At 69.1% G+C, this 57,281-nt stretch carries 51 protein-coding genes (1 of these 51 running past the window's edge); 18 read left to right on the top strand and 33 right to left on the bottom strand.

All coding sequences use genetic code 11. The annotated features are described in order from the left end of the window. Window positions 1–548, bottom strand: partial view of a translation factor GTPase family protein gene (locus tag QZ607_RS02920; protein WP_295879465.1) — the 5' portion only. Its footprint begins 1,567 nt before the window's first position; 548 of the gene's 2,115 nt are visible here — the first part of the coding sequence; the start codon lies at window positions 546–548; its stop codon lies off the left edge, out of view. A 32-nt stretch (window positions 549–580) separates the two neighbouring features. Here QZ607_RS02920 and QZ607_RS02915 point away from each other — a divergent pair, with 32 nt between their 5' ends. Further along, the gene (locus QZ607_RS02915) at window positions 581–1,549 is read left to right on the top strand and encodes a L,D-transpeptidase family protein (RefSeq protein ID WP_295879462.1); all 969 of its coding nucleotides are present in this window, start codon (window positions 581–583) and stop codon (window positions 1,547–1,549) included. A gap of 506 nt (window positions 1,550–2,055) precedes the next feature. Here the strand turns inward: QZ607_RS02915 and QZ607_RS02910 are convergent. Together QZ607_RS02910 and QZ607_RS02905 are read right to left on the bottom strand one after the other, a co-directional pair. Then, entirely contained in the window at window positions 2,056–2,253 is a 198-nt protein-coding gene (locus QZ607_RS02910) for a hypothetical protein (protein WP_295543633.1), read from the bottom strand. Window positions 2,254–2,503: 250 nt separating this feature from the next. Next, window positions 2,504–3,028: a TrmH family RNA methyltransferase gene (locus QZ607_RS02905; protein ID WP_295879459.1), complete on the bottom strand. Its 525-nt coding sequence runs from the start codon at window positions 3,026–3,028 to the stop codon at window positions 2,504–2,506. A 67-nt stretch (window positions 3,029–3,095) separates the two neighbouring features. On the opposite strand from QZ607_RS02905, the gene QZ607_RS02900 reads away from it, so the two are divergent. The 8 genes from QZ607_RS02900 to QZ607_RS02865 are packed head-to-tail and all read left to right on the top strand — an operon-like array spanning window position 3,096 to window position 11,169. Beyond that, window positions 3,096–3,677 carry a hypothetical protein gene (locus QZ607_RS02900; protein ID WP_295879457.1) on the top strand — a complete coding sequence of 194 codons (582 nt, stop codon included), beginning with the start codon at window positions 3,096–3,098 and terminating at the stop codon, window positions 3,675–3,677. Window positions 3,678–3,690: 13 nt separating this feature from the next. Then, complete coding sequence (locus tag QZ607_RS02895) at window positions 3,691–4,275, top strand: chorismate pyruvate-lyase family protein (RefSeq protein WP_295879454.1); 585 nt, start codon at window positions 3,691–3,693, stop codon at window positions 4,273–4,275. 20 nt (window positions 4,276–4,295) lie between these two features. Next, the gene (locus tag QZ607_RS02890; protein WP_295879452.1) at window positions 4,296–5,108 is read left to right on the top strand and encodes an RDD family protein; all 813 of its coding nucleotides are present in this window, start codon (window positions 4,296–4,298) and stop codon (window positions 5,106–5,108) included. Further along, complete coding sequence (locus QZ607_RS02885) at window positions 5,105–6,196, top strand: stage II sporulation protein M (protein WP_295879450.1); 1,092 nt, start codon at window positions 5,105–5,107, stop codon at window positions 6,194–6,196. Before QZ607_RS02890 ends, QZ607_RS02885 begins: the two co-directional genes overlap by 4 nt. Then, window positions 6,187–7,635, top strand: coding sequence for a DUF4129 domain-containing protein (locus QZ607_RS02880; RefSeq protein WP_295879449.1), 1,449 nt, complete (start codon window positions 6,187–6,189; stop codon window positions 7,633–7,635). Before QZ607_RS02885 ends, QZ607_RS02880 begins: the two co-directional genes overlap by 10 nt. Continuing rightward, window positions 7,628–8,845: a DUF4350 domain-containing protein gene (locus tag QZ607_RS02875; protein WP_295879446.1), complete on the top strand. Its 1,218-nt coding sequence runs from the start codon at window positions 7,628–7,630 to the stop codon at window positions 8,843–8,845. The genes QZ607_RS02880 and QZ607_RS02875 overlap by 8 nt, the downstream gene beginning before the upstream one ends. Next, window positions 8,842–9,828: an AAA family ATPase gene (locus tag QZ607_RS02870; RefSeq protein WP_295879445.1), complete on the top strand. Its 987-nt coding sequence runs from the start codon at window positions 8,842–8,844 to the stop codon at window positions 9,826–9,828. The genes QZ607_RS02875 and QZ607_RS02870 overlap by 4 nt, the downstream gene beginning before the upstream one ends. Window positions 9,829–9,852: 24 nt before the next feature. After that, window positions 9,853–11,169 (top strand): DUF58 domain-containing protein, encoded by a 1,317-nt coding sequence (locus tag QZ607_RS02865; RefSeq protein WP_295879443.1) that lies wholly within the window; start codon window positions 9,853–9,855, stop codon window positions 11,167–11,169. A gap of 15 nt (window positions 11,170–11,184) precedes the next feature. Here QZ607_RS02865 and lipB read toward each other — a convergent pair whose 3' ends face one another. From lipB to mltB, 5 genes are all read right to left on the bottom strand, one after another. Then, window positions 11,185–11,874, bottom strand: coding sequence for a lipoyl(octanoyl) transferase LipB (lipB, locus tag QZ607_RS02860; RefSeq protein ID WP_295879441.1), 690 nt, complete (start codon window positions 11,872–11,874; stop codon window positions 11,185–11,187). Between the two features lie 28 nt (window positions 11,875–11,902). After that, complete coding sequence (locus tag QZ607_RS02855; RefSeq protein ID WP_295879439.1) at window positions 11,903–12,187, bottom strand: DUF493 domain-containing protein; 285 nt, start codon at window positions 12,185–12,187, stop codon at window positions 11,903–11,905. Between the two features lie 99 nt (window positions 12,188–12,286). Beyond that, window positions 12,287–13,495, bottom strand: coding sequence for a D-alanyl-D-alanine carboxypeptidase family protein (locus QZ607_RS02850; protein WP_295879438.1), 1,209 nt, complete (start codon window positions 13,493–13,495; stop codon window positions 12,287–12,289). 152 nt (window positions 13,496–13,647) lie between these two features. Beyond that, on the bottom strand, window positions 13,648–14,631 hold the full coding sequence (locus QZ607_RS02845) for a septal ring lytic transglycosylase RlpA family protein (protein ID WP_295879437.1): 984 nt from the start codon (window positions 14,629–14,631) through the stop codon (window positions 13,648–13,650). A 52-nt stretch (window positions 14,632–14,683) separates the two neighbouring features. Next, the gene (gene mltB, locus QZ607_RS02840; protein WP_295879436.1) at window positions 14,684–15,736 is read right to left on the bottom strand and encodes a lytic murein transglycosylase B; all 1,053 of its coding nucleotides are present in this window, start codon (window positions 15,734–15,736) and stop codon (window positions 14,684–14,686) included. Window positions 15,737–15,946: 210 nt separating this feature from the next. Between mltB and gatC the strand changes: the two genes are divergently transcribed. The 3 genes from gatC to QZ607_RS02825 all read left to right on the top strand — a co-directional run bounded on the left by gatC (window position 15,947) and on the right by QZ607_RS02825 (window position 19,359). Further along, entirely contained in the window at window positions 15,947–16,234 is a 288-nt protein-coding gene (gatC, locus tag QZ607_RS02835) for an Asp-tRNA(Asn)/Glu-tRNA(Gln) amidotransferase subunit GatC (RefSeq protein ID WP_295879435.1), read from the top strand. Between the two features lie 75 nt (window positions 16,235–16,309). Continuing rightward, entirely contained in the window at window positions 16,310–17,797 is a 1,488-nt protein-coding gene (gene gatA / locus QZ607_RS02830) for an Asp-tRNA(Asn)/Glu-tRNA(Gln) amidotransferase subunit GatA (RefSeq protein ID WP_295879432.1), read from the top strand. A gap of 26 nt (window positions 17,798–17,823) precedes the next feature. Next, window positions 17,824–19,359 carry a sulfatase-like hydrolase/transferase gene (locus QZ607_RS02825; RefSeq protein ID WP_295879429.1) on the top strand — a complete coding sequence of 512 codons (1,536 nt, stop codon included), beginning with the start codon at window positions 17,824–17,826 and terminating at the stop codon, window positions 19,357–19,359. Window positions 19,360–19,555: 196 nt separating this feature from the next. On the opposite strand, the gene QZ607_RS02820 is transcribed toward QZ607_RS02825, so the two are convergent. The 9 genes from QZ607_RS02820 to QZ607_RS02780 all read right to left on the bottom strand — a co-directional run bounded on the left by QZ607_RS02820 (window position 19,556) and on the right by QZ607_RS02780 (window position 28,634). Beyond that, window positions 19,556–19,897, bottom strand: coding sequence for a chaperone modulator CbpM (locus QZ607_RS02820; RefSeq protein ID WP_295879427.1), 342 nt, complete (start codon window positions 19,895–19,897; stop codon window positions 19,556–19,558). A gap of 3 nt (window positions 19,898–19,900) precedes the next feature. Beyond that, window positions 19,901–20,893 (bottom strand): DnaJ C-terminal domain-containing protein, encoded by a 993-nt coding sequence (locus QZ607_RS02815; protein ID WP_295879694.1) that lies wholly within the window; start codon window positions 20,891–20,893, stop codon window positions 19,901–19,903. Window positions 20,894–21,014: 121 nt separating this feature from the next. Further along, window positions 21,015–21,986 carry a right-handed parallel beta-helix repeat-containing protein gene (locus QZ607_RS02810; protein WP_295879425.1) on the bottom strand — a complete coding sequence of 324 codons (972 nt, stop codon included), beginning with the start codon at window positions 21,984–21,986 and terminating at the stop codon, window positions 21,015–21,017. Window positions 21,987–22,138: 152 nt separating this feature from the next. Further along, window positions 22,139–23,614, bottom strand: coding sequence for an AAA family ATPase (locus QZ607_RS02805; RefSeq protein WP_295879422.1), 1,476 nt, complete (start codon window positions 23,612–23,614; stop codon window positions 22,139–22,141). Between the two features lie 130 nt (window positions 23,615–23,744). After that, window positions 23,745–24,371, bottom strand: coding sequence for a hypothetical protein (locus QZ607_RS02800; RefSeq protein WP_295879420.1), 627 nt, complete (start codon window positions 24,369–24,371; stop codon window positions 23,745–23,747). 232 nt (window positions 24,372–24,603) lie between these two features. After that, window positions 24,604–24,903 carry a BPTI/Kunitz-type proteinase inhibitor domain-containing protein gene (locus QZ607_RS02795; protein ID WP_295879417.1) on the bottom strand — a complete coding sequence of 100 codons (300 nt, stop codon included), beginning with the start codon at window positions 24,901–24,903 and terminating at the stop codon, window positions 24,604–24,606. Between the two features lie 28 nt (window positions 24,904–24,931). Then, window positions 24,932–25,519, bottom strand: coding sequence for a hypothetical protein (locus QZ607_RS02790; protein ID WP_295879416.1), 588 nt, complete (start codon window positions 25,517–25,519; stop codon window positions 24,932–24,934). A gap of 42 nt (window positions 25,520–25,561) precedes the next feature. Beyond that, window positions 25,562–27,361 (bottom strand): sugar phosphorylase, encoded by a 1,800-nt coding sequence (locus QZ607_RS02785; protein WP_295879414.1) that lies wholly within the window; start codon window positions 27,359–27,361, stop codon window positions 25,562–25,564. A 4-nt stretch (window positions 27,362–27,365) separates the two neighbouring features. Then, window positions 27,366–28,634, bottom strand: coding sequence for a glycosyltransferase family 4 protein (locus tag QZ607_RS02780; protein WP_295879412.1), 1,269 nt, complete (start codon window positions 28,632–28,634; stop codon window positions 27,366–27,368). A 438-nt stretch (window positions 28,635–29,072) separates the two neighbouring features. Here QZ607_RS02780 and QZ607_RS02775 point away from each other — a divergent pair, with 438 nt between their 5' ends. Then, on the top strand, window positions 29,073–30,548 hold the full coding sequence (locus tag QZ607_RS02775) for a hypothetical protein (protein ID WP_295879411.1): 1,476 nt from the start codon (window positions 29,073–29,075) through the stop codon (window positions 30,546–30,548). A gap of 43 nt (window positions 30,549–30,591) precedes the next feature. Further along, a complete protein-coding gene (locus QZ607_RS02770; RefSeq protein WP_295879409.1) occupies window positions 30,592–31,488 on the top strand; it encodes an HAD family hydrolase in 897 nt (298 codons plus the stop codon). Window positions 31,489–31,505: 17 nt separating this feature from the next. On the opposite strand, the gene QZ607_RS02765 is transcribed toward QZ607_RS02770, so the two are convergent. From QZ607_RS02765 to QZ607_RS02690, 16 genes are all read right to left on the bottom strand, one after another. Beyond that, window positions 31,506–32,627 carry a glycosyltransferase family 2 protein gene (locus QZ607_RS02765; protein ID WP_295879406.1) on the bottom strand — a complete coding sequence of 374 codons (1,122 nt, stop codon included), beginning with the start codon at window positions 32,625–32,627 and terminating at the stop codon, window positions 31,506–31,508. A gap of 115 nt (window positions 32,628–32,742) precedes the next feature. Then, the gene (locus QZ607_RS02760; RefSeq protein ID WP_295879401.1) at window positions 32,743–34,179 is read right to left on the bottom strand and encodes a putative O-glycosylation ligase, exosortase A system-associated; all 1,437 of its coding nucleotides are present in this window, start codon (window positions 34,177–34,179) and stop codon (window positions 32,743–32,745) included. A 3-nt stretch (window positions 34,180–34,182) separates the two neighbouring features. Beyond that, the gene (locus QZ607_RS02755) at window positions 34,183–35,574 is read right to left on the bottom strand and encodes a phenylacetate--CoA ligase family protein (protein WP_295879398.1); all 1,392 of its coding nucleotides are present in this window, start codon (window positions 35,572–35,574) and stop codon (window positions 34,183–34,185) included. Continuing rightward, window positions 35,574–36,833: a TIGR04063 family PEP-CTERM/XrtA system glycosyltransferase gene (locus QZ607_RS02750; protein WP_295879395.1), complete on the bottom strand. Its 1,260-nt coding sequence runs from the start codon at window positions 36,831–36,833 to the stop codon at window positions 35,574–35,576. Before QZ607_RS02750 ends, QZ607_RS02755 begins: the two co-directional genes overlap by 1 nt. A 2-nt stretch (window positions 36,834–36,835) precedes the next feature. Continuing rightward, the gene (locus QZ607_RS02745; RefSeq protein ID WP_295879393.1) at window positions 36,836–38,767 is read right to left on the bottom strand and encodes an XrtA/PEP-CTERM system amidotransferase; all 1,932 of its coding nucleotides are present in this window, start codon (window positions 38,765–38,767) and stop codon (window positions 36,836–36,838) included. A gap of 31 nt (window positions 38,768–38,798) precedes the next feature. Then, the gene (xrtA, locus tag QZ607_RS02740) at window positions 38,799–40,391 is read right to left on the bottom strand and encodes an exosortase A (RefSeq protein ID WP_295879390.1); all 1,593 of its coding nucleotides are present in this window, start codon (window positions 40,389–40,391) and stop codon (window positions 38,799–38,801) included. Further along, on the bottom strand, window positions 40,388–41,650 hold the full coding sequence (locus QZ607_RS02735; RefSeq protein WP_295879387.1) for a TIGR03087 family PEP-CTERM/XrtA system glycosyltransferase: 1,263 nt from the start codon (window positions 41,648–41,650) through the stop codon (window positions 40,388–40,390). The genes xrtA and QZ607_RS02735 overlap by 4 nt, the downstream gene beginning before the upstream one ends. A gap of 14 nt (window positions 41,651–41,664) precedes the next feature. Beyond that, complete coding sequence (locus tag QZ607_RS02730) at window positions 41,665–42,753, bottom strand: FemAB family XrtA/PEP-CTERM system-associated protein (RefSeq protein ID WP_295879384.1); 1,089 nt, start codon at window positions 42,751–42,753, stop codon at window positions 41,665–41,667. Beyond that, window positions 42,737–43,582 (bottom strand): XrtA system polysaccharide deacetylase, encoded by an 846-nt coding sequence (locus QZ607_RS02725; RefSeq protein WP_295879692.1) that lies wholly within the window; start codon window positions 43,580–43,582, stop codon window positions 42,737–42,739. The genes QZ607_RS02730 and QZ607_RS02725 overlap by 17 nt, the downstream gene beginning before the upstream one ends. Before the next feature lie 163 nt (window positions 43,583–43,745). Then, window positions 43,746–44,897, bottom strand: a complete 1,152-nt coding sequence (wecB, locus tag QZ607_RS02720; RefSeq protein ID WP_295879378.1) for a non-hydrolyzing UDP-N-acetylglucosamine 2-epimerase — start codon at window positions 44,895–44,897, stop codon at window positions 43,746–43,748. A 227-nt stretch (window positions 44,898–45,124) separates the two neighbouring features. Beyond that, window positions 45,125–46,597, bottom strand: coding sequence for a TIGR03016 family PEP-CTERM system-associated outer membrane protein (locus tag QZ607_RS02715; RefSeq protein WP_295879376.1), 1,473 nt, complete (start codon window positions 46,595–46,597; stop codon window positions 45,125–45,127). 6 nt (window positions 46,598–46,603) lie between these two features. Beyond that, complete coding sequence (locus QZ607_RS02710) at window positions 46,604–47,551, bottom strand: XrtA-associated tyrosine autokinase (protein ID WP_295879373.1); 948 nt, start codon at window positions 47,549–47,551, stop codon at window positions 46,604–46,606. Between the two features lie 121 nt (window positions 47,552–47,672). Then, window positions 47,673–49,262, bottom strand: coding sequence for an XrtA system polysaccharide chain length determinant (locus QZ607_RS02705; protein ID WP_295879370.1), 1,590 nt, complete (start codon window positions 49,260–49,262; stop codon window positions 47,673–47,675). A gap of 46 nt (window positions 49,263–49,308) precedes the next feature. Beyond that, complete coding sequence (locus tag QZ607_RS02700) at window positions 49,309–49,896, bottom strand: XrtA/PEP-CTERM system exopolysaccharide export protein (protein ID WP_295879369.1); 588 nt, start codon at window positions 49,894–49,896, stop codon at window positions 49,309–49,311. 303 nt (window positions 49,897–50,199) lie between these two features. Continuing rightward, the gene (locus QZ607_RS02695; RefSeq protein ID WP_295879367.1) at window positions 50,200–51,390 is read right to left on the bottom strand and encodes an aminotransferase class I/II-fold pyridoxal phosphate-dependent enzyme; all 1,191 of its coding nucleotides are present in this window, start codon (window positions 51,388–51,390) and stop codon (window positions 50,200–50,202) included. 10 nt (window positions 51,391–51,400) lie between these two features. Further along, window positions 51,401–52,222 (bottom strand): HAD-IA family hydrolase, encoded by an 822-nt coding sequence (locus QZ607_RS02690; RefSeq protein ID WP_295879366.1) that lies wholly within the window; start codon window positions 52,220–52,222, stop codon window positions 51,401–51,403. Window positions 52,223–52,455: 233 nt separating this feature from the next. Here QZ607_RS02690 and dksA point away from each other — a divergent pair, with 233 nt between their 5' ends. The 4 genes from dksA to QZ607_RS02670 form a co-directional block, all read left to right on the top strand. Next, entirely contained in the window at window positions 52,456–52,890 is a 435-nt protein-coding gene (gene dksA, locus QZ607_RS02685) for an RNA polymerase-binding protein DksA (RefSeq protein ID WP_295879364.1), read from the top strand. A 90-nt stretch (window positions 52,891–52,980) separates the two neighbouring features. Next, a complete protein-coding gene (gene gluQRS, locus QZ607_RS02680) occupies window positions 52,981–53,904 on the top strand; it encodes a tRNA glutamyl-Q(34) synthetase GluQRS (RefSeq protein ID WP_295879359.1) in 924 nt (307 codons plus the stop codon). Between the two features lie 124 nt (window positions 53,905–54,028). Next, complete coding sequence (locus QZ607_RS02675) at window positions 54,029–56,404, top strand: phosphoketolase (protein ID WP_295879356.1); 2,376 nt, start codon at window positions 54,029–54,031, stop codon at window positions 56,402–56,404. Between the two features lie 113 nt (window positions 56,405–56,517). Further along, window positions 56,518–57,281 (top strand): glycogen/starch/alpha-glucan phosphorylase (locus QZ607_RS02670; protein WP_295879353.1); only part of this gene is annotated, 764 nt, incomplete at its 3' end.

Below are 57,281 nucleotides of genomic sequence, written 5' to 3'. Positions count from 1 at the left end.
CGGTTATCGAAGACCGGCACCGTAAGGGCCACCGGGGTCACGTCGAGCTTGGCGGCGATGGCCTTGAGGCAACGCTCGAAATCCGCCCCGGGCCGGTCCATCTTGTTGACGAAGAAGAGCACCGGCAGGCCGAAGCGGCAGCGCTGGCGCCAGACCGTCTCGGTCTGCGGCTCCACCCCGCGCACGCCGTCGAGCACGATGATTACCCCATCGAGCACGCGCATGGAGCGCTCCACCTCGATGGTAAAATCCACGTGACCTGGGGTGTCGACCACCTGCAGCGTATGCTCCCGCCAGGGCGCCTTGGTGACGGCGGCGGTGATGGTGATGCCGTGCTGCTGCTCCTCCGCCATCCAGTCCATGTGGGCGGCGCCGTCGTGCACCTCGCCGATCTTGTGCGAGGCGCCGGTGTAGAAGAGCATGCGCTCGGTGAGGGTGGTCTTGCCGGCATCCACGTGCGCGGCGACACCGATGTTGCGCACGGCAGACAGTTTTGTGGGGCTGCCGCCCGGCTTGGACCCGGGCTTGGCGTGCGAATGGCGGCTCATCGACTTTTGACGAAACCCAACGGAGAGCTCGAATGCTTGATCGTAAAGGAACGCTGGGCACTGCCGTGCTGAACGCCCTGCCGGCGACCACATTGGCAGCAGCACTGGCTGCGGCGGCGGCCCTGCCGACGGCGGCCAACGCCGAAACCTACCGCATCAACGAGGGCGACAGTGTCATCGGCACGCCCTTCTATGTAAAGACCGACGCCGAGCACACGCTGCTCGACATCGGCCGCTTCTACGGCTCCGGCTACGACGAGATGAAGCAGGCGAACCCGAGCGTGGATATGTGGGTTCCGGGCGACAATCAGGACGTGCTGGTGCCGGACTTCCACGTGCTGCCGGACGCCCCGCGCGATGGCTTGGTGATGAACCTCGCCGAGAAGCGGCTCTATTACTACCACTCGCCGACGGAGGTGGAGGTGTTCTCCGTGGGCATCGGCCGGGAAGGCTGGGAGACGCCGGTGGGTACTTATTCCGTCATCGAGAAGATCAAGGACCCCACCTGGACGCCGCCCGCGTCCATTCGACGCGAGTACGAAAAGCGCGGCGAGACCCTGCCGGCCGTGGTGCCCGCGGGCCCGGACAACCCGCTCGGCGCCTACGCCATGCGCCTCAGCAACCCGAGCTACCTGATCCATGGCACTAACAAGCCCTGGGGGGTCGGCATGCCGGTGAGCTCCGGCTGCACGCGCATGTACCCGGAGGACATCGAGGCCCTGTTTCCCAAGGTGAAGACGGGCACGCAGGTGCGCATCGTGGACCAGCCGTACAAGGTCGGGTGGCGCGGCGATCAGCTGTTCCTGGAGGTCAACCTTCTGGATGGGCAGTCGGCAGCATCGCCGCAGGCGGTGATCCCGTCCAAGTACGCCAACGCCGGTGACGTCACCGTGGACTGGAACGAGGTACGCCGCACGCTTCAGGACAACTCGGGCCTGCCGCGTCTGGTGGGTGTGCGCCAGGGCGCAGAGAGCTGGCACCGGCTGGACTCGGTGTTCTGACACAGGCGTCAAGGCCGGCGACATTGCGTGCCGGGCCTTGACCACGACTCCGTCCTTAGCGCGGGCGTGCCCTCCGTAGTCAGGGCCTCCAGCCCTGAATGACTCAGGCCAGGATGGCCTGGCTGCCCAGTCAGCGGCCAAGATGGCCGGAGTGATGCAAAGGGCCGCGTGCTGTAAGAACGAGCGACTTCGGGGGGGGTTGGCGGGGGTGTTTTGGGGCGGCGGGGCTCGGCGCGGGCGGATCAAGGCTGGGGGCGCGAGTCTGGATCGATTCCCGCGGCGGACAGGCGCCGGAGGACTGGGCTGGCTGAAGGCTGCGGCAGCCGGGAAGGATGCGGCGCCGGCTCTGGCGGAACAGTCCCAGGGGGGGTGCCAGTCGGAGGGGGGAGATGAGTCCCCGGGGAAGATGGGTTTGGAGGATGGGCTCAGTCGGTGAAGCGCGTTTACGGGTGCCGACCGTCCACCGCTTTCGCAGACGGCCGGCACCGAGACCAAGCAGCGACTGCTTACTTGGCCATGACACGCTGATACATGCGGTTGATGCGCTCCTCGTTGGCCTCGCAGCAGGCCTGAGCGGCGTTGGCGGCGTCCATGGCTGCCTGAGCCATGTCACGGGCCTCCTGGTCGGTGGCGCAGCCGCCGAGCAGCGACGCGCTCAGCAGGGCAGCGGCGGACAGGGACGCAAGCTTGACGTTCTTGGTCATAGCGGTTTCTCCGTTTGAGGTTGCCGATCGGCAATTTGATTTATATCACAGGACAAGGGCCGGTCCGAACCCTCGGCGGCGAATGTTAGCAGAATCGAACAGCGTCGTGTCGCAACAACGTCCGGCCAAAGAGCCGCCGAAACTCCGATGCACCGGTGGATTGCGCTGCTTGCATGAGCGCACCGGGGGAGTCCCGATGGTGCCGTGTGCCTCGATACCACGGACTCTGTCGCTTACCTGCAACACCCACTCAGTCAGGCCCCGGATGTTGTCGGCAATACTCGTACATCGCAATGCTCGCGGCCACACTGACGTTGAGGCTCTGCATTGCCCCAGGGTGTACGATGCTGAGCGCCGGCAGATCGGCAGCCGCCGCACTCAAGCCGAATTCCTCGTGCCCGAGCACAAAGGCCGACCGCCCTGGCAGGCGGGCGCGCTGCATGGCCTCGCCGCCGTCGGCGAGCAGCCGAAATGCGCAATAATCATCGGCCCGCAGCCGACGCAGGCTCTCGTCGAGACCGGCGAAGAACCGCGCCGGCACCGCCCGCAGAGCGCCTTTGGCGGGTGCCGGATCGAAGGGGCCGATGTCGATCAGGTGGATCTCGCGCACACCGAAGGCCTGTGCGGAGCGGAAGATCTTTGCCACATTGAACCCGGGCTTGAGATGATCCAGCACCAGGATCAACTCGCCGGGGCCGGGCTGCGCCAGCAGGTTGCGCCGGCGCTCGCGCTCGAAGCGCGCGTGCGCGTCGAGCCGGCTGCGCTTTCTGCTCATGTCATACTCCCCAATCCTCAACCCCGCTCGCGGCACCCAGACCGGCTTGACACTGCCATCCCCTTCCATGCAAGGCGTACTGACCACCCGGCAGCGGCGGCGCTCGCGGGTCCGACGCCGCACACGAGTCGTTGCGGCGCCGTTGTTGCTCACGGCCGGCCTCGCCGGCTGGGGCAGCGCGGCGGCGCAGCCGCTTGAAGCGGCGGGCGCGGATGCACCCTCACCGACCCCAGCGCGTGCGGCCACGACACCGGCGCCAACGACCCTGCCCGCCGGCAGCATCATCGCCTTCGTGCCCGCAGGGAGCGGCTTCACGGGCAGCGATGCTGCGCTGCGCGACTGGCTCGCCGAGCGCGGCTGGGCCATCTGCGACGGCACCAGGGGCACACCGGACCTGCGCGGGCGCATGCTGCTCGGCACCACAGACCCACTGGCGGTGGGCCAGCGCCTCGGCAGCCGCGACCACGACCACCGCGTGCGCGGCGAGAGCGAGGCGCCGGTGCTGCGCAACCGCCACACACCCACCGGGCACGGTCCGCTCAAGCACCTGCCGGACGATCAGCACCGGCATCGCCTGGACCTGGCCACCGACCGCAGTCAGCATCTGCCGCCGAGCACCCGGGTGTTGTTCATCATGAAATTGCCCTGAGCACTGCCGCGCCATGGTCGAGCGCTACTATCGCAGAACCCTGCCGCACACGGGCCCGAATCCGTTCCGCTGCGAGGGCTTCGTGCACAACGGCACCATCCAGAGCGACACGGGGGAGCCCGTGGCCATCGCGAGCCTGCCGCCCTTCCTGCGGGCGCTGCTGGTGACGGACGGCACGGTCACCAAGATCATCGAGGCCTATTTCTGGGAGCCGGTGGTGGTGGACACCCTGCGCCAGGAGTTCGTCGAGGCCGCCGACGACATCCCCTGGGTCCACATCGAGCGCGGCGAGCGCATTATGGTGCGCCGTGCCCGGCTGCGCGGGGCGCACAGCGGCAAGGCCTTCGCCAATGCCTTCTCCGTGATCCGCACCGGGCTCATCCCGGCCCAGTTCCGCAGACGGCTCATCGACCGCGAGATCGGCATCGGCGCACTCATCCGCGACAGCGGGCTGGAGAGCTACCGGGAGGTGCTGGAGGTCGGCATCGAGCCGGACAGCGACGCCGATAAGGCGGTGTTCCGCACCTATCGCATCATCATCGCGGGCGAGCCGGTGATCCTCATCACCGAGACCTTCCCGCTGCCGCTGTACCGCTGAGGCCGCAGCCGGAAGCAGGCATGACGGAGCCGGAGGTCGAGGACCAGGCCGCGGGGGGCGCCATTGACACGCTGCGCCGCCGCGAGACCCCGGAAGGCGTCGAGATCACGCTCCGCCTCGCCGGGCCCGTGCCCCGTGCGCTCGCCTTCGGTATCGATCTCGCCATTCGCGGCGGCGTCTATCTGGCCCTGACACCGCTCGCCGGCCTCGCCGGCATCGGCACCGGCCTGCTGCTGCTCGCGCTGTTTCTGCTGGAGTGGCTCTATCCGGTGTTCTTCGAGCTGCACCGCGGCGCCACGCCCGGCAAGCGGGCCATGGGGCTCCTGGTGGTCCACGCCGACGGCACCCCGGTGGCGCCGTCCGCATCGCTGCTCCGCAACCTGCTGCGGGGCGTGGACTTTCTGCCGGTGCTCTATGGCGTCGGACTGGTGGCCTGCCTGGTGGACCGGGACTTCCGCCGGCTCGGCGACCTCGCCGCCGGGACCCTGGTGATCCACCGCGAGCCGCCGCTGCCGGCGACATTGCCGGCCCATCCGCCGCTGCCACCGCCGGTGCCGCTGGACCTGGCCACGCAGCAGGCTGTGCTCGCCTTCGCCGAGCGCAGCCCGCGGCTGTCACCGGCCCGACGTGCCGAGCTCGCGGCCCTGGCCGGCTTCGACACCCGAGCCACAGCGGACGCCGATCCCGCGGCGACGCTGCTCGGCGTCGCCAACTGGATCAGCCGCGGCAAGTCGGCGGTGGACACGCCGCCGGCTGCCGCAACCGCGCCGCAGGCTGCGCCGGCCGGCGCCAGCACCGCCGCCAGCACCGCCGCGGGCGAGCGCGCGCCATGAGACAACAGGTCTTCGAGGCGACCCACGCCGGCACCTGGCGCCGCCTGGAGACACTGCTGGCGGCGCTGGAGGCGCGGCGCCCGCCGGGCCCGGCCGTACCGGTGCAGCGGCTGCCCCGGCTGCTGCGCGCCGTGAGCGGCCATTACGCCATAGCCCGCGCGCGCGGCTACAGCCCCGGGCTCGTGTCCCGGCTGCACACGCTCGTGCGCCGCGGCTACCGTCAGCTCTATCGCCCGCGCCCGCACTGGCCGCGCCTGCTGGTGGATTTCGCCGCCCGCGGCTTTCCGCAGGCCCTGCGCCGCCATGCCGGGCTGTTCTGGCTCGCCAGTGCGCTCTTCTTCGGCCCCATGCTCGCCATGGGCCTCGCCTGCGCCGCTGACCCGACGCTGATCCACAGCCTGCTCGACGGCGAGCAGGTGGCGCAGTACGAGTCCATGTACGACCCCACCAACGACAAGCCCGGCCGCACCCCCGCCCGCCAGGCGGACGAGGACGTGAAGATGTTCGGGTTCTATGTCTGGAACAATGTCGGCATTGCCCTGCGCACCTTCGCCTGGGGCCTGCTTGCCGGCGCGGGCAGCGGCTTCGTGCTGGTGATGAACGGGCTCGTCATCGGCGCCGTGGCCGGGCACCTGACCCAGCTCGGCTTCGGCACGCCCTTCTGGTCCTTCGTCAGCGGTCACAGCAGCCTGGAGCTCACCGGCATCGCCGTCGCCGGCACCGCCGGGCTGCTGCTCGGCAGCGCCCTGCTGGCACCCGGCCGCCGCACCCGCAGCGCGGCCCTGCGCGTGCGTGCCGCGGAGGCGGTGCCGCTGGTGCTGGGGGCCATGGCGCTGCTGGTGCTGGCGGCGGTGGTGGAGGCCTTCTGGTCCGCCACCGCCGGGGTGCCGCCGGCGGTGAAGTACGGCGTCGGCGCGGCCGGCTGGCTGCTGGTGGGCGCCTATCTGCTGCTCGCCGGGCGCGGCACGGCAGCGCCTGACAAACACGACCCTTGGCAGCGCGCGGCGGCGCAGCCCGGTCGCGTACAGCAGGCGCAAAGCCAGCGCCCGCGGCAGGCACACGCCACCGGAGCCCGGCCATGGACCTGAGCCGCATGACCGCCACGGCACGCCCCCGCAGCCCCTGGGAGAGCATCGACCTGGGCTTCGCGCTGGCGCGCACCTGGTTCCTGCCCCTGTGGCTGTGCTGGTGGCTCACCGCTGCGCCGCTGGCGCTGGCGGCGCTCGTCCCGCTGCACCGCCATCCGGACCTGTGGCTGCTGCTGGTGTGGTGGTGCAAGCCCGCCTTCGAGGCGCTGCCGCTCCACTGGCTGAGCCGCGCGCTGTTCGGCGAGCAGCTCGCCCTGCCCGCCGCGGCCCGCAGCCTGCCGCGGGCCCTGCCGCCGCGGCTGTGGCCGCAGCTCCTGTGGCGGCGCATCGGCATGGGGCGCAGCTTCAACATGGCCGTGACCCTGCTGGAGGCCCCCCGCGGCGGCGCCCGCGGGCAGCGGCTGCGGGTGCTGCGCACCGGCGCCGCCGGCTGGCTCACCCTGGTCTGCGTCCACCTGGAGGCCATCCTCTGGCTCTCGGGGCTGCTGCTGCTCGCCTTCCTGGTGCCGGAGGGGCTGCCCACGCCGGACCTGGAAGCGGCCATCTTCGACACCGGCTCCGCACCCTATTGGATCGCGAGCCTGGGCATGGTGCTCGCCATGTCCGTCATCGCGCCCTGCTACGTCGCTGCGGGCTTTGCGCTGTATCTCGGCCGGCGCACGGAGCTGGAGGCCTGGGACCTGGAGCTGGCCTTCCGCCGTGCCCGGGCCACACGCCGCACGGGCCGCCTGCGGCCCGGCAGCACCGCCGTACTGCTGCTGGCGGTGCTGCTGCCGGCCTCCGGCACGGCGACGACCATGACCAGCGACGAGGCCGAAGCGCGCATCGAGGCCGTCCTGGCCCACCCGGACTTCGGCGGTACCCGGGAGGCACAGGTCTGGGTCTATGTGGGGGATGACGACGCGCAGCCGGACGAGCCGCGGGTGCAGGCGCAGTTGCCCGCCTGGCTCATCCAGGCGCTGGCGGAAGGCATGAAATGGCTGCTGCTCATCGCCGCTGCCGTGGCCCTGGCCCTGCTGGCCCTGCCCCTGGTCCGGGACCTGGCCGCAGGGCGCCGACAGCACAGCGCGCCGGCGGAGCAGCCGGGCGCGCAGGTCGCGCCTGCGGAGGCAGACGCCGGGCCGCCGCCCGCGGACCTGCCGGCGGCAGTGCGGCGGCTGCTCGCCGCGGGCGACGTCCGCGCCGCCCTGGCCCTGCTCTACCGCGAGCAGCTGCGCCACCTGCGCGCCGCGGGCGTGGAGCTGCCGGACAGCGCCACCGAGCAGGACTGCCTGCGCGCGGCACGCAGGCTCGGCGAGCCGCGACGGCTGGCCTACCTGGAGCAAGTGGTGGGCGCCTGGCAGGCGGTGGCCTACGGGCACCGGCCGCTCGAGCCCGCCGCGGTCACCGCGCTGCTCCAGGATCAGGACACCTTCGCGCCGGCGGGCGGCCGTGGCTGAGCCCCGTCGCCACCGGGCCTCCAGCGGTGCCGCCTGGGTGCTCTGGGTGGTCGGGGCCGTGCTCGCCCTCGGCGGCTGGCTCTGGTTCACGGAGCACTTCGAGCGCCGGGTGCGTGAGGTCCCGACGGGCGCCTCGGCGCAGGCCCGTGCCAATCCCTTCCTGGCCGCCGAGCGCTTCCTGACCGCAAGCGGCGTCGATGCCCGCAGCGACCAGGGCCGCACGCTGCTGCGCCAACTGCCGGGCGCCGCGGACATGATCATCATCGATGGCCTGCCGGTGCTGAACGCGGCCCGCCGCGAGCGACTGCACGCATGGCTCAGCGCCGGCGGGCACCTGCTGGTGGAGGCGGTGCATCTCGACGGCGACGCGGACAGGTCGCAGGAGACACAGTTTCTGACCCGCTTCGGCGCCGTGCTGCGGCGCGATGCCGCGGCGGCAAGCACCGATGAAGTCGTCGCCGAGCTGCGGCTGCCGGACCAGTCGCAGCCCCTGCGCATCGCCTTCGAGCCCACCTGGTACCTGGAAGACCGCCACGGCCGCGCCGTGGGCGAGGCCAGCGCCGACGGCCGGGCAAGGCTCATCATCTACGCCGTGGGCGCCGGCCGGCTGATCGTGGTGAGCGACACCGAGTGGCTGCGCAACACCGGCATCGGCGCGCATGACCACGCCCTGGCGCTGGCACTGCTCACCGCGAACCGCGACGCCGTCCGGCTGCTGCACGATGTCTCGGTGCCGTCGCTGCCCGCCCTGCTGTGGCGCACCGCCCCGGCGGCCGTCGTCTCCGCGGCGCTGCTGCTGGTGCTGCTGCTGTGGCACCTGGGCCGGCGCCTCGGCCCACTGCTGCCGGCACCCGACACCGGCCGACGCGATCTGCTGGAGCACCTGCAGGCGGCGGGCGACTTCGGCTGGCGCCACGGGCGCGGTGGGCTGCTTGTGGCCCAGACCCGGCGCCGGCTGGAGCGCCGCTGGCTCGGGCGGCACCCGCAGCTGAAGCAGCTCGACGCGGCCGGTCGGGCGGAGCGTATCGCCGCCCGGACCGGGCTCAAGGCGGCCCAGGTGCAGGCGGCGCTCTACGGCCCGGTGGGCGACACGGCGGGACTCCTGCACGTCACCGCGACGCTGCAGCGCCTGGCCCGGGCGCGGCCGCCGGCCGCCGGCACCGCGCCCCCGCATACACCGACAAGCAAGCACGCACGCATCACCCCATGACCACAGCGACCCCACCCCCGGCGGAGCAGCTCGCCGCCGCCCGCGACGCCCTGACCCAGGTCGAAGCGCAAGTGAACCGCGCCGTGCTGGGCCAGCGGCAGGTGGTGCGCGAGGTGGTGGTGGCCCTTGCCGCCGCCGGCCATGTGCTGCTGGAGGGGCTGCCCGGCATGGGCAAGACGCTGCTGGTGCGGGCGCTGGCCCAGGCCCTCGGCGGACGCTTCGCGCGGGTGCAGTTCACGCCGGACCTGATGCCCGCCGACATCACCGGGCACGCCATCTTCGACATGCAGAGCGAGCAGTTCCACATCCGCCGCGGCCCGGTGTTCTGCAACGTGCTGCTCGGTGACGAGATCAACCGCGCCCCGGCCAAGACCCAGGCGGCGATGCTGGAGGCCATGCAGGAGCAGCAGGTGACCATCGAAGGGCAGTCACTGGCGCTGACGCCGCCGTTCCTGGTGCTCGCCACACAGAACCCCATCGAGCAGGAGGGCACCTATCCCCTGCCGCTGGCGCAGCTGGACCGCTTTTTGCTCAAATCCTACATCGACTATCCGGGCGCCGACGACGAGCTCAGCGTGGTGCGCACCGTCACCGCCGGCCGCGTGGGCGACGGGCTGGACCTGTCCGCCGTCAGCGCAGTGATGGCGCCGGCCCAGGTGCTGGAGGTGCAGGCCGCCGCGGCGGCGCTGACGCTGGATGATGCGGTGCTCGGCTACGCCCTGCGGCTGGTGCGGGCGACGCGCGACTGGCAGGGGCTCGACAGCGGCGCCGGCACCCGCGCCGCCGTGGCCCTGGTGCGGGCGGCGCGCGGCCACGCGCTGCTCGCCGGCAACGCCTACGTGAGCCCGGACGATGTCAAGGCCATGGCCCCGGCGGTGCTGCGCCACCGCGTACGCCTCGGCGCCGAGCTGGAGATCGAGGGCTGGCGGCCGGATGACGTGCTGGCGGAGCTGCTGGCGGCCGTGGATGCCCCGCGTGCCTGAGGCCGCACCGCACCGCAGGCGGCCATGGCCGGCTTGAGCCCCGGCCGGGCCCTGCTGCTCGCCGCAGGCGCCTGGACGGCCATCGGCCTCGGCGCCGCCTGGCTGCCCGGTCTGCTCCAGGCTTGGCAGGCGACGGGGGTGGTGCTGGCGGGGCTCGCCGGCGCCGATCTGTGGCTGCTGCTCGCCACGCCCGTACCACGGATCGAGCGCCGGGTGGCCGGCATCCTGCCCCAGGGCGTCTGGTGCGACCTGGACCTGACGCTGGTCAACGCCGCATCCCGGCGGCTGCGCCTCGATCTGCACGATCTGCACCCGCCGGACGCCGAGACCTCGGGCCTGCCCGCGCGCCTGGACCTGACAGCCGCCGACCGCGCAAGGCTCAGCTATCGACTCCGGGCGCCGAGCCGCGGCCTGCGGCATTTCGCCGGCTGCGAGCTCAGGCTCCACTCGCCGCTTGGCCTGTGGGGCCGGCGCCGGCGCACGGGACCGGCGCAGGCCGTGCGCATCTACCCGAACTTCGCCGAGATCGGGCACTGGACGCTGCTCGCGGCAAGCGACCATCTGGCGGGCCTCGGCGTGCGTCGGCAGCGCCGCCGCGGCATCGGCGCCGAATTCCACCAGTTGCGGGAGTACCGCCGCGGCGACAGCCTGCGGCAGATCGACTGGAAGGCCACCTCGCGCATGCGCAAGCCCATCGCCCGCGAGTATCAGGACGAGCGCGACCAGCGGCTGGTGTTCCTGCTCGACTGCGGGCGGCGCATGCGCCACTGCGACCGCGCCGGTCACTCGCACCTGGACGAGGCCCTGAACGCCCTGCTGCTGTTGGCCTATGTGGCGGTGCGCCAGGGCGACGCCGTGGGCCTGCTCGCCTACGGCGGCGGCGAGCGCTGGCTGCCGCCGCGACGTGCACCGGATACGGTGCAGCGCCTGCTGCGCAACCTCTTCGACCTGCAGCCGTCCCTGGCCGCCGCGGACCCGCTGGCCGCGGCCCAGACCCTGCTTCAGCGCCAGCCACGCCGCGCCCTGGTGGTGCTCCTCACCAACAGCCGCGACGAGGACCAGCCCGAGCTGCTGCGTGCCGTCTCGGTGCTGCGGCGCAAGCACCTGGTGCTGGTGGCCAACCTGCGGGAGGCGGCCCTGGACGCGGCACTGGCGGACCCCGTGCACACGCAGGCCGACGCGCTGCGCTTTCACGCCATCCACGGCTACCTGGAGGCACGCACACGCCAGCACGAGCGCCTCAAGCACCTGGGCTGCCGGGTGCTGGACCTGCGGCCCGACCAGCTCCCGGCCGCGCTGGTGAACGCCTACGGCAGCATCAAGCGCTCGGCCATGCTCTGATCAGCCCGGGGCTGATCAGGGGGCCTGAAGCGCCCGGCCCGCACAGTCGGCCTCGGCGGCCCTGAGCCTGAGCCCCAGACGCCCCGCCACCGCCGCCGCGAGCCGCGCATCCATGTCCACGCGAGCAACCTCAGCCGGCGGCACCAGGTCCACCAGGCGCGTCATCTCGATCCCCGTCAAACCGCAGGGATTGATGCGGCGGAACGGGCTTAAGTCCAGATCCAGGTTCAGCGCGATGCCGTGGTAGGTGCAGCCGTGGCGCACACGCAGTCCCACGGAGGCGATCTTGGCCCCCGCCACGTAGACGCCCGGCGCATCGGCACGGGCCTCGGCGGCAACGCCGAAGTCCGCGAGCACATCGATGACCGCCCCCTCCAAGGCCTCCACGAACCGACGCACGCCGAGCTTCAGCCGGCGCAGGTCCACGAGCACATAGGCAATGCGCTGGCCCGGTCCGTGATAGGTGACCTGGCCGCCGCGGTCCGTCTGCACCACCGGGATCTCGCCCGGCTGCAACAGGTGCTCGGCACGGCCGGCCTGCCCCTGGGTGAACACGGGGGGATGCTCCGCGAGCCAGAGCGCGTCGTCCGTGGCGGCGGTGCGGGCGTCGGTGAAGCGCTGCATGGCGCGCCAGCAGTCGTGATAGGGGACACGCCCCAGGCGGCAGGGCCGCAGGGCGCGCGGCGCCGGATCGGTGCCTGTCATCGAGCGCGGGAGCCGGTGCGGCGAGGCGTCAGAGCGCGTACACCACCAGCTCGTGGGCGCTCAGCTCGCGGTAGATGGCGTCCAGCTGCGGCTTGCTCTGCGCCCGGATGCGCGCGGTGACGCTGATCCACTTGCCGCCGCGGCTGGCGCGGGTGGTGACGGCGTCCGGATCGAAGCCGGGCGCGTGGCGGTGCAGGATGTCCAGCACGACGGCCTCGATGTCCGTGTCGGCGGCGCCCATGGCCTTGATGGGAAAGGTGCACGGGAATTCCAGCAGGGTTTCGGCGTCGGTTTGCGGCTGTTGGTTGGTCACGGCGATGCTCGGGGACTTGGGTGCGGCGTCTCTGGCTTCATGTGCCGGTACAGCTTGGGGCGGCGGGGCGCCGTCTCGACCCGGCGCTGACCGCAGCGCTCAGAAGAGCCGCAGCACCGCGTCCCAGCTCCGCTGCAGAAAATTACCACGCCCCACGTCCGCCAGCGCCACGGCGGGCTCGCGGCGGATCTCGGTCTCGTCGAGCCGAAACACGATCTCCCCCACCACATCGCCCCAGCCTACGGGCGCGGTGATCTCTCCCGCCGGCTTCAGCGCTGCACTCAGCACCGGGTACTGTCCGCGCGGGATGGTAATGTAGAGATCCCGCGCCGGTCCCACCGGCAGCCTTTGCGTGTCGCCGCCCCAGACGCGCAGCGTCTCCAACGGCTCGCCGCCGGGAAACGGCCGATGCGTCTCGAAGAAGTTGAAGCCGTAGTTCAGCAGTGCCTGGCTGTCGGCGACGCGCTCCGCGTCGCTCGCGGTGCCCATCACGACCGAGATGAGCCGGCGCCCGTCGCGCTCGGCGGAGGTGACCAGGCAATAGCCGGCGGCCTGGGTATGCCCCGTCTTGACGCCGTCCACGCTCGGGTCCAGCGCCAGCAGACGATTGCGGTTGGACTGCTCGATGTCGTTGTAGGTGAAGCTCGGCAGCGAGTACCAGGCGTAATACTCGGGAAACTCGCGGACGATGGCGGCGGTCACCCTGGCGATGTCGCGCGGCGTCGTGTAGTGCTCGGGGTCCGGCAGGCCGGGGGCATTGACGAAGTGGGACCGGGTCATGCCGAGCCGGGCGGCCTCGCGATTCATCATGTCCGCAAAGCTGTCCTCGGCGCCGGCGATGTGCTCCGCGAGCGCGACGCTCGCATCGTTGCCGGACTGCACGATCATGCCCTTCAGCAGGTCTTCGATGCTGACCCGCTTGCCCACCTCGATGAACATCTTGGAGCCGCCGGTGCGCCAGGCCTTCTCGCTCACCAGGGCCTCGTCGGCGAGCTGAAGGTTGCCGGCGGCGAGCTCGCGGAAGACCACATAGGCGGTCATGATCTTGGTGAGACTCGCGGGCTCCAGGGGCTCGTCGGCGTTGTGCTCGGCCAGGATGGCGCCGCTGTCGTAGTCGACCAGCAGGTAACCGCGGGCGTTCAGGCTGGGCGGGTCCGGGATGTCCACACCCTGGGTCGGCGGCTGCGCGGCGACGGTGGCGGACAGGACGCCGACGGCCAGGGCGAGCACCAGCGCCAGGCTGATGCGGAGCAGGCGGGGGCGATCAAGACTTGAGAGGAGACGATGAAAACGGGCCTTGTTAAGCATGGCGACTCGGCTGGCTGGCACGTGTGATGCCCGGGCGCATCTCGGCCGCATTCTACCCGTGCCGCCGGGGCGGCACAGGCGCGGGGATACCGACGGGCGGCTGGTGGGCCGGGAGGCGGGTCACCCGGCCTGCCACTGCGCGCAGGCGCCCCTCAGCGCGGCAGCACCAGCGCGGGCCCGATGCCGAGCGCCGCCAGCTCGGAGGCGAGCCTTTCGGCATCCGCACGCCCGCCCACCGGGCCCACGCGCACCCGGAACAGCGCCGCGTCGCCGTCGGGGTCCGCCGCCGTGTCGGCGATGCTCACGGGGGCAGCCACCTGCCCGCCCAGGCGCCGGCGCATCTGCTCGGCATTGGCGCGGGTGCCGAAGGCACCGACCTGGAGGTACCAGCCGCCACCGGTGACCGCGGGTCTGGCCTCGGGCGTGCGCGTGGGGGCCGCCGCCCGGGAGAAGCCGGGCGGCGCGGGGTCGGCCGCGGCGGTCCGGCGCTGCCCGGTGCGTGCCGCCGGCGTTGGCGCAGACGCCGCGCGCCCGGCGCGGGCAGCACCGGCGTCGGCCGTCTCAGCGCCCCGCCGCGCCCGATAGCGCTCCAGCTCAGCGCTGGCGACGCGCAGCGTCTTCGGCACCTTGCCGTCGTGGTCCCTGGGGTCGATGGAGGTCACCTGGACCTTCGCCAAGCCCTTCTTGTCCATGCCGAGCTGCTTGGCCGCGGCGTAGGAGAGGTCGATGACGCGATCCCCGACGAAGGGTCCCCGGTCATTGATGCGCACGATCAGGTTGCGCCCGTTCTCCAGGTTGGTGACCAGCGCATAGGTGGGCAGGGGCAGGGTCTTATGGGCCGCCGTCAGCTGGTGCATGTCGTAGCGCTCGCCGCTGGAGGTCTTGCGGCCATGGAACTTGGGCCCGTACCAGGACGCGATGCCGCGCTCCACATGGCCGCGGCTGGTGGACTTGGGGTAGTAGGTCCGGCCGAAGACCACATAGGACTGCATGTTGCCGTAGCGCGCCTTGGGCTCCACCCGCGGCTCGGGGCCCGGCACATCGTCGAGGCGGACGACGCCCTGCTTAGCGCCGCCGCCGCAGCCGGCGAGCAGGAGCGCGACGGCGAGCGCGCAAAGGAGCGCTGGCGCCTGCAACCGCAGCCACCGCGCGCCGTGGCGGCGCCGGACCGCACCGGGCCGGCGCACCTCAGCCGGCCGCATCGTCGCCACCCGTCGTTTGCGCGCGCGCCGCGATCTCGCGGCTCAGCTCGAGCACGGCCATTGCATACAGATTGCTGTGGTTGTAGCGGGTTATGGCATAGAAGTTCTGGAAGCCGAGCCAGTACTCGGTGCCGTCGCCGTCGAGCGCCAGCAGCGCCGCCCGGGTGTCCGGCGCAGGCGCCGCGGCGAGCATCGCGGTGTCTGCCACAACGCCCGCTGCGTTGAGCGCCGCGAGGGTCTGCTCCGGCGGCGCCGGGCGCTTCTCGGCGACGGGGACACCCGCCGGCGGACCCGCCTTAAGCAGCGCCGGCGCGGCCACCGGGCCGCCGCGCCGCCAGCCGTGCTGGGCCAGGTAATTGCCGACGCTGCCGAGCACGTCAGCGGGGCTGTCCCAAAGGTCGCGGCGACCGTCCTGGTCGAAGTCAACGGCATAGGCCCGGTAGCTGGAGGGGATGAACTGCGGCATGCCCACGGCGCCGGCATAGGAGCCCTTGGCCGCGACGGGGTCCACGTCCTCCTCCCGCGCCAACCGCAGGAACTCACCCAGCTCCTTGCTGAAGAACGCCGCCCGCCGCGGATAGGCGAAGCCCAGGGTGCTGAGCGCGTCCAGCACGCGGTGGCTGCCGAGGGTGCCGCCATAGTTGGTCTCGATGCCGATGATGGCGGTGATGATCTCAGGCGGCACGCCGTAGGCTGCCTCCACCCGGCGTAAGAGGTCCGCATGCTCGCCCAGGAAGGCGACGCCGCCGTCGATGCGCTCCGGGGTCAGGAAGAGCTGCCGGTACTCCCGCCAGGGCTTGGCCTCGTAGGGGCGGTTCATAGCGTCGATGATGTCCTGCCGATAGCGGGCCTGGGCCATGAGCGCGGCGAGCTCGTCGCGGCCGTAACCGAGGCTGTCCGCCATGTCGGCGACAAAGGCGCGGCTGCCGGCAGCGTAGGCAGCCGGCACGTCCGCCGCCGCCGGCGGGTCCAGGCCCGCGGCGGCGAGCACGAGCGCGCCCGCGGCAACCGTCAGGAAGGAGGAGGCAGTGGATCGCATGCGATGAGCGGCTTGGCGCGAAAGGCTGATAAGCAACTTCCAGTATAGGCCAGAAGTCTCTATTTCAAAATCAGTTTCTGCCTGAGAATCCCAGCCGCCGCGGCACCAGCGCCATGCCGTCACCGCGGGGCGCCGCGGGCGTTCCGATTAACCCCCGGCCGCCCCTATGGTAGCGTTGCGCTTTCGCCGACATTCCGAGCACCCGACCCCATGGCCCTCGACAGTCAAGACGTCGCCAAGATCGCGCACCTCGCGCGGCTCCAGGTGGCGGAGGCGGATCTTCACGCCTACGCCGCTGAGCTTTCCAACATCCTCAAGCTGGTGGAGCAGATGAGCGCCGTGGACACCGCCGGCGTGGAGCCCATGGCGCACCCGCTGCACATGGCCCAGCGCCTGCGCCCGGACGCCGTCACCGAAGCGGACCAGCGCACGGCCTTCCAGGCGGTGGCGCCGGCCACCGAGGACGGCCTCTACCTGGTACCCAAGGTCATCGAGTAGCCCCGGGCCAGCCCGCCGCCGGTCGTCCCACCCAGCCACCGGCGCCGTCCCACCGCATCCCTGCCGCCACCACCCATGCACGACCAGTCCATCGCCGACCTCGCCGCGGGCCTGCGCGCGAAGCGCTTCTCCAGCCGCGAGCTCACCGCGCACTTTCTCGACCGCATCGGGCGCCTGGACCCGGCGCTCAACAGCTATATCACGGTGGATCACGACACGGCCCTCGCCGTGGCCGACGCCGCCGACCGGCACATCGCCGCCGGCGCCGGCGGACCGCTCACGGGCATCCCCATCGCGCACAAGGACATCTTCCTGACCAAGGGCGTGCGCACCAGCTGCGGCTCGCGCATGCTGGACAACTTCATCCCGCCCTTCGACGCCACCGTCGTCGAGCGGCTCGGGGCCGCCGGCGTCGTGATGCTCGGCAAGGCCAACATGGACGAGTTCGCCATGGGCTCGTCCAACGAGACCAGCTGGTACGGCCCGGTGCGCAACCCCTGGGACACCGGGCGCGTGCCCGGCGGCAGCTCCGGCGGCTCGGCGGCGGCCGTGGCCGCGGGCCTCTGCGCCGCCGCCACCGGCACGGACACCGGCGGCTCCATCCGCCAGCCGGCGGCCTTCTGCGGCATCACCGGCATCAAGCCCACCTATGGGCGCTGCTCGCGCTACGGCATGATCGCCTTCGCCTCCAGCCTGGACCAGGCGGGCGTGCTGGCACGCTCGGCGGCGGACGCGGCGCTGGTGCTTCAGGCCATGGCCGGCTTCGATGCACGGGACTCCACCAGCGCGGAGGCGCCGGTGCCGGACTATGCGGCCACGCTGGGTGAGGACATCAAAGGGCTGCGCATCGGTCTGCCGCAGGAGTACTTCGGCGAAGGGCTGGATGCCGGGGTCGAGGCATCCGTGCGCGCGGCGCTGGCGGAGCTGGAGCGGCAGGGGGCGACGCTCGTGGACATGCATCTGCCCAATGCGCCGCTGTCGGTGCCGGTCTACTACGTGGTGGCTCCGGCGGAGTGCTCGTCCAACCTCGCGCGCTTCGACGGCGTGCGCTACGGCCACCGCTGCGAGGCGCCGAAGGATCTCGAGGACCTGTACAAGCGCAGCCGGGCCGAAGGCTTCGGCGCCGAGGTCAAGCGGCGCATCATGATCGGCACCTATGCCCTCTCCGCCGGCTACTACGACGCCTACTACCTGAAGGCCCAGCAACTGAGGCAGCTTATCGCCGACGACTTCCGCCGCGCCTTCGAGCAGGTGGACGTGATCATGGGCCCCACCACCCCCACCACGGCCTTTGCGCTCGGCGCCAAGACCGACGACCCGGTGGCCATGTACCTGAACGACATCTACACCATCGCCACCAACCTGGCGGGGCTGCCTGGCCTCTCGGTGCCGGTGGCGCCGGTGGACGGCCTGCCGGCGGGGCTGCAGATGATCGGCAACTACTTCGCCGAGGGGCGGCTCCTGAACATCGCCCACCGGCTGCAGCAGGCGACGGATTGGCATCGGGCTGTTCCAGCGGCTGCCCCACGACGCCCGCCCAGTGAGACGGGAGCGCGTGATTAGAGAGAATGGCAACTGAAGGGGATCAGATGATCGATCGCAGACGCTTCACGCAACTGCTCGCCGGCAGCATTGCATCGGTGGGCCTCTTGCGCAACAGCAGCGCGGAAAAGCGCGTCCGGAGCCGATCGGAGAAGCCGAATGTCGTCCTCATTACCGTCGATGACCTGTCGGCCATGACCAACGATATCTTCGGCCATCATGGCCTCGGCTACATGCCCAACCTCAAGGCCTTCGCCGATGTGGCAACGACCTATCTGAACGGCCATGTGTTGATTTCCGAGTGCTTTCCGTCGCGCACCTCGATACTGACGGGACGCGTTCCGCACCGACACGGCCAAATGACCTTTGGTGGCAGCCTGAAGCCGAGGGTAACAACCTTGCCGGAGATACTCGCCCGGCACGGCTACTACGTCGGACTGATGGGAAAGCTAAGCCATACGATTCCATCCCGGCACGATGCAATCGATCACATCGTCGACCGCAACATGTTCATGAGCGCCCGGAGTCCGGAGCGCTTCGCCCACCATGTCGAGGCGATCATCACTGCGGCACACGCGCAGCAGCGGCCATTCTGCATCCTGGCCAACATCGAGGACCCGCATCGCCCCTGGGCGGGCAGCCCGGAGGAGCGGACCTGGAGCTCCTGGCTGCATTCGCGGGCACGCGCCGCCGTGCGCGGCTTGGGGCTCGAAGCTGCGTATCCGGACATCGCCTACAGCGGTCATCCGGATGCCAAAATCGCCGTGGACCCGGACACAGTTTTCATCCCCCCCTATCTACACGATCTGCCGGAGGTCAGGGCCGAGCTTGCGAGCTACTACACCTCCTGTATGCGGGCGGATCGCTCATTTCAGGCCATTTTGGATCAATTGCGGACGAGCGGCGACGCCGACAACACGCTCATCATCTTTCTCACAGACAACGGCCTCGCGATGCCCCTAGGCAAGGGCAATGTCTATCGCCACTCCACACTTGCCAGCCTCATGATCGCCTACCCAGGTCATCCGGAGCTCGCCGGCAAGGCATCCACGGAGTATGTCCGCGCCGTCGATCTGCTGCCGACGGTGCTCGATCTGCTCGATATAGCCGCACCGGAGGGACTCGACGGGACCAGCCTGTTGCGTCAGGCACCGGCCGATCTGCCGCGCGATCGTGCCTTCACCTATCGGCACCAGTATCCCATGCGCGCCGTGCACGACGGCGCATTCTCCTACATCTATAACCACTGGGCACTAGGCGACGAAGGCTTCCAGCGCTACCTGACCAATAACCCGACCGGTCGTGCGATCGAAGCCGGCGCAGGCGCCGACCCTGACCTCGAACGCCTTTGGAGCAAGATCCACCGGCGTCAGCCGGAGGAGCTGTACCACGCCGCAGACCGCTATTCGCTGAATGAAATCTCGGCGCAGGAGCCGACGACGGTCCAACGCTATCGGCACATGATGCTGACGGAAATGCGCCGAACCCAGGACCCGCTCACGTCCGAATACGCGACCTATGCGGAGACCGCGCCCTCCAGCGGGGCCCAAGCGCCGCCCCAAGCCGAGAGCGCAGCAATGTGAAAGCGGCCAACTGCCGGGATCAAGTGCCGGCGGTCAAGCTCCGAAGCTCGCGCGGCACAGCGCTGCCGCGATAAGCGCGGGCGGCAGCCCAGCAGCGCACGGCGTCGTCGGCGCAGCTCCTGGGAGAACGACCGATTACGTCAATGGGCACGGCCGTGGCCTGTCTCCCAGGGCGCGCGCGACCCAACTCGCCCGCTCAATCATCGGCGTCCGACCAGGCGCCGAGATGCTGCTCCAGCCGGGTCACCCGACAGCGCAAGCGCTCGATCTCGTCGATGAGCTCGAGCGCCAGTGCGGCCCCGGGCAGGTTCAGCTCCAGGTCCCGCTGCAGGCGCACGGCCCGGCGCACACGAACGACCTCCACAGCGCGGAAGACCCATTGCTCGGGCGCCGCACCCCGCGGCTGCAGCATGCCCTCCGCCACCATGGCGCGCACCTGCTCGACGCTCACGCCGCAGACCTGCGCGAGCTCGGCGAGGGCAAGCGCGCGCTGCTCGTCGAGGAGCTCCCCCTGGATGCCCGCTTGCGGCTGTGTCATGGCTCAGACCCCCAGCTTGGCGCGTGGATTGAAGGCTTTGAACCGCTCGGCGAGGGCCTCAAAGGCGGCCCGGGCGCCCGCGTCGGTCGCCGGCGGATTGACGATTTCCAGCTGCACGTACTCATCCCCCGGTGTCTTGCCGGGCAGCCCGCGGCCCTTGAGCCGCAGGCGCTGATTGCTCTGCGCGCCCGCCGGCACCTTGAGGCTCACCTTGCCGCCGAGCGTCGGCACCGACACAGTGGCGCCGAGCGCCGCCTCCCAGGGCGCGATGGGCAGGCGCAGATGGATGTCCCGGCCCTCGGCACGAAAGACGGGATGCGGAGCGAATTCCACCTCAAGGTACAGGTCGCCCGCCTCGCCCCCGCCGACACCGCCGCCCGCCTGCCCGGCGAGCCGGATCTGCTGGCCCTCGGTGACACCGGCGGGGATGCGCACATTCAAGGTGCGGGTGCGGCTCTGGATACGGCCCTTGGCGTCGATCTCCGGCACCTCCAGGCTAAGCTGGCGGGTGGCGCCATGGTAGGCGTCCTCGAGCGAGATGCGCACCCGCGCCGTCTGGTCCGCACCCCGGGAAGCGAAGCCCCCCGCACGACCGCCGAAGCCACCATCACCGCCCATGCCGCCGCCTCCCATGCCACCGAGATCGCCGAAAATGCTGGAGAAGAAGTCGCTGAACTGCGCCGCCTCCTCCGGCGACATGCGCTCGGCACGCTGCCAGCGGCGGCCGTCACCACCGGCGGCGCCGTAGCCCGGCGGCGGGCGGAACTCGTCGCCGGCGTGCCAGCCGGTACCCAGGGCATCGTACTGGGCGCGCTTCTCCGGGTCCTTCAGCACCTCGTTGGCCTCGTTGACCTCCTTGAAGCGCTGCTCCGCATCCGGCTCCTTGCTCACGTCCGGATGGTACTTGCGCGCGAGCTTGCGATAAGCACGCTTGATGTCGTCCTGGCTCGCATCGCGGGCGACGCCGAGGATCTTGTAGTAGTCCTTGTATTCCACGATGACCTCGCGCTGGATGACTCGCAACGCGCCTTATCTGGCGCCGGGCACCCCCTATTCTAAACCCCCACTGCGCGCGGGGACCGCAGGTGCGCTCGCCGATGCGTGCAGGCCGACGGGCTCAGCGCACCCGCCCGCGTCCCTCGAGCGGCGTCACGTTGCCGCGCAGCACGTTGTTGCTGAGGACAGCCTCGACATTCTCGGCAAGGTTGCGCACGAAGACCACGGGCGCACTGCCCTCGCTCTCGAACAGGTTGCCGCCGACGAACAGCGTGCCGCGACGCGACCTGTCGCCTTCGGGCATATAGGAGATCGCGGCGTTGTTGTCGGCGCGCTCGCTCTTGCGCAGCAGATTGTCGCGGACGATGGACTCCCCTCCCTCGGCGAGGTCAATGAGATAGCTGGCGCCGCCGTCGCCGTCGACGATGCGGTTGCCGACGATGGTGTTCTTGCGTGCCCTGGTCTTCACCTGGTGGCCGGTGACGGCGCCGTGCACATGGCTGCCGCGGAGCTCGAAGCTCGCGATGCGGCCGACGTAGATGTTGTGGCCCAGGCGGCCGTGGCGCTCGTAATCGACGATGTTGTGATTGAATTCCGAGTCGATGATGGCGAGCTCGCCGCGCGGATTGTGGTTGGTGAGTATGCCCATCTGATGGTGGTGGAAGTGCACGTTGCGCAGTGTGAGCTTGCCCCCCTCGGCGCGGATGCCGGCACCGGCGAAGCCCGGCACCCGGGTGCCCGACATCTCGATGTTCTCCACCAGCACATCGTTGCCCTTGATGACCCAGATGGCCTTGCCCTCGGCGGCGCGGCCCGCCGCGCGCAGGTGCGGGCGCCCGCCCACGCCGCGCAGCGTGAGCCGGTTCTGGCGCCAGGAGGCAACATCACCGCGGTAGTCACCCGCCGCGATCTCCACCGTGTCGCCGTCCTTGGCCACCCGCGCCGCGGCACTGGGCACCTTCAGCTCAGACTCCGGCCCCACCCGCAGCACCCGCGCCCCCGCCGGTGCGGCATGGACCACCAAAAGGAGCGCGAAAAGCAACACAACCAGCGACGCCCGCGACACCCAAGCGCTTCTTTGATCAGCCGACATGACTCATACCTCCCATGACACCGCCGCAGCGGTACGCGATCGCGTGTCAGCCCAGACTGCGTGAAACAAACGCCGCCGCAAGGATGCACAGGCACCCATTGCGCCGGCTGACGCCTACCCCGCCGGCCGCCCCTCGCGCCTCGCCCCTCCCACTAAGCCGGCACCGTCCGCTCCAGCGCCCAGGCCCGCAGCCGCGCGATCTGCTCGCCCATGACCACGGATAGCGGCTGGGTGGCGGCAAGCTCGGCCAGGAGCACCTCGGTGTCCGGCGCGCGCTCCTCGGCCTCCGCGGCGTAGAGGGCGGAGACCACGGCCTGCTCGATGCCGGCACCGGTGAAGCCGTCGCTGGCGGCGGCGAGCTGCCGCAGGTCGAAGCCCGCAGGGTCCAGCCCGCGGCGGGCGAGATGGATGCGAAAGATCTCGGTGCGCACGGGCGCATCCGGCAGGTCCACGAAGAAGATCTCATCCAGCCGCCCCTTGCGCACCAGCTCCGGCGGCAGTCCGGAGATGTCGTTGGAGGTCGCCACCAGGAACACGGCCGTGCTGCGCTCCGCCATCCAGGTGAGCAGGCTGCCGAGCAGGCGCTTGGGCGTGCCCTCGTCGCCCTGACCGCTGGCAATGCCCTTTTCGATTTCATCACACCAGAGCACGCAGGGTGCCATGAGGTCGGCGGTGCGCAGGGCCTCGCGCAGGTTGCGCTCGCTCTCGCCGATGTATTTGTTGTACAGCGCACCGAAGTCGAGCCGCAACAGGGGCACGCCGAAGCGCCCGGCGACGGCCTTGGCGGCCAGGCTCTTGCCGCCGCCCTGCACGCCGAGCAGCATGATGCCCTTGGGCGGGTCCACGCCCCGGCCGCCACGACCGTCGAGGAAGACCTCGCGGCGGCGGTCCAGGAAGCGCTTCAGATTGTCGAGCCCGGCCACGTCGCCGAAGCCGGCGGTCTCGTACTCGAAGGCGACGACGCCGTCGGGGCTCAGCAGCTCGTACTTGGCCCGGGTCACCTCGCTCACGTCGGACTCGGTGATGGCGCCGTCCTTGCGGATGGCGTTGCGGATGAGCCGGCGGGCGTCGGACTCCGTCACGCCAAGCAGGTTGCGCGCCAGCTGCTCCACGGCGCTGCGGTTGGCGCGGAAGCTGCGATTGGGCGCCGCGTGCTGCCAGGCCTGGGCCTCCTCGCGGATCAGCGCCAGCAGGCGGTTGCGGTCGGGCAGGCTCAGCTCCACCCGGGCTGCCAGGTGCTTCAGCTCCGCCGGCGTGGTGAGGGCATGGCTCACCAGCACCAGCCGTCGGGCCGCGGTCTGGAAGCCCTGGGCGATTTCCTTCAGCAGCCGCACGTGCAGCGGGTGGTCCAGGAAGGGATGGAAGTCGAGCAGCAGGTAGACACCGGACTGGGTGGTGGCCTTGATGTGCTTGAGCGCCGCCGCGGGCTCCGTGAGCGCCGGTTGCGGGATGTCGTACTCGGCCCGGCGCAGGCCGTCGGTGACCGTCCAGCGGAAGACGGGCTCGCCGAGGCGCAGGCCGAGCCGGGTGAAGAGCTCCAGGATACGGGGCTCCTCCCGGGACTCGATGAGCAGCAGCGGCGTGTCGGAGCGCAGCATCAGCTCCAGGTCGTGCAGGTCGGACAGCATCGGTGGCCTCGACGGTGCGCACTGGATCAGGGGAAGCCCGATTGTGCCGTCGTCGCCCGCCGCTGTCAGGGCGCGCTGTCAGGTCGCACCGTCAGGTCGCACCGTCAGGGGGCGCCGTCAGGGGGCGCCGTCAGGGGGTACAGGGGGTAAAGAAGTCGTTGTGCATGGCCTCCATGCACTGGTGGCCGGTGCCGGAGGGCGCCGTCGGGTCTGCCGCCGCTAGGCGCTCCTCCGTCTCCAGCGCCAACAGTTGACGGGCGGCATCGCAGGCCTGGCTGTCGGCGCAGGCATCGTCCTCGCCACAGACGCGGCGCACCAGCGCCCGGCAGCGCCCGGCAGCGCCCGCGGCGAGGCTCTCGCAGGCGGGAAAGCCGGGCTCGGCGAGGGCCAGGCGGCAGCGCTCAGCGCTCGCCGTGGGCGCATCAGCGCCCGCATCGAGGCCGCGTGTGAGGCCGAGCTCGCGGCGCTCGCGCTGGGCATCGGCACGCAGGCTGCGGGCCTGAAGGCAGGCGGCGCCGGTGTCGCAGGCATCGTCGAAGCCGCAGGTCTTGCGCACCAGCTGCGTGCACCAGCGCTCCGCATAGACAGGTGCCGGCGGCCCGCTTCCGCGCCAGGTGCGGTACATGTCCTCGGTGGGTACGGCGACGCCGTCGCGCACGGTCACCGTGGAGCCGTCCTCCAGCTGGTGCACGCCGTCCCAGAGCGGATGGGTGGCGCCGTCCTGTTGACGCACGGCGCGATGGGTACCCGGATCCACGACGATCTCGCCGCCGCGCTGAAGCGCGCCGCGCCAGGTCTGCGCATCGATTGCGGGGGCCGCCAGCAGCAGCGCGCAGAGGCACAGCCGAGCGGCACGAGCAGCCGGCGGACGTGGACGTCTGAGCCTCTGCGCATTCCTGGCGACCATGTCTGGAGTCTAGTGCAGGCACGGCAGGCTGAGGCGCCGTCGGCGGCGGCAGCGCCGCGGCTGGTCGGGACACCGCCCGCCCTCAGCCACCGCCCTTGCACAGGCGCAGGCACTGCTCCAGGGTCTCGAAGGGCACATTGCCCTGGCAGCCGCCCCAGATGAACCGCTGGCAGCTGTCGGTCTTGTAGTCGTAGTAGTAGGCCGGCTTGGCGGCCCGGCAGGGGCCGGGGTCCGGCTTGGCGAGGCAGCTCACGTGCAGGCTGTCGGCGGACGCTTGGGGGCCATTGTCGGCGCCGCCGCCGCAGCCGGCGAGGAGCGCCAGCCCCGCCACGGACGCGAGCACCGTGACAGGCCGCAGGGATGCAACGGGGGCCGGCAACATGAGACAGCTCCGATGGTGGTGAGGATGATCACTCGTGCTGCGCCGCCGCGCTCGCTGACCCCGCTCCGCCCGCACTCCGTGCCCGGCGCACCGCGTCACCGGTGGGCGCGGTGCGCCACCAGTCGCGGTGGCGAAAGTCCGCGGCGCTCCGGGCCATGGCCCGATACTGCCCTGCCCGCAGAAAGCCCCAGCCCTTCACACGCGGGCCATGCAGGAAGAGCGTCCAGGCCGGCACATCGCCGCGCAGCACCACGCGATGATAGTCCGTACCGCGCAGCAGGTTGATCCGGCCGGGCCGGATATGGCGGGTGCTGATCGGCGGCTCCGCCGGGGGCGGATCGGCCGTGGGGGAATCGGCAGCCGCAGCCGCCGGCGGGCGCTGGAAGCGCTGCTCGTCATAGCCCCCCGTCAGCACCAGGCTCAGGGCGCGGCTCCAGGGATGGTCGTGCAGGCCGCGGTCCGGGTCCGAGTCGACGAAGCGGTGCAGATAGGCATGCCAGCCCAGCAGGCCGGCGAGGTAGTAGCGCTCGAGATAGGGCTCGCCCTGCTCGCCGTCGATGATGCGGCAGGGCAGGCGGTCGGCGAGGCGGCGGAGCAGGCGTTCGACGATGGACACGGCAGGGCTCTGGAGCTGGTCACGGCAACAGCGCAGAGCCTATCAATCACCGGGCTCAGGAGGCGAGTCCGCGACGGGAGCGGGAGCTGTCTGCGTGAGCCAGACCACCTGGTGCGGGGCGAGCTCCAGCCGGGTCGCGAGTGCCGCGCCCGGCGCATCCCAGGCGCTGATGAGCTCGCGCCAGTGCGCGCGCTGCCAGTGCCGATCAAGCCGGCTCAGGGCGCAGCCGACCTTGCGGCCGGTGAGGTTCGCGAGCATCCACAGGCGCTGGCCCGTGTGCGGGTCGTCCCGGCGCACACCGAACAGGCCCTTCGGCAGCTCCAGCACCTGCTGGGCGGCGTCCGGGTGGAAGGCGGGCTGCGCGGCGCGTACATGCAGCCGGCGCAGGTACTCGGGCAGCACCAGCGCCGCCTGATGACCGGAGGTCTCGCCCAGCATGCGGTCCAGCTCCGCGGCGGTCCACTTGCGGCGGTTGATGCTGCGCGCACGGCCGGTCTGCTCCACGGCCGCGAGGTCGTTGTCCGCACCGAGGAGGCTGTTGAAGTAGATCCCCGGGATGCCCTTGAGGCTCAGGGCGATGGTCTGGGAGCAGAGAAAGCGCCGGATGGAGGCATCGCGGTCGCCGGGCACGCCGACGGCGTCGAACCAGGTGATGTTGAGCTCGTAGGGTGTCGCCGAGCCGTCCGGATTGCTGCGCCGGCTCACCAGCCCGCCGCGCTGCTCCATGGCGGCCACCAGGGCGGCGAGCTCCGCCTCCGGCACCAGCCCCTCCAGCGGACGCACGCCGATGCCGTCGTGGGAGGCGGTGAAGTTGAAGAAGGTGCAGCCCGGCGGCGGCGGTGCCAGGTTGGCCGCCCAGGCGCTGAGACAGCCGGCGTCGCCCGTGTGCAGCGCGTGCAGCAGCAGCGGCGGCAGGCTGAACTGGTAGACCATGTGCGCTTCGTCCCCGGCGCCGAAGTAGCTGATGTTCTCGGCGTGCGGCACATTGGTTTCGCTCAGCAGCAGCACCCCCGGGGCGAGCATCTCCAGCAGGTCCCGCAGCAGCTTCACCAGCTCGTGCGTCTCCGGCAGGTGGATGCAGGGCGTGCCGATACGCTTCCAGAGATAGGCGATGGCATCGAGCCGGATGATCTGTGCGCCGTGGTGGACGTAGAGCAGCAGGATGTCCAGATACTCGAACAGGACATCCGGATTCGAGAAATCCACATCCAGCTGGTCGTGGCTGAAGGTGGCCCAGAGGTGGCGCTCGCCATAGGGGGTCTGCACGGCGCGCAGCAGCGGCGAGGTGCGCGGGCGGGTGACAGCGGACAGGTCGGTGCCCGGGTCCACCTCGATGAAGTAATGGCGCTCCGGGGCCATGCCGTTGCAGTAAGCGCGGAACCAATGGCTCTGCCCCGAGACATGGTTGATGACCAGGTCGGTGGCGAGGCGGTAGTCCTCGCTCAAGGCGTCGATGTCGTCCCAGGTGCCGAGCGCCGGGTCCACGGTGCGGTAGTCGATGACGGCAAACCCGTCGTCGGAGCTGGACGGGAAGAAGGGCAGCAGATGCAGCGCCGAGACCGCATCGCCCACACGCTCGTCCAGGAAGCTGCGCAGTGCAGCCAGCGGTGCGTCGGCGTCGCTGCGGACCATGTCGCCATAGGCGATGAGAACCGCATCGCGCTGGTCCCAGCCGCGGCAGCGCTCGCGCTGGGCGTCCGGCTGCAGGCAATGGCTGCCGACACCGTAGCGCCCCACCAGGAGCTCCAGGCGCTGCAGCAGCCGCGGCAGCTGCGCCTCCCCGTAGAGCCGCGCCAGGCGGCCGCGGATGCGCTCGAAGACGGCACGGTCCACCACGCGCATGGGCCTACTCCGTCAGGTTGCGGACGTTGTTGATCATGCTGCACAGGCTGTCGCGCAGCACCCGGTAGCTGAAAAAGCGGCTCGCCACGCGGTAGTTGTGCTCGGTGAGGGCTTGCCGGTAGTCGGTGTCCTCGATGATGCGCCGGCACTCCTCCACCACGGCCCGATCCACCACGCCGTCGATGGTGGGGAGCCGAAAGCCCTTGGGCTCGATATCGCGCTGGTAGACCGAGTAGCGCCCCACCACCAGCGGCGTGCGAAAGTAGACGGACTCCAGCAATGCGTTGCCGAACCCCTCGTAGAGGCTCGGGAAGGTGACGAAGTCCGCGTGCGGGTAAAGATCACTGAGCACATAGACCTTCTGGCCCTCCTGGTTCAGCTGGCGGCGGTCGGCCATGCGCTCGCCGAAGAATTTGAGTGAAACACCCTCGTCCCGGGCGAGCTGCTGGAGCTGGCGGCCGTACTCGAGGCCCTCGTCACCGCTGTCGTGTGACACCACCAGATGCGCGCGCGGCAGCTTCATGCGGCGGATGAGGTGGATGGCATGCTCGATGCCCTTACGCGGCACAACGCGCGTGGGCTGAAGGATCAGCAGATCGTCGTCCAGCAGACCCAGGGCGTGGCGGACGTCGGCAGCATAGGCGTCGGGCTCCCCCGGCGGATTCTCGAAGTCGAAGACGTTGGGCACCAGCATGCTGGGCAGGCCCTTGCGCCAGGCGATCTCCTCCCGCGCTGCCTGATTGATGACCACGTGCTGAAGGTGCGGCACCCGCGGCGGGAAGGCCATCTCCAGGTAGTCGTCCACCGCCGAGATCTGAAAGCGCTGGCGCTCCCACATGAAATCGTGGTGATGGGCGATGGCCGGCATACCCGTCTCCAGCAGAAACTCGGTGACGGCCACCCCGAGCGGCACGTGCATGGGGATGGTCAGCGCATTCTCGATGATCAGGATGTCGAGATCGAAGCGGGCGCGGAACTCGTAGAGGGTGGACTTGAGATACTCCGCCAGCTCACGGATGCGCCGGCTCGCATCCGCAGAGCGGCGCGTGCGGCCCCAGAGCTGGTTGTTGATCCAGGCGTTTTCGGCGTGGTCGAAGAAGGCCTCCGGCACGCACAGGCTCACCGCCGGATCGCGGTCCAGCACGCCGGCGTACCAGTAGCTCACATGACCGCTGAGCCAGAGGACCTCGGCCCATTTGGCGGCCTCCAGCGAGACGCCGTCGGTGCCGGCGAAGCGGGTGGAGACGAAGCCGATGTTCTCGGGTTGCTTCATGGGGATGACACATGCTGGCTGGCGCGCTCGCCGGCGCTGCCCAAGGCCGGCGCCCGGCGCCTATAATGCCGCCGCAGCCTGCCGGCGGGAATACACCTGCGGCAACGCCGATCGATGCCGCGGCGGCGGCGCCATGGCCTTCGGGTCATACGCCCCCGGCCGGATGCTGGCGGCCGGGCGCTGGCGGAGCGCAGATGCGTTGGCACAGCGCAGCGACCGCCGGGCATGCCATCGGCACCCGCGCCGCAGTCGGCCGCCGCAGTCGGCCGCCGCAGTCGGCCGCCGCAGTCCGCCGATAGACAAGCAGCTCCCGTGCCCATGGCGGGGCCCATGTGCGCCGTCCCGGCGGCAGGCGGTGTGGCACTCTGAATCGCCAACTGCGGCGCACGCGCAGCAGGCAGGGAGCACTCAAGCCTCAGCCAAGGCAGCGAGCCAGCCATGCGCGTCTGCATCGTCCACTACCATCTCCAGACCGGCGGCGTTACCCGGGTCATCCAGCACGCCTGCACCGCCCTGCTCGCACGCGGCGCCAAGGTGGCGGTGCTGAGCGGCGAGGCGCCCCAGGCAGCGCTGCCGGCGGGCACGCGCGTCCAGGTGCTGGCGGGCCTGGCCTACGAGGAGCGCCGCGCCGCGCAGTCGCCCGATGCGCTCGCGGCGGCCATGGTGCAGGCCGCACGGGAGGCCTTGGGCGACCTGCCCGACATCTGGCATGTGCATAACCACAGCCTCGGCAAGAACACGGCGGTGCCGGGCACGGTGCTGCGGCTCGCCCGGGGCGGGCACCGGCTGCTGCTGCAGCCGCACGACTTCGCCGAGGATGGCCGTCCCATGCTCTACGGGCGCCTGCGTCGGGTACTCGCGGACGGCGATATCGGACGGCTGTCAGCCCTGCTCTACCCGCTGGCACCACAGATCCACTACGCGGCGCTGAACCGCCGCGACCAGGACTTTCTCGCCGCCGCCGGCGTCCCGCAGACCCAGCTCCACGCCCTTCCCAATGCCGTCGCGGTGGGCACGACGCCCGATTCCGGGTCGGCTGAGCCCGCGCATGCACAACAACGGCGCGCTGCCGGCCGACGCCTCTGGCTCTATCCGACCCGCGCCATCCGCCGCAAGAACCTGGGCGAGCTCCTGCTGTGGGCGGCGGTGGCGGGAGAGGAGGACCACTTCGCCGCCACCCAGGCGCCACAGAACCCCCAGGAGCTGCCGCGCTATCAGCGCTGGGTGGCACTGGCCGCAGAGCTTGGACTGCCGATGGCGTTCGGGGTCGGCGCCGGTGACCGGCCGTTTCCCGCGCTCGTCGCCGAGAGTCATGCGCTGGTGACCACCAGCATCGCCGAGGGCTTCGGGCTCGCCTTCCTGGAGCCCTGGCTGCTGGGCCGCCCCCTGGCGGGCCGCGACCTGCCCGAGATCACGGCCGACTTCACTGCGGCCGGCGTGCGTTTGCCCGCCCTCTACCCGCAACTCCGGGTGCCCCTGGACTGGCTCGACCTGACCCGCCTGCGCGCCGCTTACGCCACCGCGGCAACCGAGCGCGCCGCCGCCTACGGCCGCCCGGCCGGGGATGCCGCCGAGCGCGCCTGGGCGCATGCGGTACAGGATCGGCGCATCGACTTCGGCCGTCTGGACGAGCCGGCCCAGGAGACGGTGATCCGCCACCTGCACGCAGACCCCGGCGCCCGCGCTGAGCTCCGCCCCCGGTCGCTCAGAGTCGCCGCAGACCCGGACCTCATCAACGCCAATCGCAGCGCCATTGCCGCGCAGTACTCCGTGCCGGGCTATGGAGCGCGGCTCGAAGCCATCTACGCCGCCGTGGCCGCAGCCGAGCCTTCGCCCCACTTCAGCGCCGCAGACGGCAGCGCCCTCCTGGCGCGCTTTCTGGCCCCGGAGCGGCTCTGGCTGCTGCGCAGCTGAGCACCCCCGCACACATCCCAGCCGCCATCGACCACCCCAAGCCATGCGCACAGACGCCGACCCAGCACTCATTGCACGCATTCGCGCGCTCACGGCGCCGCTCGCGCCGCAGCCGACCGCGACCACGCCCCGCACCGACCCGGTGCCCGAGGTCCGCGCGGTGCTCTTCGATGTCTACGGGACGCTGGTGATCTCGGGCTGCGGCGACATCGGCATCGGCGCCGCGAACAGCCCACAGTGCGCCTTCACCGAGGCCTGGTCCGCCGTCGGACTCGACCTGGCCGCCCTGCCCCGGGACTTCGACGGACCAGCGGCACTGCGGGCGCGCATCCAGGCGGACCACGCACAGCGCCGCGCCATGGGCGTCGATCATCCGGAGGTGGACATCGTCACCCTGTGGCAAGCCCTGCTTGGGGGTTTGGGGGTCGCGGTGGACGAGACCCTGGCGCGGCGCGTCGCCCTGGAGTACGAGCTTCGCACCAACCCGGTCTGGCCCATGCCCGGGCTCGCGGACGTGATCCGCACCCTCGCCGGCCGCGGCCTGGTGCTCGGCATCGTCTCCAATGCCCAGTTCTACACCCCGCTGATGCTGCACGCCTTCCTCGGACGGCCCCTGGAGGACGCCGGCTTCGATCCGCGCTGCTGCGCCTTCTCGTATCGGCAGGGCGTGGCGAAGCCGTCCATTGCCGTCTACGAGCCCGCGCTCGGCGCGCTTCGGCAACACCACGGTATCGCACCGACGGCGGTGCTCTACCTCGGTAACGATATGCGCAACGACGTCCACCCAGCGCAGCAGCTCGGCTGCCGGACGGCACTCTTCGCCGGCGATGCGCGCTCACTGCGCCTGCGCGAGGACGACCCGGACCTGCGCAGGGTGGCGCCGGACCGTGTCATCACCGATCTTCGGCAGCTCACGTCGGACCTGCTGCCACCAGGCTGAACGGTGCCCGTCGGCGGTCAGCGCAGCGCCGTCGCGGTCGGCTGCTTCCAGGTGTAGACGGCCGTGACTGCATAGTTCCAGACGGCACCGACCAGGATGCCCGCGGTGGCGGAGACCACCCACCAGACGCCCCCCGACGGGGTGGCATGGAACAGATAAGTCGCAATGCCGACATTGGCCACCGCCCCCACCGAGCAGGCCAATGTGAATGAGAGCCAGCCGCGCAGCAGCCCCCAGCCGCGCAGGCGCCGGTCGCGGTAAGTGAAGAAGTTGTTCAGGAAGAAATTGAAGGTCATGGCCACCAGGGTCGCAGCGGTCTGACCCAAGACGAAGGTGGTGCCGAGCATCCGGAACATCGCCCACAGCACCCCCATGTGCACGAAGACGCCGAGCCCGCCGATGAACGCAAAGGGGATGAAGCGGGTGGGGATGTAACGGCCGATGGTCTTGTCCACCAGCATGAGGATGTACTCGGTGGCGACCATCGAGTCGAGCTTGCTGTCGCCGGCCACGCGCACGCCGAAGGTGTAGGGCAGCTCCTTGAACCGCAGCGGACGACGCGCACTGATGAAGATGTCGAGCAGGATCTTGAAGCCGATGCCGGAGAGCTCGCGCACCACCTCGTCGATGAGCGCCCTCCTGAGCATGAAGAAACCGCTCATGGGGTCTTTGAGGTCGGCCTTCAGCACCAGGTGCGACAGCCGGGTGGCCACGCGGCTCGCCAGCTGGCGGTCCTCGGCCCAGACCCCCAGGCTGCCGCCGGCGACGTGGCGGCTGCCGACGACGATGTCGAGGGGCGCCTCCCGCAGCGTGCGGAGCATCTCCGGCAACAGCGCCGCGTCGTGCTGGAGGTCGGCGTCCATGACGGCGACATAGGGCGCCGTGGTGGCCAGCATGCCCTCGATGCAGGCGCCGGAGAGCCCGCGCCGCCCCACCCGGTGCAACAGACGCACGCGGGCGTCCCGGGCGGCCAGCTCGCGCACCACCCCGGCGGTGCCGTCCGGCGAATCGTCATCGACGAATACGACCTCCCAGGACAGACCGGCGAGGGCCTGCTCGAGGCGGCTGACGACCTGGGCGACGTTCGCGGACTCGTTGAAGGTCGGCACGACGACGGCGAGCTGCGCCGCCGTGCTCATGGCGCTGCCTCAGGAGCGCACAGCGACGGGCACCGCTGCGTGACGCCGCCCGGCACCCGCGCCGGAACACGGGCACCAGAACCCTGCCGCCGGCGAGCCATGCGCCCGGCGCCCATCAAAGCCGGTCGTACCATTGGCGCCCCAGAGCCCAGGCCTCTTTGGGGGTCGGTAGATTGCGCCGCACTGGGGCGCCCGCAGCCGCCGGCGTTCGGGCCGCCGCAGGTGCCGGCAGCGGGGGGCCGGGCGGTGTCGGCCTCGCCAGGGGTGGCGTCGGTGCCGGGCGCGGTGCCGTTGCCTCGCCCACGGCAGCTGTCTCATGCTGCTTCAGCACGGTCGTCATGCCGACGACAATGCTGACCAAGGCATAATAGAAATTGAAATAGGCGAGACCCAGGAACAGTCCGCTCACGGCATAACCCACCAGGCTCACCTGAATCATGCGCGCGAGCATGTTCATCCAGTCCAGCTCCGGAATACTGCGGGTCCTGCGGATGATCCGGCCACAGGCCATGAGGCTGAACAGCCCGATCAGCAGGAACAGCGCCAGACCGATGAAACCGTGCTCCCCCAAGGTCTCGAAGTAGATGCTGTGGGCATCGGTTCCACGCGCACCCACCTCCGGCAGATACATCAGGTAGGCGCCGGGCTTGAAAGTCTCGTAACCACCGCCGAGCGGCCGGTCCATGGCCATGTTGAAGGCCATTTCCCAGGCCTTGATTCGGCCCTGGGCCGATGAGTCTTCTTCGTATTCAGTGATGGTGGCCATGCGCTCATGCCAGGTGTCCGGCATGAAGCTGAAGACGACCAGGCCAAGCACGGCACCGAGCAGCAGATAGAGGACTTTGTTCTTGCTCTTCCATGCCAAATAGATGCCCATCGCCGTGATGCCGAGAAAAGCACCCCGCGATTGGGTCCCGAACACGGCAAAGACGCAAAGGATGGTGCCGGCGAGAAGTGCGAGCTTGACCAGGCGATACTCGACGATGTAGTGGAGAAATACCAAGAGCGGTATGGTCATGATCAGGGCCAGACCGATCTCGTTGTTGCCGCCGATGAAGCTGCCGGCCGGCCCCCACACCCGGTATCCACCGCCGGTGAGAATCGTGAAAAGACCACCCTTGAAGCCATAATAGCCGATGGACAGCGTCGCGACGACGGTGAGCGCAATGATGCGCTCCCTGGAGTTCAGCACCATGATGGCGACGAAGGTCGTCAGCATAATCTTCCACACCTTGTCCCACTGCCACCAGGCCAGGGTTGGGTACAGGCTGAAGATAGTCGTGAGCAGCATCCAGAACCAGAACAGGCCTAGGGTGACCGTAATCGGTGTCACCGGAATGCGCTTGGGCTCACGCTGGGCGATCAGCAGGCTGCTCAACATCGCCAGGGCGATGATCTGGGCGAAGGGCTGGTTGGTCAGCGTCCAGCTGATGCGGTGCGGATTCATCAACGACAGCCAGTTCCATACCAGCACGCCGACGAAGGGCTTCATATAAATGAATGGGATCGATCCGTAGATCGTCACCAGCAGGACGATATCCCGCAATCCCATGGCTCACGCCTGCTCTGTGATCTGGGTGGTGGGAGCGCCGACGGGCGCCGGTACCTGGCTGACCACATAGCGGTACTTCCCGGAGCGCTCGCGTGGGATTGCCGCCAGCTGCTCGATGCTGATGTCCACACCGGCGCCCAGGCGACGGCGGAACTGGGCGGCGATTTCGGCGCGGGTCGCAGCCGGCAAGGTTGTGGCCGCCGTCACGAGCACCCGCGTGCGCGCCAGCGACTCCTGCACGATCTTGAATTGGTCGATGACGGGCATGTCGCGCAGCACATAGATCAGTGCCAGGCCGTGCATCACCGTCCCATCTGCGGCGACGATGAAGTCTGTCGTGCGGCCTTCGAGCCGTCCGAGCACCGGCAGACTCCGCCCGCACGGACAGGGCTCGGGGTCCAGCGCGCCGACGTCCCCCGTGCGGTAGCGGATGAACGGGAAATCCGCGGTGGCGAGGTGGGTGACGACGATCTCGCCCGTCTGCCCGGCCGGCAGGGGGCGGCCGCTGGCGTCGAGAATCTCGACGATGATGTCCTCGGCGGTGATGTGCAGACGACCCTGCGGGCAGGCATGGGCGATGAAGCCGGCGTCACGTCCGCCATAGCCGTTGGCCACGGGGCAGCCGAACACGCGCTCGATGGTCTCGCGCTGATGCTCGTACAGCCGCTCTGAGGTCACGAAAGCGACGCGGGTACCCAATTGGTCGAGCCGGACGCCGGACTGCTCGGCGTGTGCCGCGATCAACGCCAAAGAGGACGGATAGCCGAAGAGCATGCGCGGGCGGAAGCGGCGAATTCCGTCGATGAACCGCGCCAGATTCCGGGGCGAGAGCTCGAAGGCTGGAAGCAGGCGGGTGCGCAAGAGCGCATCGCGCAGGACGCGCACCCGGTCTTGGGCACCGAGCTCGATGGGAGAGCCCCAGACGACGATCTCCCGGTCGCCGATGTCCACTCCCCACCAGCGCGTCGCCCGCCATTTGGCGGCGACGTCATGGGCAACGCGCTCCTTGCCGATGTAGAACACCAGGGGCTCGCCCGAGGAGCCGCCGGTGTTGAAGCGGGCAAGCCCTGTGGCATCCCGCGCCTTGAGGTCGTCGGTGTGGGCGCGAATGCTCGGCTTGTCCAACAGCGGCAGGCGCCGCAGGCCATCCAAGTCCTGCACATCGGCGGGCGTGAGGCCATGATGCTCGAACAGTCGCCGGACGTACGGCACCCGCGCGTAAGCGTCGGTCATGAAGCGAGCCAGACGCTGGCACTGGTACTCGGCGAGGTCGTCCGGCGCAAGCCACTGGGTCCGCTCCAGCTCGCGTCGGGCGGCGACGGTTCGGTGGCCCTTGGCGAGCTCGTGCAGCGGAAACAGGACGCCGCTCGCAAAGCGGGTATAGAGATCCCGCATCAGCGTACCGGCTCGCCCTGGGTCAGGTCCGCCACCGCTGCCGCTGTCGTGCCGAGCACGCGGGCGTAGACGTCCCGGTAGCGGGCCACGCTGCGCGCCCAGGTGCGCTCCTCCTCGACGAAGCGCCGACCCGCGTCTCGCTGCGCAGGCCAGGCGCTGCGATCCGCCAACAGCGCCGCCGCTGCCGCGGCGAGGGCGTCCGGGTCGCCGGCCGCGAACAGCCGGCCGTTGCTGCCGTCGCGGATCAATTCCCGGTGCCCGCCCACATCGGATGCGAGCACCAGCTTACCCTGTGCCATGGCCTCCAGCGGCTTCAGGGGCGTCACCAGCTCCGTGAGCCGCATGGACCGGCGCGGGTAGACCAGGATGTCCACGAGACTGTACCAGCGGTGTACTTCGTCATGGGGCACGCGGCCGGTGAAGTGCACCCGGTCGCTGACACCGAGCTCCGAGGCCAGCGCGCGCAGGCGGGCATCCTGGGGGCCGCCGCCCACCAGGAGCAGGTGTGGCGCGGCGCCGGACAACGCGTCCATCTTGAGACGGGCCATGGCGGTGACGGCGAGCTCCAGGCCTTCGTAGGCGTAGAAGGACCCGATGAACCCCAGCACCGGCGCATCACCAAGGCCGAGCCGCGCCGCCAGGGCTTGGTCCCGCGGCACCCCGAAGACGAAGCGCTCCGCGTCCACGGCATTGGGGATCACGGTGAGCTTCTCCGCGGCGATGCCGCGGGCGGCGATGTCGGCGCGCAGACCGTCGCAGATGCAGGTCACGGCATCGGCGCGACGGAACACCCGCGTCTCCAGGGCGCGCGTGAGCCGATATCGCGGTCCGCCCGCACGGCTGGTGCCGTGATCAGCGGCGGCATCCTCCCAGAACGCGCGGCATTCGTAGACCACCGGCAGGCCCCGGCGGCGGCCGACCTCGAGCGCCGCGAGGCCGTTCAACGCCGGTGAATGGGCGTGCAGCAGGTCCGGCTGCTCCGCTGCCACCGCGGCATCGAGGCGTTGCGCCAGGTCCGCGATGATGCGCCATTGGTTGACCACAGGCAGCCTGCCCGGCAGGCCCGCCGGCGGCGGCGTTCGGTAAAACCGCAGTCCGTCGATGGTCTCCACGGCCGCCGCGGTCGTGCCCTGCTTGCCGGAGGTGATCTGCACCGTCTCCCAGCCGAGCGCTGCCTGTTGTCGCAGGATGGCGCGGGTGCGGAAGGTGTAACCGCTGTGCAGCGGGATGGAATGGTCGAGGATGTGCAGAATCTTCATGCTCAGGCGGCCTCGGCCCGGGCCGGTGCGGTGGTGCTCTCACGCCGCAGAAAGGCCTCGAACATCAAAAGGCTCCAAAGTGCGGCACTGTGATCACGGCGCCCGGTGTCGTGGGTGTCCAGCAGCTCGGCGAGGAAGCCGTGGTCGAAGAGCCCGGCATCGGCGAGACGGGGCCCGAGCAGGGCGCTTCGCACACGCTCGCGCAGCGGCCCCCGAAACCAATCCGCCAGCGGCACCGCAAAGCCCATCTTGGGCCGATACAGCAGCTCCTGCGGCAAATGCGCCCGCAACGCGGCCTTGAACAGGTGCTTGCCCTCACCGCCGCTCAGCTTGAGCTCCGGCGGCAGCCCCGACATCCATTCCACCAGCTCGTGGTCGAGCAGGGGTACCCGCACCTCCAGTGCGTGCGCCATGCTGGCGCGGTCCACCTTGGTGAGGATGTCGTCCACAAGGTAGGTCTTCATGTCGAGATACTGCACCAGCGACAATGGATGATCCGTTGGGCTCGCGGCGGCATGACGGTGCAGCACCTCCACGGCGCGATAGCCCTGGAGCCGGCGCTTGAAGGCGGGACTGTAAAGGCGCTCGCGCAGATTGTCATCGAGCACGGCGATGATATTGAAGTAACCGCTCACCGCATCCCGGGCCATGGCCTGGAAGGTCGCCTTCGCGCGCAGAAAGCGCGGTGCGCCGTAGAGCGGCGGGTAGGCGTGCCCGAGCGCCCCGAACAGACGCCGGCGTGCCCCGAGCGGCAGCAGGCGGCGCAGGCGCTGCTCGTCCAGATGCCACTGATAGCGCTTGTAGCCGGCAAGATTCTCATCCCCACCGTCGCCGGACAGGGCCACGGTCACCTGCCGCCGGGCGAGGGCACACACCAGATAGGTGGGCAGCGCCGAGCTGTCGGCATAGGGCTCGTCGTAGAGCGCGGCCAGGGTATCCAGCAGATCGAAACGCTCGGGGTCGAGCCGCTCGGTTCGGTGGGCGGTGGCATAACGGTGCGCCACCTGCTCGGCATAGCGTGACTCGTTGAAGGCCGGATCACCGAAGGAGATGGCACAGGTGTTGACGGGCCCGCCGCCGTCGGTATCCATGATCTGCGCCATCATCGCCACGACGGCACTCGAATCGACACCGCCGGACAGGAAGGCGCCCAAGGGCACTTCGGCAATGAGCCGCAGGCGCACCGCCTCGCGCAGGCGGGCGAGGAGCTCCTCGCCGGCGGCGGCCGGATCGGACGTCGCCACGGGCGCGAAGGGTACGTCCCACCAACGTCGTGGCTGCGGGCGCGGAGCGCCGCGACGCACCGTCAGGTGATGCCCCGCCGGCAGCTTCTGGACGCAGGCAAAGATGGTCCGGGGCTCGGGCACATAGCCGAAGGCGAAGTAGTCCTCCACCGCCTGTGGCGCAATGCGCCGCGGCAGCGCCGGGTGTTGCTGCAATGCCTTCAGCTCGGAGCCCAGCACGAGGCTGCCGTCGTCGAGCCAGGCGTAATGCAGCGGCTTGATGCCGAGACGATCACGCGCCAGAAACAGCGTCTGCTGCGGGCGGTCCCAGAGGGCGAAGGCGAACATGCCGCGAAACCGCTCCACACAGCCCTCACCCCACTCCTCCCAGGCGTGGACGATGACCTCTGTGTCGCTGTGGGTTCGAAAGCGGTGGCCTTTGGCGGCGAGCTCGGCGGCCAGCGGCTGAAAGTTGTAGATCTCGCCGTTGTAGACGACGACGACGCTGTCGTCCTCGTTGTACAGCGGCTGCTGCCCGCCGGAGAGGTCGATGATGGAGAGCCGGCGGTGGCCGAGGCCGAGGCCGGGCTCCAGATGCAGGCCGTGCTGGTCCGGTCCCCGGTGGGACTGCGCATCGTTCATGCGCCGCAACAGCTCCGGCGACACCGGCGCGCTGGGCTCCGCGCAGAAAATGCCCGTGATGCCGCACATGACCGGTTGCTGACGGGGTCGTGACCTGGGCTCAGGGCGTCGTCCCAAGCGAGCGGGACACTTCTGCGTCGATGGCCGGCAGCACGTTGTCGAGGAAGGCCGTCAGCACCGCGGCCGCCTCCTCCGGCTTCTCATCATAGGGTGCCGCCACCGCCACCAGCGCCGCTTCGCCGCGGTTGCCCAACAACCGCGACTTGGCCTCCAGCAGCTTCGCGAGGTAGGGGTTCGCCGTGTGACTGTCTCCCACCAGATACCAGGTCCAGATCAACAGCCGCTCGCCGCGGCGGGATGACAGCAGGTGCTGCTCCAAACCGATCGCACCCGAGGCGAGCTCCACGCGGCGCGGGCGCACCATGGTGTCGCTCCAGACCGGGTGCTCCTGCTCGATCATCATGTTGGCGGAGGTGACCAGCTCCGCCCCCTGGCGCTGGGTGCGATAGATGCCGAGGTAGAGGCCCACGGGCCGTGCATCGGCCTCGCCCGCCGCCTCGTAGAAGGCATAGAGGCTGCCGTCGGTACCCACCACGCGCGGTCGCCAATCCCACAGGTCCGCACCCGGCATGAGCGTCCAGCCGGGCGCCCGTGGGGCCTGCACCTCCACCGGTGCCACTTTGCCGCCGTGGTCGGACAGCGCCCACGCCGCCGCGGGCCAGAACAGCGCCGCCACCGCCATCACGGACAACAGTCGCAAGGCCCGCCGGCGATCGATCGGCTGCACGCGGCCGGGCGCCGGCTGCGGCAGCGGCGCGGCCGGGTCACGCCAGATGCTGCCCACCAGGAACATAATGGTGATGATGATCCCGAAGAAGACCCAGCCGTAGATCAAATGGTCCACGCCCACCGCGAGCTTCATGTCGCTCAGATGGCCGATCATCACGATCATGTAGGCGCGGAAGCCGTTGGCAATGATGGGAACCACGATGGAGAAGAGGACGAACAGTGCCCGCTTCCACCACCGCGTATAGGTGAGATAGGCAAAGAGCACGCCGAGCGTCACCGAGGCGATCAGATAGCGCATGCCGCTGCACGCCTCCACCACGGACCATTGGCCGCTCGGAATGGTGAAGAAGGTCCCCTCCCGGTAGACCGGGATCCCGGTCAGCTTGAGCATGCCGACGGTGAAGTCGGCGGTGAAGTTCATCATGGGGTAGACCAGGCCCTCGCCCACCGGCACGGCGAAGAACAGGAACAGGACCGGGAAGGCCAGGTAGCGCGCCAGGCGATGGCCCAGCACCGCCCAGATCGAGGCCACCAGCAGCCCGACGTAGGCGTACTGCTGCACCACGAGCGTGTCCACCAGATAGCCGAGCAGCCAGCCGAAGCCCAGCGGCAGGAACAGCAGCAGCGGCAGCGCTGTCGGCTCGGGCGCGAGTTGCTTGAGGCCAGCGCGCTTCTCCCAAACGAGCCACAGGCTGATGGGGACGATGAGGTAACCGTGCGCATAGGTCTCGGACCGCTCCCAAATGGAGACGATGGACCATGCGGTTTGGTGGAAAGCCAGCGTGACCAGGGCCACGGCAGCCAGCAGCAACAGGAGCCCAAGCCCCCAGGTGTCGAGCCAGCCGCGGGTGGTGGCGGCACCTGCGGTGCCCAGGACGGAAGTCTGCTTTGTCATGTCGGTCATGCGTCAACCTGCGCCGGCTCGCTCTCGCCGGTCACTGCGTCGAGAAACCGCGCCTTGGCCGCGGACCAATTGTAGCGCTCGGACACGAGCGCCCGAGCCGCGGGGCCGAGCCCGGCATGGGCGCCGCGCAGTACAGCCGCAATGCGCTCCGCCATCGCCACCGGTTCGTCTGCCACCAGCAGATGCTGCCCGGCGACGGCCTCGATCCCCTCAAGACCCATGGTCGTGGTCACCACGGGACGCGCCATGGCCATTCCCTCCAGGATCTTGTTCTGGATACCCCGGGCAATGCGCATCGGCGCCACCACGGCGGCGGCGTGCTGAAGATAGGGCCGCACGTCCGGCACGCGGCCAGTGACCAGGATATCGTCGCCCGCCAGTGCGAGCACCTCGCCGCTCGGTCGGGCGCCCACCACACAGAAGCGCGCGGCGGGTGCCGCAGCCTGCACCTTGGGCCAGACTGCGGTCGCGAACCAGCGTACGGCATCCACATTCGCCCAGTAGTCCATCGCGCCCGTGAAAACAATGGCGGGGCGGTCGCCGGCGAACGGATTCCCGCGCCCCGTGGCGGGGGCGAAGAATTCGTGATCGACACCGTTGGGCAACGCCGTCAGCGGTGCCGTGACACCGGTCAGGCGTCGGAACAGTGCGGCCTCGGGCGAGGAGACGAAGAGACTCGCGCAGGCGGCCTGAGCCGCCTGTGCATCGTACGCCAGCAAGCGCCGCGACTCCCGTGCGTACAGCCAGGCCATGGGCGCGCGGCTGCGCTCGGCATACTGGCGCCACTTGTCCGCGTCGACGTCGACATAGTCGATCACGTGCCGTGGGAGTACCCCTTCAGCCGTCTGCGCATATTGTGCCATGGCCGACGAGTACAGAACGACGCAGCCAACCGGACGCCGCGCGAGCAGCTCGCGGGTCCAGGCGGCCATTGCCGCATCGCGGTAGCAGGCGATCGTCAGCGGCGCGCCGGTGAGCAGGGCGCGCAGGGCGCGCAGGCGTGCCCGCAGCGGCGGCAGAGGGCGCAGACAGACCTCGTCGCACAGGCGCCGCAGCGGCTCGGCGTGCTCCCAGTCCCGCGCGTCGTCCACGAAGGCACCGAGATGGACCCGATAACGCTGCGCCAGCGCCGTCAGCCAGCGATAGGATCGAATCTTGTCGCCCTTGTCCGGCGGATAGGGAATGCGATGGCAGAGCAGCAGGACCTCGTCACCATCCCGTAACGCCGGGCTGGCCGCCGCAGACATCGATGCGTGCATGCGCGGCGGCTCCGTCAGGCAAGATTGCGCGCGAGCACCGGGCCGATGCGGTTCGCGACGGGGAGGGGCAGGCGCTTCCAGGCGGCGATGAAGTAACGATACTTCGGGTTGCTGGGATTCACGTCGGGCACCGCCCGGCTCTTGACCAGATGGTACTGATAGTTGAGCGGCTGCGGCTCGAAGCCCCAGTTCTTCTTGAAGCTGAAGGCCCCGGTACCCCGCTTGCTGCGGCCGTAGTCGAAGACACGGTAACCGCGCTGCGCGGCGCGCGACATGAGGTCCCAGTACATGAAATCGTTGCCGTACAGTGCGCGCGCGGCGGAGCGGCTGCCGCCGTAGTAAGGCAGCACGGTGTCGCCATGGAAAAAGCTCATGACACCGGCGATGTCCTTACCTGCATGCGTGACGATGGACAGCTCGCAGTGATCGGCGAAGACCCGCTGGAGCGCCTCCAACCAGCGCTGCGGAAAGACCGGCGTGCCGAGGTTACGGACGCTTTCGGCGTAGATGGCGTAGAAGCGCTCCAGGTCGCGGGTCTGCTCGGCCACCAGCCCCGCCTTGATGCCCTTACGCACCATCGCGCGCTGCTTGCGGGGAATGGCCTTGAGGTTGGCGTCGTCGTCTGCGGTGATGGCCTTGCGGAAGGTGACGTACAGCTCCGCCTTGGTGAGCCAGTCCGGCTCCGTCGGCTGCTCGCTGCGCAGCTCCAGTGCATCCACACCGAGCCGTTCGGCGAGCTCGCACGCCCGCGCCGTGACTGCCCGGCGCGCCTCCTCGCTGGTGGCGAGCGCACCACCATAGACGCAGCCCGGGGTGGAGACCAGGGTGTGGCCGAAGAGCCGGCTCTTGACCTCGGCGAGCGGCAGGACCGCCTCCACGCACCCGCCGCGCCGGGCCAGCAGGAAATGCGGCGTGTGGCGCAACCCCTCCGCCACCGCCTCCGACCAGCCGCTTCGATGGCAGAACGTCCCGTCCGGATGGGCGGCGACGAAGGCATCCCAGTCCCCACGGTCCTCAGCGCGCAGCTCTGTGACGCGCAGGTCGTCGGTGGACAGCGTCGTACAGGACAGGTCTTCGGGGATCAGTTCAGGCTGCGCGGTCATGTTCCTCAGCCTGTTCCGGGAGGAACACCCAGTCCATCCGTGACCAGCGGAAATCCGTGGCGAGCCGGTTGAGCCGCACCTCCATGCGGCGCAGATTCAGATAGTGCCGCACCCGGGTCTTCAGGCCGATACCCCGTTGCCTGGGCTGCGCCGGGTCGATCTCCCAGGGGTGGAAATAGAACACGGCCGGCTGGCGATCACGGCGATTCACACGCCGCAGCGCCCAGCGCGAATAGGCGTAGGGAAACAGGCGAAAGTAGCCGCCGCCCCCACACGGATACTTGCGCTCGCCGAATGCCACCGTGGTCACCGGCACTTCCAGCAGGCGCTCGCAGCCCGCGGGGCGAAAGCAGAAGCGCGGCGCCTCGGGCATGCCGTAGAGGTCGTGGCGGATGGGGTAGATACTCGACGAGTAGTGATGGCCGGTCTCCTCCAGCACCCGCAGGGCCCAGAGATTCCCTGCGCCGATGGAATAGCTCGGCGCGCGGTAGCCCAGCACCTGCGTACCGCCGATGTCCTCCAACAGCGCCTTGGTGCGGGTCAGATCCGCGCGAAAGCCAGGCTCGTCGAGCGCCGTCACCCGGACGTGCGCGTAGCCGTGACTGGCGAGCTCGTGCCCGCCGGCGACGATGCGCCGAACCATGGACGGGTAGCGCTCCGCAACCCAACCCAGGGTGAAGAAGGTGGCCCGGATGCCATGCGCGTCGAACAGCGCCAGGATACGGTCTACATTGGCCTCTACGCGACAGGGCAGGCGCGCCCAGTCCTCGCGCCGGATGTGTCCTTCGAAGGCGGAGACCTGAAAGTAATCCTCGACATCGACGCTCATGGCGTTGACCGGATTGGCGGTGCCTTCGCCCGGCGGTGCAACGGCGGTGCTGCTGACGGCAGCCGGGCTGGGAGCAGGGGGCGCAGCGGGGCCCCCACGGGTGGACACGTCTGCGAGCAACGTCATGATGGTGCGTCTCCGGTGCCGGCCGCGCCGGCGTCGGTCAGTAATTCTGGGCGATACTTGGGCCGGCGGTGGGCGAGACTGCGGAATCGAGCCAGTTCTCAAGCACGGCAACAATGCGATCCGCGGCCTGCCCGTCCCAAAGCTCCGGGATACGGCCGGCCTTGCCACCGTCCCGAAGCACGCCGCGGGCGGCCGCGAGAATACGCTCAGGATCGGACCCGACGACGCTGTTGGTGCCCTGCTCCACGGTGATCGGCCGCTCGGTGTTGGCACGCAACGTCAGGCAAGGGACGCCCAACGCTGTGGTCTCTTCCTGGATGCCGCCCGAATCCGTCAGCACCATTGTCGCATTCTGGAGCAGGCCGAGCATCTGCAGGTAGTCGAGCGGCGGCAACAGCGTACCGGCCTCCTGCGCCCGCGCCAGAAGCCCCGCACCCTCGAGCCTTGCTGCCGTGCGCGGGTGCAGCGGAAACAGCAGCGGCAGTTCCCCCGAGAGCTCCGCGAGCACTGCGAGGAGCCGCTCCAACACCGCCGGATCATCCACGTTCGATGGCCGATGCAGGGTCACCACCCCGAAGCGCTCCGGCGGTGCTTCGTGCGAGCTGACGGCGGCAAGCACCTGCGCGACGCTCGGCGCCCGCGCGCGATTATCCATCAGCGTATCGATCATGACGTTGCCGACGAAGTGAACGCGGTCTGGGTCGACCCCCTCCCGCGCGAGGTTGTCGAGCGCCCGACGCTCCGTGGTGAAGAGCGCAGCCGACAGCTGATCGGTCAGCACCCGGTTGATCTCCTCGGGCATGCTGCGGTCGAAGCTGCGCAGACCCGCCTCGACATGCACCACCGGCACACCTTTCTTGGCGGCCACCAACGCACAGGCGATGGTGGAATTGACATCCCCCACCACCAGCACCGCGGCTGGTGCCTCCGCGTCCAGCACCGGCTCGAAGCGCCGCATGATCTCTGCGGTCTGCGCCGCGTGCGTGCCGGACCCGACGCCGAGGTCTTCGTCCGGCTCCGGTATTCGCAGCGCGTCGAAGAATGCCGCCTTCATGGCGGCGTCGTAGTGCTGTCCCGTGTGCACCAGATAAGGCTCCAGCGACGCGGACGCCTGGAGGCGACGCATCAGCGGGGCGATCTTCATGAAGTTTGGTCTGGCACCAACGACGCACATCACGCGTTTCGTCATCGCGCTGCCCCTGGTTTCAGTGAATCATCGTTGTGCACGCGCGGATTCACGGGCCGTCACCATGCAGCCCGGAAGCCCGGTTGTCTCGACGGTCACGCATGCTGCTTGCGTGGCATGACCATGCAATGAGGCGTTTTCCCAAGGGTCCTGCCGCTGCCTGGGCGACAAGATGACCCGCAGGCGGCAAGCACAGGATCATCTCCGGGTGTAGACAGAGAGCGTGCGAGTCAGAACCGAACACTGAAATCCATGCTCAGCCGATTCTCCGAAAAGTCCGCGGCATCCAGTTCGGCGTCTCGGTTGACGCGTCCGATACGGGCTCCCAACCTGGCCTTGGGTCCGAGCCGATAGCTCACTCGAAGATCGAGGGACTCCTGAAAATAGTCGAACGCCGCGTCGTTTTCCTCGCTGTGATCCCAAAGATTCAGCACAGCCGACGCCGTAAGCCGACGCGACAATTGACGCGAGTAGCGGAACTGGAACTGGTTGTCGAGGGTATCGAGATCCGACTGGTCGTACTCGCGCCGGGTCACGAACCAACGCGCTGAGGCGGTATTCCGGCCCTTGCGATACAGAGACTGGAAGTCGAAGCGCTCGCGCCGGAAAGTATCGTCGATCAGGACCGGCGTTGTCACCGTCGCCGTCAGCACCTCCTCGGTGTCGAAGGGATCCCGAATCGGGTTGCCGAACAAATCGCGAATAGGGACTACCTGCTGCTCCTGCAGGGCGGTGGCCGCCGACTGGATGGAAACGCGATAGCGACTGCGGAACACCCAACGCTTGTGCCGATAATTGCCATCGAAGCGGTACACATTGCCGAAATAGCGCTCACCGAAGCCAAACGCGAAGCGTGCACGGGTGTTGGGCGTCCAACGAAAAATGGTCTCCCACCTGCTCCCGCTCGTCTCGCCACCAGAGCCACGGAATGCGTCGGTACTCTCATCGTAGCCGAGGATGACATCCAGCCGATAGCGCGGGCTGAAGATGTATCCGACCCGAGCGTACAGCTCACCGAAGCCCTGGTCGGTATCTGCGTCGAACAGCCTCCTGCGCCAATTCAACGACCAAGGTACGGTTGTGAACATTGGGCCGCTGGTCACCCGGACACGCGTATCCCGTGTCGGGGTGCGCAGCCCATCACCGTCGTCAGCAGTCGAAGCCGTAAAGTCATAACCCACCCCGGGCTGTATCCGTACCGTAGCGAACCGGCCATCCATCACCGGCACATTGATCCGAGGGATGATCCGGATCGACGCCTGCTGCGTGAAGGCATCCGGATTGGCGATCGGGTCGAACCCGGCGTTGCCCCGTGGGTTGATCAACACCTGATTGGCATTGGCCCGGATGTCAAGGAAAAAATAGCGCTCGATCAGCTCGGAATCCAGCCGCGCGCTCAGGGTGTGACGAATGTCGTTCAGATCCGACTGGCCGGGATAGAAGACCACGCTCGGACCGTAGTTGAAACGGGCCTCGACGCGATTCCCATCGCGTGACGAGGCGATATAGGGACGCACCCGCAGCACGCTGCCAGACTCGGTGTCGTCCGTGGTCAAAAACAGGTTGTCGGTGAAGATCGCGCTGGTGCGCACACCCGCGGTGCCGCGCCAGGACGCCGTCGCGTCCGCGGCGGCAAGGATCAGTACCGCGCCCATGAAGCAGGCGCGCCGCATCCCCGAGCTCATCCGCGGCACCACGCCCATGCCGCCTCAATCGTCGCGCTCCGCCCCGTAATCACCGCCATAGCCGTAACCATAGCCATAGCCATAACCGTAGCCATAGCCATAGCCGTACTGATAGCCGTACTTTCCGGAGAAGAGTGTACTCTTACACTTGTTGAGGAGCATGTAGACGTTGTCTGTGCGCCCGATCTGGCTGACGGTTTCTTTGACCAACCCCTGTGGCGTTGCCTCATGCTCCACGACGATGACTACCTGCCCCATCAGTGACGCGAGCACCGGAGCCTCGCTCGTGGCCAAGACCGGTGGCGAGTCGAACAACACGATGCGGTCCGGATAACGCGTCGCCACGTCATGCAGGAGCCGTCGCATATTCTGGCTAGCCAGCAGCTCGGTGGATTGACGGTGGCGCTGCCCGGCGGGCAGCACGGACAGCTTCGGAATGTCGGTTTGCCGGATCAGCTGAGACAGTTCGGCGCCCTCGTCCAGATGCTCGATCAGCCCCGGTGCATCCCCGAGACTGAGCCGGCGGGACAAGCCCGGTTTTGCGACATCACCGTCGATGAGGAGTACCCAGCAATCCAGCTCAAGCGTGAGTGACGCCGCGAGATTCAGCGACACAAAGGTTTTGCCCTCGCTTTGTACCGAGCTCGACACCATGATCAAATTATACGGTGATTCGCCGTCATGCCTGCGCTCGAAGGCGTTCATCAGGAGTGGGCGCTTGATCATGCGAAATTCTTCGGCGATTCGCTTGTGCTCGGCCTTCTCCCGTTTGGTCCAGTCTTCCTTCGGAAAGACCATGACCTCGCCCGTGTCAAGCACGCCGACCTCATTGTCAGTCGCTGGCGACGACCAGTCTTGCTCGACAGCGGTTTCGCCTTGGCTCGTCGAATCCACCGGCAGCCCCCCGCCTTCCTGTCGCATCCAGCGGTTTGCGGCGCCGGTTTGCGGTGCATCCTGCTGTTGGGTGGTCATAACGTGACTCCAGACTGTGTGTGCGTATCGAAAGATACGTGGCGACGGCGTGCCACAGCCGGGGATGATCGCTGGGCGCGGCAGCCAGTACGGGGCATCACCGGATGCGCATCCATCCGGGTCAGAACGGCAGCTTCGAAGCCACGTCAACATCCAGGAAGAAGACGGTGAGCACTGCGGCGTAGCTTGCGATCAGCAGCAACAGCGACATCGAGAAGGCAACCGTCGCCAAGCGTTTGCGCAGGCGTTGGCGGGGCACCGTGATCAGGTTGATGCTGCCCAGCACTGGCACGCCCGTCACCTCCGAGAGCTGACGCCGATCAAAGAAAACCGGTCGCAGTTGCGCAAGCAGGAACGCGATACCCAGACCAGCCACCAGCGAGCCGCCGAAGACCTGCGAGGCCATGCCGACACGGTCTGGGCCCGAGGGCTGCTTCGGCACCTTCGGCGGGTCCAGGGTGCGGAACTTCACGGTGTCGACGCTGGAATCGACCTCTCGCGTGAGCCGCGCCTGCTCCAGCCGCTGCAACAGCGTCTGGTGGTTGTCCTTCAGAATGCCATAGTCCCGATTCAGCTGCTTCTGTTCGGCCTCGATCTGCAGTACCTCATCCACGGCGGCCTGGAACTTTTCGATCTTGTCGCGCAGTGAGGCTACCCGGGTTTCCCGGGCGGCGAGCTCGGTTTCCGCGCTCGCAAGCCGAAGCTGCATTTCCTGATAGACCGGGCTTTCGGACAACGAGCGGACGACAGCCACTTCGTTGTTCTGCTGCTCCTCGACATAGTCGTCGCGCTGAGCGTCCCGCTGCTGGATGAGCCGCACGAGGGCACGACGCATGGCGATGACCTCGGGGTGTCGCTCCGTGTAGCGGATGAGCAGATCATCGATCTGGCCTTCCATCTCAGCGATCTTGGCATCCAGGGGGTTGGTGATCTCCCTGGAGGACTCCTCCAGCCAAGTCTGGAAGTAAGGCAAGCTCGCGCCTTCGCTCTCCATGTATTCGAGCTGCTGCGCGATCTCTTCCCGCCGACTCTCGGCGAGAGCGAGTTGATCCTGTGCGCCGATGAGCTCCTGCTTCGACTGCCTGAGCCTGTCATAATAGCTCCCTTTCTCGGACAGCAGATCGAGATTGCGCATCTTGAACTCCTTGAGCTTACGCTCGGCATCGATCAGACGCCGCTCGTAGTCCTTGATCTCTCGCTGCAGAAACCGCTCCGCCGAGTCCTGATCCTGGCGCGACGACCCAAGATTGGATTCCACGAAGATGGTGAGCATCGACTGTACGACCCGCTTGGCGAGGTCCGGCGACTGATCCTCGAATGAAATCTGGTAGATGTTGGAGGCCGACGCCCGCAGCTTGACCCGGCGCTTCAGGCTGCCGATCAGAGCGTCCATCTCTTCAGGGGTGTTTGCTCGCAGGTCCATGTCCGTCATGCGGGCAAGCTTCTCCATGTTCTCACGCCCGAACAGCACGCTGGTCATCATCCGCACGCGCTGCGACTCGTTGGTGTTGATGGCGAGGCCCCGCAGCAGCGGCGTCAGCACCGAGTCGGTGTCCACATACACCCGCGCGTTGGAGCGATAGGTGTCAGGCAGGGAGGCGACGTAGGCCCAGCCGATGGGGGATGCGATAGCGGCGACGATGAGTACGAACCAGCGGTATCGCCAGATACCACTGAGGTAGAACATCGCTAAGCGGATGACGTCTTGCATCGGTTTGCTTTCAGTTCGCGGGTGAGCGGCGCCGGCGCCGCGATGCTCAGAACCAGGATTCCGGGATCAGCAGAATGTCCCCGGGGCGCATGTCCACGTTGGCGGTCAAATCGGCGTCTTCGATGAGGTCGCGCAACCGTACCGTGTACTGCCTCTTCTCACCATTCTCGAAGCGCACCAGCACAGCCCGGTTGCCGTCCGCAAACTCCGTGATCCCACCAACCGCGATCAGCAGGTCCAGCAGGGTCATGCCGTCGCGATATTGGAGTGCGCGGGGCTCCGTCGCCTCGCCCAGCACCCGAATCTGCTCCGGGTAGATGCCGACGAAGCCCTGCACGATCACCGTCACCAACGGGTCCCGCAGGAAGACCGAGAGCGCCTCCTCGAGATCCCGTGCCAGCTCCGTGGGGGTTTTGCCGGCTGCGGGCACGTCCTCAAGCAGCGGGGCCGAGATGTAGCCATCGGGTCGCACCGGAACGGTCGTGCTCACCTCAGGATACCGCCACACGAAGATCTGCACCGAGTCACCGGGTCCGATTTTATACTTCTGCGCATAGCGCAGTTGGTAGGTCGCCTCCGGCAGGAACGGGAATCGCGGTTTGGCACAGCCGGCCGCGAGCAGGGCCGCGGCCACGGCGAATATGAGGAGGTATCGGGGCATGGACAACCTTTCGCAGCATTCCGATTGGGTGGCCCGGCCGGGTTGCTCCACCGACCGACCGGGTGTCCGGCGCAGGGCGTCTCCGGCGCGCTGCGCCCAACCGATCCCCGCGGCGCCGCGATTATTGCACAGTGAACGAGTGTTTTCGTCCGCGATGCGCTTGTTTCACACCGTTTTCGGTGCAGCCGGTCGGACACGGATGCCGGCCATCAGGCGGCCCTGGCGGCGATTTCGCCGCGCTTGGGTGTACGCTCGTCACAGGTCGTACCGCACGGATCAGCCGTTTTGGCCCGACTGGTCGCGCTCGGCTCCCATGACGGCGCGCAACCGCGCCACAGCCGTCTCGAGACGGTCCAGGCTCTCGGTATAGGCGAAGCGTAGCCTGCGCGGCGCATCCGGGCCGCCAAAATCCGCACCCGGGGTGACCGCGACGCCGGCGTCCTCCAGCAGCGCCGCCGCAAATGCCGGCGCATCCGGGGCGTCCGGCGGCAGGGCCGCATAAACATAAAAGGCCCCCTGCGGCACTGCGTCCAGCCCGAAGCCGCAGGACGCCAGCGCGTCCACCAGCAGGTCCCGCCGGCGCCGCAGCTCGGTGCGGCGCTCTTCGAGCAGTGTGCGCACCTCGGGGCCGAAGGCCGCGAGCGCCACATGCTGCGCCAGCGTCGGCGCAGCCAGGAACAGATTCTGCGCCAGGCGCTCCACCACCGGCGACCAGCCAGGCGGCACCACCAGCCAGCCCAAGCGCCAGCCGGTCAGGCCGAAATACTTGGAGAAGCTGTTGACGACGAAGACCCCGTCTTCGCCGCAGCCGAGCGCCGTGACATCCGGCGCATCGTAGACCAACCCCTGATACGTCTCGTCCACCACGAGCGCCGCCGCCCGCGCGCGCACCGCGGCAGACAGCTCCGCCAGCGCCGCGGGCGCCAGCACTGCACCGGTGGGATTCCCGGGCGAGGTGACCATCAGCGCCCGGGTGCCGGGCCGCCATTGTGCCGCCACCGCCTGCGCCGTCGGACACCAGGCATCCGCCCCGCCGAGCACCAGCGGATGCACGACGCCGCCGGTCACGGCCGCCATATGCCGGTGACAGGGATAACCGGGCTCGGTGACCATCACCCCGTCGCCGACCTCGAGCACCGCGGCGAGCGCGAGCTGCAGTGCCCCGGAGCCGCCCGGGGTGACGATGATGCGCGCCGGCTCCAGCTCGACGTCGTATTGCCGCGCATAATGCGCGGCGATGGCCCGACGCAGCGCCGGCAGCCCCGCGCTCGGAGTGTAGCCCATGGACTCTTGCCCGAGCGCGCGCCGCGCCGCGTCCAGGAGGGGCTCCGGCATGGGGAACCGCGGCTCGCCCACCTCCAGATGAATGACATCGCGCCCTTCGGCCTCCAGCGCCTGCGCGCGCCCGAGGATCGCCATGACCTGGAAGGGCGCGACGGCCTGCGCGCGGGCGGCGGGCTCCAGCATGGCGGTCTCGCTACCCAACGGCGCTCTGGACACAGCCGTGCAATGCCCGCAGCACGGCGAGATCGACGCAGCCCGCCCGCTGCACGGCCGCCGTCAGCGGATCGGCACAGCCGCCGGCCACCACCTGCGGCGACGGCAGGCCGGGCTCACCGAGCCCATCCACCACCAGGGCCGCACCGTCGAAGTGCTGTTCGGCCGTGTAGGAGCTCTGCGTGACCAACAGCGCGTGCAGACCCGCCCCCAGCGCCGAGCGCACACCGTTGTCGGAGTCCTCGACGGCGACACAGGCGCTCGCCGGCAGGTCCAGCTCCGCCAGCGCCAGGTCGAAGATGTCCGGCGCAGGCTTCTTGGCCGGCACAACATCACCGGCGGCGATCACCTCGAACCAGTGCTCCAGCGCCGGATACTGGCCCGGCACGCGCACCGCCGACAGCAGCGCCGCGACGTTCTCCGGCGTGGTGGTGGTGGCGATGGCGAGCCTGATACCAGCGTCCATGGCCTCGCGCAGCAGCCGCAGCACACCTGGCCTGAGCCCGATGGCACCGGCACGCATCATCTGTGTGTAGTGGGCCGTCTTGCGCTTGTGCAGCCCAAGCACGAAGTCATCCAGCGGCTCCGGCGGCGCGAAGTCAGGCAGATGCTCGGCCAGGTAGGCGCGGATGCGCTCCTTGCCGCCGGTGACACGCAGCAGCTCGCCGTAGAGGGGAACGGACCACTCCCAGTCCAGGCCCGCATCCGCGAAGGCGGCGTTGAAGGCAACGCGATGACCATCGCGCTCGGTGTCGGCGAGGGTCCCGTCGACGTCGAAAATAATCGCTTCGAGCTTCGGCATGCCGGCGGCCTCAGTGCTGCATGGGTCGTCAGGGCGTTCCAGACTAGCACAGCGCCGGTCCTGCGGGTCGGGCGCCACTGCGGCGCCCGCGGCGCCAGTTGCCGCCGCTCACGGTCTCTGGTAGAAACGCGGATTCAGCGCTGCTCGGGCTCCGTGTCGCGCGGGCTCCCGCCCGACCCGATACCCGGCGGCAGGTCCAGCAACGACCACCCTTTGTCTGCGGGAGCACACCCATGGCCGAGGCGAACACACAAGGCGCGAAGGCGTTCGGATTCGAGCCCTACGAGGCCGGCAAGGACGAGGACTACATGAGTCCCGAGCAGGAGGAGCACTTCCGCAAGCTGCTGCTGGAATGGAAGCGCCAACTGATGGAAGAGGTGGACCGCACCGTCCACCACATGCAGGACGAGGCCACCAATTTCCCGGACCCGAACGACCGCGCCACGCAGGAGTCGGAGTTCAGCCTGGAGCTGCGCACCCGCGACCGCGAGCGCAAGCTCATCAAGAAGATCGATGAGGCCCTGGAGCGCATCGACGAGCACGAGTACGGCTACTGCGAGGCCTGCGGTGTCGAGATCGGCGTGCGCCGTCTGGAGGCCCGGCCCACGGCCACACTCTGCATCGACTGCAAGACCCTCGACGAGATCCGGGAGAAGCAGCGCGGCTGAGGCCACGGCCGGGCGCACGTCTGACGCCACGCCGCCGTCCCGACCGCCGCCATCCCGAGCAGCGTCCGACGGGCACCGTCGGGTCATCCGTTGACCGCAGCGCCGCCGGGGTCACGCCGCCGCGGGCGGTTCGCCCCTTCCCCCACCGGCCCCTTGCACTTCGGCTCGCTCGTCGCGGCCGTCGGCAGTTTCGCCGATGCGCGGGCGGCCGGGGGCGAGTGGCTGGTGCGCATGGAAGACCTCGACCGCCCGCGCACGGTGCCGGGCGCGGCGGACGACATCCTCCGAGGCCTCGACGCCTTCGGCCTGCACTGGGACGCTTCGGTCTGGTACCAGACCGGACGCACCGAGGCCTATGTCACGGCCCTGGAGCGGCTCAGTGCGGCGGGTCTGGTGTACGCCTGCGGCTGCACAAGGCGCGAGATCCAGCTCGGCGGCAGGCCCGGCCCGGAAGGCCCCATCTATCCCGGCACCTGCCGCAGGGGCCTGCCCGCCGGGCGCGCCCCGCGCAGCCTGCGGCTGCGCGCCGACGGGTCCGAGATCGGCTTCGTGGACCGCGTCCATGGCCCGCAGCAGCAGGACGTGGCCCGCGCCGTGGGCGACTTCGTGCTCCGCCGCGCCGACGGCTTCTACGCCTATCAGCTCGCGGTGGTGGTGGACGACGCGGCCCAGGGCATCACCGACGTCGTGCGCGGCGCCGACCTGCTGCTGTCCACGCCGAGACAGATCCGGCTGCAGCGCCATCTCGGGCTCCCGCAGCCCACCTACGCCCACCTGCCCCTCGCCCTGGATGCGAGCGGGCGCAAGCTCTCCAAGTCCCTCGCTGCGCTGCCGGTGGAGCGCAGCGATCCCCTACCGGCGCTGCTCGCCGCCTGGCGCTTCCTCGGTCAATGCCCGCCGCCTGAGCCACCGGGCGACGTCGCCGCATTCTGGGCATGGGCCGTGCATGCTTGGGACGTGACACGCATACCCAGTTGCATCACGCATCCAGCAGTAGAGGCGGCGGAGCGCTGACGACGGGGGACGATCGGCTGCATGGTCGGACCAGCCGCACCACCGGCCGCCCGCCGTCACCGCCCCTTAACGCCAGCGCCGTAACCTACCGGATGCACCACCAAAACGAGCCGAGGAGAGCCCGATGACCGACACCGCCAAAGTTCCGCTGAGCCAGACCGAGGTTGAGCGCTTGGACGCCTACTGGCGCGCCTGCAACTACGTCGCTGCCGGCATGATCTACCTGCTGGACAACCCGCTGCTGCGCGAGCCCCTGAAGGAAGCTCACATCAAGAAGCGCCTGCTCGGGCACTGGGGCGCGAGCCCCGGGCTCGCTTTCATGTACTGCCACACCAACCGGATCATCATCGCCCACCAGCAGGAGGCCATCTTCCTCGCCGGCCCCGGCCATGGCGCACCCGGCGTGCTGGCGCCGGTCTATCTGGAGGGGACCTACTCCGAGATCTATCCCAACAAGTCCGAGGACGAGGACGGTCTGCGCGCCTTCTTCAAGCAGTTCTCCTTCCCGGGCGGCATCGGCTCCCACTGCACGCCGGAGACACCCGGCTCCATCCACGAGGGCGGCGAGCTCGGCTATTCCATCAGCCATGCCTTCGGCGCCGCCTTCGACAACCCGGAGCTGCTGGTGGTGGTGGCCGTGGGCGACGGCGAGTCCGAGACCGGCCCGCTGGCCACCGCCTGGCACTCCAGCAAATTTCTGAACGCCGCCCGCGACGGCGCTGTGCTGCCGATCCTTCACCTGAACGGCTACAAGATCAACAACCCCACCCTGCTCGCCCGCATCCCCGAAGACGAGCTGGCGTCGCTGATGCGCGGTTACGGCTGGGAGCCGCATTTCGTCGCCGGCGACGAGCCCATGGCCATGCACCAGCAGATGGCGGCCACCATGGACGAGTGCTGCGCCCGCATCCGGGAGTACCAGGCTGACGCCCGCGCCAAGGGCGCCGCCCACGCCTCCCGTTATCGCTGGCCCATGATTGTGCTGCGCACACCCAAGGGCTGGACCGGTCCTGAAAACGTTGACGGCCACAAAGTCGAAGGCTTCTGGCGTGCACATCAGGTGCCGCTGTCAGGGCTGCACAACAACCCCGAGCACCTGGCGCAGCTGGAAGCCTGGATGCGGAGCTACAAGCCGGACGAGCTGTTCGATGCGACCGGCAGGCTCAAGCCCGAGATCCGCGCCGCCGCCCCCATGGGCAGCCTGCGCATGAGCGCCAACCCCCACGCCAACGGCGGGCTGCTGCGCCACTCGCTGCGCATGCCGGACTTCCGCCGGTTCGCCTGCGAGGTGGAGCGCCCGGGCACGGTACGGGCCATGAACACCAAGCCCCTGGGCGCCCTGCTGCGCGAGGTGATGCGCCACAACAAGGACCACTTCCGCATCTTCGGCCCGGACGAGAACACCTCGAACAAGCTGGACGCAGTCTATGAGGTGTCAAAGAAGCTCTGGCTCTCGGAGTACTTACCGGAAGACGCGGACGGCGGCGAGCTGGCACCGGACGGCCGGGTCATGGAAATGCTCTCGGAGCACACCCTGGAGGGCTGGTACGAGGGTTATGTGCTGACGGGCCGCCATGGGTTCTTCGCCAGCTACGAGGCCTTCATCCACGTCATCGACAGCATGTACAACCAGCACGCCAAGTGGCTCGCCATCTGCAACGAGATCCCCTGGCGGGCGCCCATCGCGTCGCTGAACCTGCTCATCACGTCCACCGTCTGGCGCCAGGACCACAACGGCTTCACCCACCAGGACCCGGGCTTTCTCGACGTGGTGGTCAACAAGAACCCGGAGGTGGCGCGCATCTACCTCCCGCCGGACGTGAACTGCCTGCTGTCAGTGGCCGATCACTGCCTGCGCAGCAAGAACTACATCAACGTCATCGTCGCCGACAAGCAGAATCACCTCCAGTACCTGAGCATGGAGGACGCCATCAAGCACTGCACCAAGGGCGTCGGCATCTGGGACTGGGCCAGCAACGACGAGGGCCATGAGCCGGACGTGGTCATGGTGGGCTGCGGCGACATCCCCACCAAGGAGGCGCTGGCCGCCACGGCCATGCTCCGAGCCGAGTTCGACGACATCAAGATCCGCTTCGTCAATGTCGTGGACCTGATGACGCTGCACCATGAGGGTCCGCACGCGCTCAGCTTCCGCGACTTCGACAGCATCTTCACCGAGGACAAGCCGGTCATCTTCAACTTTCACGGCTATCCCTGGCTCATCCACCGCCTCACCTACAAGCAGTCGAACCACTCCCAGTTCCATGTGCGCGGCTACAAAGAGCGCGGCAACATCAACACGCCGCTGGAGCTGGCCATCGAGAACGAGATCGACCGCTTCAGCCTCGCGATCGACGTCATCGACCGCGTGCCCAGGCTCGCGGTGATCGGCGCGCACGCCAAGCAGCGCTTCCGCGACATGCAGATCGATGCGCGCAATTACGCCTTCGAGTACGGCATCGACATGCCGGAGTACGACGACTGGACTTGGCCTTTTTGAACAAGGGCTGAGGGGCACTTGGCCCTGAGGACTGAGCCTTGAGCCCCTGCCTGCTCGAAAGAAGCACACCACCGAGTCATCTTCAGGCGAGCGCCTGAGCGAGGGAAACTGCAATGAACGACACCGCCAAGCCCGATACCGAGCTGCATCGCACACGCACCGGCCTCGGCAAGGACGACCTGAAGCGCGCCTATCTGGACAACCTGTTCTATCTGCAGGGCCGCTTCCTGGAAGTCGCCACCGTCAATGACCTCTACATGGCCGCCGCCTATACCGTGCGCGACCGCCTGCTGGCGCGCTGGATCAGGTCGGCGCAGACCTTCAAGCAGACCAATGCCCGCACGGTGTGCTACCTGTCCGCGGAGTTCCTGCTCGGCCCGCACCTGGTGAACAACCTGGTGAACCTCGGCATCACCGACACCGCCCGCGCCGCCGGCGAGGAGCTGGGGCTGGATTTCGAAGCCATCGTGGAGGCCGAAGAAGAGCCGGGCCTCGGCAACGGCGGTCTCGGCCGGCTCGCCGCCTGCTACATGGACTCCCTCGCGACACTGCAGATCCCCGCCATCGGCTACGGCATCCGCTACGAATTCGGCATCTTCGACCAGGTCATCGTCGACGGCTGGCAGTCCGAGCGCGGCGACACCTGGCTGCGCGCCGGCAACCCCTGGGAGATCCCGCGGCCGAAGCTGTCCTTCCCGGTGGGCTTCAACGGCCATACGGAGGCGTACACCGACGAGCACGGCACCCTGCGCAGGCGCTGGGTGCCGAGCCTGCTGGTGAACGGTGTCGCCTACGACACACCCATCATGGGCTACGGCGTCGGCAACGTGAATCTGCTGCGGCTGTGGAAGTCGGAGGCGCCGGAGTCCTTCGACTT

This window comes from uncultured Thiohalocapsa sp., assembly GCF_913063425.1.
Taxonomy (GTDB): domain Bacteria; phylum Pseudomonadota; class Gammaproteobacteria; order Chromatiales; family Chromatiaceae; genus Thiohalocapsa.
Note: the sequence above shows the minus strand (reverse complement) of the source record. Positions and strands in the feature narration are given on the sequence as shown.

Coding starts and splice junctions, on each gene's coding strand:
- QZ607_RS02915 (WP_295879462.1), top strand. CDS start 581: ATGCTTGATCGTAAAGGAACGCTGGGCACTGCCGTGCTGAACGCCCTG.
- QZ607_RS02910 (WP_295543633.1), bottom strand. CDS start 2,253: ATGACCAAGAACGTCAAGCTTGCGTCCCTGTCCGCCGCTGCCCTGCTG.
- QZ607_RS02905 (WP_295879459.1), bottom strand. CDS start 3,028: ATGAGCAGAAAGCGCAGCCGGCTCGACGCGCACGCGCGCTTCGAGCGC.
- QZ607_RS02900 (WP_295879457.1), top strand. CDS start 3,096: ATGCAAGGCGTACTGACCACCCGGCAGCGGCGGCGCTCGCGGGTCCGA.
- QZ607_RS02895 (WP_295879454.1), top strand. CDS start 3,691: ATGGTCGAGCGCTACTATCGCAGAACCCTGCCGCACACGGGCCCGAAT.
- QZ607_RS02890 (WP_295879452.1), top strand. CDS start 4,296: ATGACGGAGCCGGAGGTCGAGGACCAGGCCGCGGGGGGCGCCATTGAC.
- QZ607_RS02885 (WP_295879450.1), top strand. CDS start 5,105: ATGAGACAACAGGTCTTCGAGGCGACCCACGCCGGCACCTGGCGCCGC.
- QZ607_RS02880 (WP_295879449.1), top strand. CDS start 6,187: ATGGACCTGAGCCGCATGACCGCCACGGCACGCCCCCGCAGCCCCTGG.
- QZ607_RS02870 (WP_295879445.1), top strand. CDS start 8,842: ATGACCACAGCGACCCCACCCCCGGCGGAGCAGCTCGCCGCCGCCCGC.
- QZ607_RS02865 (WP_295879443.1), top strand. CDS start 9,853: ATGGCCGGCTTGAGCCCCGGCCGGGCCCTGCTGCTCGCCGCAGGCGCC.
- lipB (WP_295879441.1), bottom strand. CDS start 11,874: ATGACAGGCACCGATCCGGCGCCGCGCGCCCTGCGGCCCTGCCGCCTG.
- QZ607_RS02850 (WP_295879438.1), bottom strand. CDS start 13,495: ATGCTTAACAAGGCCCGTTTTCATCGTCTCCTCTCAAGTCTTGATCGC.
- mltB (WP_295879436.1), bottom strand. CDS start 15,736: ATGCGATCCACTGCCTCCTCCTTCCTGACGGTTGCCGCGGGCGCGCTC.
- gatC (WP_295879435.1), top strand. CDS start 15,947: ATGGCCCTCGACAGTCAAGACGTCGCCAAGATCGCGCACCTCGCGCGG.
- gatA (WP_295879432.1), top strand. CDS start 16,310: ATGCACGACCAGTCCATCGCCGACCTCGCCGCGGGCCTGCGCGCGAAG.
- QZ607_RS02825 (WP_295879429.1), top strand. CDS start 17,824: ATGATCGATCGCAGACGCTTCACGCAACTGCTCGCCGGCAGCATTGCA.
- QZ607_RS02820 (WP_295879427.1), bottom strand. CDS start 19,897: ATGACACAGCCGCAAGCGGGCATCCAGGGGGAGCTCCTCGACGAGCAG.
- QZ607_RS02810 (WP_295879425.1), bottom strand. CDS start 21,986: ATGTCGGCTGATCAAAGAAGCGCTTGGGTGTCGCGGGCGTCGCTGGTT.
- QZ607_RS02805 (WP_295879422.1), bottom strand. CDS start 23,614: ATGCTGTCCGACCTGCACGACCTGGAGCTGATGCTGCGCTCCGACACG.
- QZ607_RS02795 (WP_295879417.1), bottom strand. CDS start 24,903: ATGTTGCCGGCCCCCGTTGCATCCCTGCGGCCTGTCACGGTGCTCGCG.
- QZ607_RS02785 (WP_295879414.1), bottom strand. CDS start 27,361: ATGCGCGTGGTGGACCGTGCCGTCTTCGAGCGCATCCGCGGCCGCCTG.
- QZ607_RS02780 (WP_295879412.1), bottom strand. CDS start 28,634: ATGAAGCAACCCGAGAACATCGGCTTCGTCTCCACCCGCTTCGCCGGC.
- QZ607_RS02775 (WP_295879411.1), top strand. CDS start 29,073: ATGCGCGTCTGCATCGTCCACTACCATCTCCAGACCGGCGGCGTTACC.
- QZ607_RS02770 (WP_295879409.1), top strand. CDS start 30,592: ATGCGCACAGACGCCGACCCAGCACTCATTGCACGCATTCGCGCGCTC.
- QZ607_RS02765 (WP_295879406.1), bottom strand. CDS start 32,627: ATGAGCACGGCGGCGCAGCTCGCCGTCGTCGTGCCGACCTTCAACGAG.
- QZ607_RS02760 (WP_295879401.1), bottom strand. CDS start 34,179: ATGGGATTGCGGGATATCGTCCTGCTGGTGACGATCTACGGATCGATC.
- QZ607_RS02755 (WP_295879398.1), bottom strand. CDS start 35,574: ATGCGGGATCTCTATACCCGCTTTGCGAGCGGCGTCCTGTTTCCGCTG.
- QZ607_RS02750 (WP_295879395.1), bottom strand. CDS start 36,833: ATGAAGATTCTGCACATCCTCGACCATTCCATCCCGCTGCACAGCGGT.
- QZ607_RS02745 (WP_295879393.1), bottom strand. CDS start 38,767: ATGTGCGGCATCACGGGCATTTTCTGCGCGGAGCCCAGCGCGCCGGTG.
- xrtA (WP_295879390.1), bottom strand. CDS start 40,391: ATGACCGACATGACAAAGCAGACTTCCGTCCTGGGCACCGCAGGTGCC.
- QZ607_RS02735 (WP_295879387.1), bottom strand. CDS start 41,650: ATGCACGCATCGATGTCTGCGGCGGCCAGCCCGGCGTTACGGGATGGT.
- QZ607_RS02730 (WP_295879384.1), bottom strand. CDS start 42,753: ATGACCGCGCAGCCTGAACTGATCCCCGAAGACCTGTCCTGTACGACG.
- QZ607_RS02725 (WP_295879692.1), bottom strand. CDS start 43,582: ATGAGCGTCGATGTCGAGGATTACTTTCAGGTCTCCGCCTTCGAAGGA.
- wecB (WP_295879378.1), bottom strand. CDS start 44,897: ATGACGAAACGCGTGATGTGCGTCGTTGGTGCCAGACCAAACTTCATG.
- QZ607_RS02715 (WP_295879376.1), bottom strand. CDS start 46,597: ATGGGCGTGGTGCCGCGGATGAGCTCGGGGATGCGGCGCGCCTGCTTC.
- QZ607_RS02710 (WP_295879373.1), bottom strand. CDS start 47,551: ATGACCACCCAACAGCAGGATGCACCGCAAACCGGCGCCGCAAACCGC.
- QZ607_RS02705 (WP_295879370.1), bottom strand. CDS start 49,262: ATGCAAGACGTCATCCGCTTAGCGATGTTCTACCTCAGTGGTATCTGG.
- QZ607_RS02695 (WP_295879367.1), bottom strand. CDS start 51,390: ATGCTGGAGCCCGCCGCCCGCGCGCAGGCCGTCGCGCCCTTCCAGGTC.
- QZ607_RS02690 (WP_295879366.1), bottom strand. CDS start 52,222: ATGCCGAAGCTCGAAGCGATTATTTTCGACGTCGACGGGACCCTCGCC.
- dksA (WP_295879364.1), top strand. CDS start 52,456: ATGGCCGAGGCGAACACACAAGGCGCGAAGGCGTTCGGATTCGAGCCC.
- QZ607_RS02675 (WP_295879356.1), top strand. CDS start 54,029: ATGACCGACACCGCCAAAGTTCCGCTGAGCCAGACCGAGGTTGAGCGC.